Source organism: Tistrella sp. (genome assembly GCF_002684955.1).
Lineage (GTDB): Bacteria > Pseudomonadota > Alphaproteobacteria > Tistrellales > Tistrellaceae > Tistrella > Tistrella mobilis.
On the sequence record NZ_NYWI01000067.1, the window covers coordinates 113,326 to 170,625 of the forward strand.

Sequence of the window (57,300 nt, forward strand, 5' to 3'; positions counted from 1 at the left end):
CGGGATCGCGCACCGGTTCGGGGATCGCGAAACATGCGGCCCAAACCTCGGAATCGACACCGTTCGCTCTGGTCGGGTTTCACGGTTGCCAGCGCGCGACGGTTTGGTTACTTAGGTCCGGAGCCTTCAGGGGAGGCCCGCGGAGGGGCTGCGGTGCTGGGGGAGAAATGATGCACCGCACGTGCTTCCGAACACGTTACGGCTGGACGCGCGAAACCACAGCGCGCAGCATTCCATCAGGGCAACCGCCGTCCGGCCGTCCGGCCCCCGCGGGACGATCGGTGCGGCATGCGGCCAACTTCGACATATGGAAGCGATGTCGGCCTTGATTTCCGTACAGAACATCGTGAAGCGCTTCGGCGGGCTCACAGCCGTCGATGACTGCTCGCTGGACGTGCCGAAAGGTTCCATCACCGGCCTGATCGGGCCCAATGGTGCCGGCAAGAGCACGCTCTTCAACATCATCGCCGGCGCCCTGCAGCCTTCCAGCGGCAAGGTGCTGCTGGAAGGCCGCGACGTGACCGGGCTCAAACCCCACCAGCTGTTCCGGCAGGGGCTGGTGCGCACCTTCCAGATTCCGCACGAACTCGGTCGGATGACCGTGCTCGAGAATCTGATGATGGTGCCCTCCGGCCAGGCGGGCGAGAATCTGATCTCGGCCTGGCTGTCCTGGGGACGGGTGCAGCGCGAGGATGCCGAAATCCGCCGCAAGGCGATGGAGGTGCTCGACATCCTCGAGATCACCCATGTCGCGGGCGAACTGGCCGGCAATCTGTCCGGCGGGCAGAAAAAGCTGCTGGAACTCGGCCGGACCATGATGGTCGACAACTGCCGGGTGATCCTGCTCGACGAGCCGGCGGCGGGCGTCAACCGCACCCTGCTGGTCAAGCTGGCCGATGTGATCCGCCGGCTGAACCGCGAGCGCGGCATGACCTTCTGCATCATCGAGCACGACATGGACCTCGTGACCGAGCTGTGCGACCCGGTCATCGTCATGGCCCAGGGCACTGTGCTGACCCAGGGCACCATGGCCGAGATCCGCGCAAACCAGACGGTGCTCGACGCCTATCTGGGCTCGGCCGGCGATCCGGAAGCCTTCCGCCGCAAGGCGTGACGCAGCGAACGAGGAACAGATGAGCCTGCTCGAAGTCGAGGGCGTCCGCGGCGGCTATGGCGAAGTGGACATCCTGAACGGCGTCAACATGCGGGTCGAGGAAGGCGAGATCGTCGTCATCATCGGCCCCAACGGCGCCGGCAAGTCGACGGCCATGAAATCGGTCTTCGGCCTGGTGAAGATCCGCCAGGGCCAGGTCCGCTTTCAGGGCCACGACATCACCAATCTGCGGCCCGACCGCATCGTCCATCACGGCATGTGCTACGTGCCGCAGGAAAACAACGTCTTCCCGACGCTCACCGTCCAGGAAAACCTGGAGATGGGGGCCTTCATCCGGCGCGACGACTATCGCCCGACCATGGAGCGCATCTACGACCTGTTCCCGGTGATGCGCGAGAAGCGCAGGCAGCCCGCAGGCTCGCTCTCGGGCGGTCAGCGCCAGATGGTGGCGATGGGCCGCGCGCTGATGCTGGAACCCAAGCTGCTGCTGCTGGACGAACCGACCGCCGGCCTCGCGCCCGCGATCATCGACCAGATGTTCCAGAACATCATCAAGATCAATGAACTGGGCGTCGGCATCCTGATGGTGGAACAGAACGCCAAACAGGCGCTGGCCATGTCGCATCGCGGCTATGTGCTGGTGCAGGGCCGCGATCGCTATACCGATACGGGTGCGGCGCTGCTCGACAATCGCGAGGTGGCCGAGATGTTCCTGGGCGGCGGAGGCCACGCGGAATGACCGATCTCCTTCAGCTCACCGTCTATGGCATCGTGCTGGGCAGCATCTTCGCGCTGGGTGCCGTGGGTCTGTCGCTGGTCTATGCGATCCTGCGCTTCCCGCATTTCGCCCATGGCGACTTCATGACGCTCGGCGCCTATATCTCGCTCGCCATCGTCACCACCTTCGGCGTGCCGCCGATCATCGCCCTGCCCTTCGGTGCCGCCGGTGCAGTGCTCTTCGCCATCGCCGTCGACCAGACCATCTATCGCCGCCTGCGCAAGACCCAGCCGGTCATCCTGCTGATCTCGTCGGTCGGCACCGCGCTGATCCTGCGCGCCCTGCTGCAGATGATCTTCGGCTCCGAAACCCAGGTCTACCAGTCGGGCATTCAGATGCCGGTGCGGCTGGGCGACATCCGGGTCAAGCCGGCGCATTTCATGATCGTGGGCGTCGCCGCTTTCCTGGTGCTGGCGTTGCATCTGTTCCTGCAGAAGACCCGGGTCGGCAAGGCCATGCGCGCGATGAGCGACAATCGCGATCTGGCGCAGGTCACCGGCATTTCGGTCGACCGGATCGTGATCTGGACCTGGGCGATCGGCATCGCGCTTGCCGCCACCGCCGGCGTGCTGCTGGGCATGGACACCCGCCTGCACCCGACCATGGGCTGGAACATCCTGCTGCCGGTCTTCGCCGCCGCCATCCTGGGCGGCATCGGCAGCCCCTATGGCGCCATCGCCGGCGGGCTGGTGATCGGCATCGTTCAGGAATGGTCGACCATGGTGATCTCGCCCGCCTACAAGCCCGCGGTCGCCTTTGCGATCATGGTGGTGATGCTGCTGGTCCGCCCGACCGGCCTGTTCGCAGGGAGGAAGGTGTGATGATGGGTATGGGTGGTCTTGAAACCTATGCGGTCTTCTTCCTCACCTCGGTCGGCATCTATGCCATCGTCTGCCTGGCGCTGAACGTGCAGTGGGGCCTGTCGGGCCAGTTCAATTTCGGCATCGTCGCCTTCTATGCGCTCGGCGCCTATACCTCGGCCATCCTGACCGGGCCCGACAGCGGCGGCAGCTATCTGGGCGGTTTCGGCCTGCCGCTGCCGATCGGGCTGATCGGCGGCATGATCGTCGCCGGCCTGCTGGGCCTGGCGATCGGGCTGATCTGCCTCAACCTCCGCGCCGACTATCTGGCGATCGCCACCATCGGCATCGCCGAAATCGTCCGCCTGTTCCTGAAGAACGAGGCTTGGCTGACCAACGGCGTGCGCGGCATTCCCGGCATTCCGCGGCCCTTCTTCGACAGCGGCTATTTCGAACTCGCCTATCTGGCGATGGTGCTGGTGCTGGTGGTGCTGGTCTATCTGGCGATCGAACGCGCCCGCAAGGCCCCCTGGGGCCGCGTGCTCCGCGCGATCCGCGAGAACGAGGACACCGCGGCGGCGGCCGGCAAGGATGTGGTCGGCTTCCGCATCCAGGCCTTCGTCTTCGGCGCGGCGATCATGGGGCTTGCCGGCGGGCTCTACGCCCATTTCATCGGCTTCATCAGTTCCGAAGCCTTCATGCCCGAGGTCGGCACCTTCCTGATCTGGGTGATGCTGATCGCCGGCGGCAGCGGCAACAACAAGGGAGCCATCCTGGGCGCGCTGGTGATCTGGGTCATCTGGTCGGGCAGCGAGTTCATCATCAGCCAGGTTCTGCCGGCCAGCCTGACGACCCAGGCGGGTGCGCTGCGCCTGCTGCTGATCGGCGTGCTGCTGCAGGTGATCCTGCTCACCCGTCCGGCCGGCCTGTTGTCGGAAGAACGGCTCTACCGCACCGGGCGCACCGCCCAGGCCGACCCCAAGGCCCATCGCCGCGAGGTCCGCTGACGACGCCCACCGGTCGCGCACGACCCCGGGGACGGATGCCACGGCATCCGTCCCCGGTTGCGTTTGAAGGTCAGCGCATCGCCCCGGGAAAGCCGTGGCGGCGCGCACCGGCCAGAATGGCGGCCGCGGGCAGCAGCAGCACCAGGGCCACCGGGCCCAGGACGTCCGGCCCCCGAAGGTCGAGCAGCAGGCCGCCGACCAGCCCGCCCCCGGCGATGGCAAGGTTCCAGCCGGTGACCAGCATGGACTGGGCGACATCGGCAGCGGGCCCGGCGGCACGGGCGAGTGCGGTCTGAAACAGGGTCGCGGCCCCGCCGAAGGCGAGACCCCAGAGGCCGATGGCTGCCACGACCACCGCAGCGTCACTGCCCGCCGCCAGCAGAATGGCCGAGAGCACGAACCCCCAGAGACTGAGCTGCATTGCCCGGCGGAGATGCCGGTCGACCACCAGCCCGGTTGCCCAGATGCCGAGGATGGCGGCCAGGCCGAAGACCGCCAGCACCAGATCGACCCGCGTGCCCAGCCCGGCAAGCGCCAGCAGAGGTGCGATGTATGTGTAAAGCAGGTTGTGGGCGAGGACATAGAGCATCATCACGGCCAGCACGCCCGCCACCCCCGGCAGGGCCAGCACCCGGGACGCCGGCACCCGCCGGCCGGCCGGCTCGCCGGGGAAATCGGGGACGCCCAGCCGGATCCAGACCATCAGCAGCGCGGCCCCCAGGCTCATCAGCGCAAAGCTCGCCCTCCAGCCGATGATGCCCCCCAGGAAAGTGCCGGCCGGCACCCCCAGCGACAGGGCGAGTGGTGTGCCGGCCATGGCGATGGCGATCGCCCGGCCGCGCAGCGCCTCGGGCGCCATGCGTGCGGCATAGCCGGCAAGCAGCGCCCAGAGCACCCCGGCCGCCACCCCGGCCGCGAAGCGTGCAACGAGCGTGAGGGTGACATCGCCGGAAACCGCCGTCACCCCGTTGGCCACAACAAAACCTGCAACTGAAGCCAGCAGAAGTGGCCGCCGCCTCATGCCACGGGTTGCAAGCGTGACAGGCACCGCAGCGAGCAGGGACCCCAGGGCATAAACCGTGACCATCTGCCCGGCCAGCGCCTCGGATATGTCGAACCCGGCTGCGATGCCCGGCAGCAATCCGGCCGGCAGCGCCTCGGTCAGTACGGTGATGAAACTCGCAAGCGCGAGCGCGAGCAGACCGCCGAGCGGCAGCCTGGCTTGGGATGATGTCGTCATGTCGGACCCTGCGGAAAGATGTCTGAGGAAGACGCGGCTGCGTGCCTCCATCTGGCACCGCCCCATCTGACATCGCCCCATCTGACACCGGCACCACTCCGGAATAAACCGGCCGGCAGGCCTGAGTTACCGGACAGATTTGTCCGCAATCAGGTCTTCAGATAATCGTGCAGCATGTCGACAAAGGCCCGCACCCTGGGCGAGGCCTGACGGCTGGCCGGCCAGACCGCCTGCATCACCCCGTCATGCACCGCCTTGTCCGGCAGCACCTGAACCAGGCGGCCGGCCGCCAGATCGGCGGCGACGGTGAAATCCGGCAGGCAGGTGATGCCGCGCCCGGCCAGCGCCAGATGCAGCAGGGCCTCCACCGTGGTTGCGACCACGCTTTCAGGCAGTGGTACGGTTTCGGGCACCGGCCAGGGCTCCAGCCGGCCGGTCTGGGCGAAGCGGTGATGCAGGCAGAGATGATCCGCCAGATCATCCGGCCCTGCGGGCATGCCGTTGCGGGCCAGATAGTCCGGGGCCGCCACCAGGATCAGACGGAAGCGGCCGATCAACCGGCTCTTCAGCCGGGAATCCGCCAGCGGCCCGGTTCGGATGGCGACGTCGAAACCTTCTTCGACCAGATCGACCAGCCGGTCTGAGAAATCGAGATGCAGTTCGATCCCGGGATGGGCGGCGTTGAACGCGGCCAGCGCCGGCAGCAGCAGGTGATGCACCAGCGGCAGGGCGACACGCAGCCGGCCACGCGGGGTGGTCGCCCGCCGTTCGAGTTCCAGCTCCACCGCCTCGATCTCGCTCAGGATCCGCCGGCAGCGCTCCAGGAACAGCAGCCCCTCATCGGTGAGGCTGAGACTGCGGGTGGTGCGGCGGAACAGGGTGACACCCAGCCGCTCCTCCAGCCGGGCGATGCCCTTGCCCACCGCCGAGGCGGAAATGCCGAGCCGGCGCGCGGCCGCCACGAAGCTGCCCGCTTCCGCCACCTGCAGGAACAGGGTCAGCCTGCCGAGCCCGTCCATTCTCCCTCCCCCCGCTCTTGCCGATCCATGGCCGGCATCTGGCCGGTCAGGGCCGGCTGACGGGCCACGAGGGCCGCCGCCAGATGATCCATCAACACCCGCACCCTGGGCGTGTCGCGCAGATCGGGATGGGTCAGGATCCAGAGGTCAAAGCCCAGCCCGTTGAGCGTGCGCAACCGCACCAGCCCCGGATCGCCATCACAGAGATAGCAGGCGAAGAGCCCGAGACCGATCCCGGCCCTGACCGCCTGGATCAGCATGCCGGTATGGTCGGTGCGCAGCACGACCTGGCTGTCGGGAATATTGGCCGCCACCCAGCGCGCCTGGGGTAGATCCGCCCGGCCCCGGGCATAGGTCACCCAGGGGGCCTCGGCAAGCGCGGCCCCCGGCGGCAGCGGCAGACGATCGCGGGCGCCATAGATGCCGTGGACCAGGGTCGCGATCCGCCGGCCGATCAGGCTGTCGGGCGGGTTGCGGCTGATCCGGATCGCGATATCGGTCTCGTGCCTGGCAAGGCTGACGGTTTCATGGGAAATGGCAATCTCGGTGCGGATGCCGGGATGCAGCCCCCGGAACGCCGCCAGCGCCTCCGCCAGCCAGGGCGCCAGCGCGCCGAGTGTCGCGATCCGCACCGTGCCGGTCAGCCGCTGATCACGGCCCGACAGCCGCCGTTCCAGCGCCACCAGCCGGGTTTCGACCTCCGCCGCCTCCTCCAGCAGCTCTCGGCCGGCGGCGGTGAGCGCATAGCCGCCCGGCCCGCGATCGAACAGCCTGAGCCCGAGCCGCGCCTCGAACCCCGCCATCCGTCGCAGCACCGTCGAATGGCGCACACCCAGGGCCCGGCCGGCCCCCGTCAGGCTGCCGGCGCGGGCGACGGCCAGAAACAGCCTCAGATCGTCCCAGCCCATGCCTGCCGCCATCCTGCCCGCCTCCGGAAGGTTCATCTCCATCTGTGCATTCACGCACAGGGCAGGTCAAGTTTCAGCGGCTTGCGCGATGATGCGGATAAGGAAATCCTCCCGACGTTCCCCGCCTGCCCGGAGACCTGCCCGCCCATGTCCGCCACCGCTGCCCGCCCGCCGCTCGTCACCGCCGTCATCGCCGGCCTGCTGCTGATCGTGAGCGCAGCCATCCGCCTGCTGCCAGAGGCGGGGATGGCACCGGGCGGCCTGTCGCCCGCCGCGGCACCGGCGGCGACCCTGGTAGTGATGACCCTCGGCCTCTGGGCAACCGGGCTGCTGCCGGAATCGGTGACCGCACTCGGCTTCTTCACCATCGCCATGCTCACCGGGCTGGCGCCGCCGGAGGTGATCTTTTCAGGGCTCACCTCCTCGGCCTTCTGGCTGATTTTCTCAGGGCTGGTGATCGGGGTGGCCGTCCGCCATAACGGGCTCGGGGCCTGGATCGCCGGCCATCTGGCCCGACGGGTCGGGACCAGCTATCGGGGCGCGCTGCTGGGGGCGCTCGCCTTCGGCCTGGTCATGGCTTTCCTGATGCCCTCGGCCATGGGGCGGATCGTGCTGATCCTGCCGATCCTGGCGGCGCTGGGCGAACATCTGGGCCATCAGCCCGGCGACCGCCGGCATGCGGGCATGATGCTGGCGGGGGTGATCGGAACCTTCCTGCCCTCGTTCACCATCCTGCCGGCCAATGTGCCGAACAACATCATGGTCGGCATCCTGGAAGCCGCGGGTGCGCCCGTGCCCAGCTTCTCCACCTATCTGGTGACCAATTTCCCGGTGCTCGGGCTGCTGAAGACGCTGGTCCTGGCGGCCGTACTGCTGGTCCTCTACGGCCGCGGCCCGCAGAAGCCGGTCACGCGCCCCGACCGCCCGGCACCGATGACCCGCGACCAGCGCCGGCTGGCCCTGGTGCTGCTGGTGGCGCTGGGCTTCTGGATGACCGACGCGCTGCACCACATCTCGCCCGCCTGGGTCAGCATGACGGTGGCGGTGATCTGCCTGATCCCGCGCTTCGCCTTTCTGCCGCCACGCGCCCTGCAGACCCTGAACATCGAGCCGATCTTCTATGCCGGCGGCGTCATCGGGCTCGGTGCGCTGATCGTGCATGCGGGGCTCGGCGACTGGCTGGCCGCCGTGCTGCTCGATGCCGTGGGGCTGCAACCGGGAGATGCCGCCGGCAACTTCCTCCGCACCGGCGGACTGGCGACGGTGGTGGCGATGGCCACCACCCTGCCCGGCGTGCCCGCCATCCTCACCCCGCTCACCGGCGACCTCGCCGCCACCACCGGCCTTGCCACCCCCGCCGTCCTGGCGGCGCAGGTGATGGGCTTCTCGACCGTCATCCTGCCCTATCAGGCCCCGCCGCTGATGATGGCGATCCTGATCGGCGGGCTGCCGATCCGCGATGTGGCGAAGCTCTGCCTGCTGACCGCGATCGTCACCATTCTGGTGCTCTGGCCGTTGCAGGTGCTGTGGCTACGGGTGATCGGGGTGATCTGACCGGCGCCGTCAGCCGCCGGCCAGCGCATAGACCCTGAGCCGGTGCCCGTCGGGGTCGAGGCCCATGAAGCTGTAGCCGAAGCCCTGCTTCATCGGCGCCGCGGCGATGGTGATGCCACGGGCCTGCCAGTCGGCGAAGGCGGCATCCACCGCGGCATCATCGGCCATGCGGATGCCGAGTTCGGATGCGCCCGGCGCCGCAGACGGCGCCGGCACAACCACGGACCGCGCCCACAGGCCGAGCATCATGCCGCCCTCCAGCGCGAACAGGGCGAAGGCCGGGGACACATCCACCGGGCGGGTGTCGAAGAGATCGGCATAGAAGGTGGCACTGGCCGCCGGGTCGGCGACATAGAGCAGCGCATAGCTCGGATGGGTCATCATTCCCGCTCCCGTTCGGGCAGCCCCCGATGAGCCGCCCTGACGGGATCATGCGCCCGGGCTGCTGACAGGGTCTGTCAACAGCCCGGGAGACATCGTCGGACATGTCATCCTTTCACGCAGACCACCTGCCGCAGGGTGTGCACCACGTCGACGAGGTCGGCCTGAGCGGCCATGACCGCATCGATGTCCTTATAGGCTTTGGGCGTTTCGTCGAGCACGCCCGCATCCTTGCGGCATTCGACCCCGGCGGTGTCGCGGAGATGGTCGTCGAGGGTGAAGCGGCGATGGGCCTCGGTGCGGGAGACCACCCGCCCGGCACCATGGGAGCAGGAACAGAAGCTTTCGGGGTTGCCCCTGCCGCGCACGATGAAGGATTTCGCCCCCATCGACCCCGGGATGATCCCGAGGAGCCCCTCGGTCGCACGCACCGCCCCCTTGCGGGTGACCCAGACCTCGCGGCCGTAATGCCACTCGCGTGCCACGTAGTTGTGGTGGCAGTTCACCGCCTCCAGCGCTGCATCGAAAGGCCGCGTGATCACCTTCCGGAGGGCGGCGACGGCATGGTCCATCATCACCCGGCGATTGGTCAGGGCGAAATGCTGCGCCCACTCCACCGCCATCACGTAGTCGTCGAAATGCGCCGTACCCTCGGGCAGATAGGCAAGATCGGCATCGGGCAGATCCAGGTGGTAGCGGCGCATATCCTCTTTGGCGAGATCGATGAACCGCGTGCCGATCATATTGCCGATCCCGCGCGAGCCGGAATGGAGCATGACCCAGACCCGCTCAGCCTCGTCCAGGCAGACTTCCAGGAAGTGATTGCCGGTGCCGAGCGTGCCCAGATGGACGATGGCATTGCCCTTGACCAGGGCCGGATGGCGGGCGATCAGCGCCCGATAGCCGGCATCGAGCCCGGCCCAGGCCTTCGTCACCGCCGGCGGCAGATCGTCGCCCCACGCGCCGACATCCCGCTTCTTCCGCCCGACCGTGCGGCCATGGGGCACGGCGGCTTCCAGCGCCGAGCGGATGCCCGCCAGGCTGTCGGGCAGATCATCGGCGGTGAGCGAGGTGCGCACCGCCATCATGCCGCAGCCGATATCGACGCCGACCGCAGCCGGGATGATCGCCCCCACGGTCGGGATCACCGAGCCGATGGTGGCGCCCTTGCCCAGATGGACATCGGGCATCACCGCCAGCCATTTGTGGATGAAGGGCATCGAGGCGGTGTTGAGCAGCTGCCGCATCGACAATTCATCGACCGGCACGCCGCGGGTCCACATCTTGACCGGTGCGGCCGGCCGGTCGCGGGCGGGTTCGTAGCGATGTGCCAGAAGATCGAAAGCCATCGGAGGTGGTCCTCAACTGCGAAAGGTGGCGTGGCGCTCTTTGCGAGGCGCGTGCCAGACCGGCCCTGCGCGAGGGAAATCCACCCAAGCCCTTGCTTTGTAACGGCCTGATGGCCAGAGGTCGCACCGGCTGGGCAGAGGCATCCCGGCCGGATATGATCCTGTCATCTCGGAAGTTATACGTCAGGATAAGACCATGTCGAAGCGCCGGGTCGTGATCGGGTTCGTGGGCACCACGCTGGATGTGGCGGCCGGCCCGCATCGCTGGAAGGCCTGGCGGCCGACAATCTCGCTGATCCAGCAGCCGGGGATCGGCATCGACCGGCTGCATCTTCTGCACGGGGCCGCTGCCCGTAAACTGGTGGCGCGGCTTGTCGATGATATCCACCTGATCGCGCCCCGGGTGGAGGTGCACCCCGAAGAGGTCACGATCCGCGATCCCTGGGATTTCGAAGAGGTCTATGGCCTGCTGCATGATTTCGCGCGCAGCTTTCCCTTCGACACCGAGGCCGAGGACTATCTGATCCACATGACGACCGGCACCCATGTGATGCAGATCTGCTGGTTCCTGCTGGTGGAAGCGCGCTACATCCCGGCACGGCTGATCCAGGTGTCGCCGCCGCCGGCCAGGGAACGGCCGGGCGGTTTCGGCAGCCACACCATCATCGACATCGATCTGGCGCGCTATGACCGCATCGCCGGCCGCTTCGGGCAGGAACGGCGCGAGCGTACCTCGTTCCTGAAAGCCGGGATCGACACCCGCAATCCCGGCTTCAACCGGCTGATCGAGCGCATCGAACGGGTGGCCCTGCATTCGACCGCGCCGATCCTGCTGACCGGCCCGACCGGCGCCGGCAAGACCGCCCTCGCCCGCCGGATCTTCGACCTGAAGAAGCAGCGCCGACAGGTCGATGGCGCCTTCGTCGAGGTCAACTGCGCCACCCTGCGCGGTGACGGCGCCATGTCGGCCCTGTTCGGCCATGTCCGCGGCGCCTTCACGGGGGCGGTGGCCGAACGGGCCGGGCTGTTGCGCGCGGCCGATGGCGGGCTGCTGTTTCTGGACGAGATCGGCGAACTGGGGCTGGACGAACAGGCGATGATCCTGCGCGCGATCGAGGAGGGCCGCTTTCTGCCGGTGGGCGCCGATCGCGACACGGCGAGCCGGTTCCAGCTGATCGCCGGCACCAATCGCGACCTCGGCACCGCCGTGGCGGAAGGCCGGTTCCGCGAGGATCTGCTTGCCCGCATCGACCTCTGGAGCTTCGACCTGCCGGGGCTTGCCCGCCGGCCCGAAGACATCGACCCCAATCTCGACGAGGAATTACGCCGTCATGGTGTCCGGGAAGGCCGCCAGGTCTCGTTCAGTCGCGAGGCCCGGCAGCGCTTCCTGGCCTTCGCCACCGGCCCGGGCGGGCTGTGGCCGGGGAATTTCCGCGACCTCGGCGCCGCAGTCACCCGGATGGCAACCCTCGCCCCCGGCGGGCGGATCACCGAAGAGGTGGTGGCGGAAGAGATCGAGCGACTGGAACGGGCCTGGCAGCGAAGGTCTGCTTCGGCCCGGGAGGACCCGCTGCCGGGCCTGCTGGGCGAGACACGGCTGGCGGAGATCGACCCGTTCGACCGGGTCCAGCTGGCCGAGGTCGTGCGTATCTGCCGCAGCACACCCAGCCTGAGCGCCGCCGGGCGGGCCCTGTTCGCAGCCTCGCGTGCCCGGAAAGCCGCGCCAAACGACGCCGACCGGTTGCGCAAATATCTGGCCCGGTTCGGGCTGGACTGGTCGAGCGTGCAGGCGTTGACGGACTGACCGTCAGGCCGCGTCGGTCGCGCGGTCGAGGCCGAGCAGGCTGGCGATGTCGCAGCGCGGGCGGGTGAGGTCGGCCAGGGTGTAGCGGTCCATATGGGCATAGAAGGCTTCGGCCGCTTCGGCCAGGGCGCCGCGCAGCACGCAGGCGGGCAGGATGCGGCAATTGCCGTGGGTGTCGAAGCATTCGAGCAGGGCGCTGTCGCGCTCGGTTTCACGCAGGACCGCGCCGATGCGGATGTCTTCGGGCGCCTGCCCCAGGCGCAGTCCGCCGCCCTTGCCACGCACGGTTTCCAGATAGCCGAGCCGGCCCAGCTGGTGGACCACCTTCATCAGATGGTTGCGGGAAATGTCGTAGGCCTCGGCAATCTGGCCGATGGTGACCAGCCGGTCGGGGGCCACCGCCACGAAGATCAGGCTGCGCAGGGCATAGTCGGAAAAGGTGGTCAGGCGCATCGGCGTGCTCCGGTGGCGGCGGTGCCGGCCCCTCGGGAGCCGCTTTCTAAGATATATCCCGAATGCGTCTATATGCCAGGGGCATCCGGCCCAGGACGCCTCCCCCGGACAATAAGACGCGGCGGCCGGTTGCCCGGCCGCCGCGCCTGTCGTCAGGTCTGTATCCCGAAGGATCGATCAGAGCTTGGGCTCGACGATCTCGCGGGTCTCGACGGTGCCGTTCTTGAACTCGTAGATCGCGAAGGTGCCGGACACGTCGCCGGCGGCATCGAAATCAAGCGAGCCCGAGGCGCCGACATAATCGATGTCCTTGCCTTCCTTGATCAGCTTCACCGCCTTTTCCCACTCACCCGGCAGGATCTTCTCGCCGGGGGCGTTGGCGACCTCGCGGAGCGCATCGCGGATCTTGGTGCCGTCGGTGGAGCCGGCCTTCTCCATGGCCAGCGCCAGGACATAGACCGCGTCATAGGTGGTGTCGATATAGGGCTTGGGCGGCAGCTGCTTGAACTTCGCCTCGTAGGCGGTGCGGAACTTCGCCGCCGCCGGGCTGTCGGCCACGGCTTCCGGCGCGATGCCGACCGTGTCCTTCAGGTATTCCTCGCCGATCGCCTGCGACATTTCGGGCGCCTTCAGGCCGTCGGAGAAGACGAACTTGGTGAACAGCCCCTCTTCCAGCGCCTGACGGACCACGGTGGTGCCGTTCTCAGGGTAGGCGATCAGGACCAGCGCCTCGGCACCGTCCTTGGCGGCATTGGTCAGCTCACCACGATAGGAGGCGCTGCCCGGCTCGAAGGCGAGCGAGGCCGCAACCTTGCCGCCGCCCTTTTCGAAGGTCTTGGCGAATTCTTCCGCCAGGCCCTGGCCGTAGTCGTTGTTGATGTACATCACCGACACGGTCTTGTAGCCCTCGTTCGCGGCGAGCTGGCCCATCACCGTGCCCTGCAGCGCATCCGACGGCACCGAGCGGAACAGGAAGTCCTTGTCGTCGAGCGAGGTGATCACCGGCGAGGTCGAAGCCGGCGAGATCTGCGGCACCATGCGCGCCGCCGAGACCGTGGTGGCGACCGGGATGGTCACGCCCGACGAGAGCGCGCCGACCATCGCGTTGACACCCGCCACCGAGACCAGACGCTGCGCCGCGTCCACGCCCGCCTGGGCGTTGGTCTGGGTGTCGGCCACTTCCAGGGCCAGCTTGCCGCCCAGCACGCCGCCCTGCGCGTTGATCTCTTCCATCGCAAGCTCGGAGCCGGTCACCGAGGCCACGCCATAGGCCTGAAGGTCGCCGGTCAGCGGCATCAGAGCACCGATCTTCGCTCCGGCGGCCCAGGCCGGCGCCGCAGCGACGATCATCGAGGCGACAACGGCCGCAGTGGCGGTCCGGATCGGATTGAGCTTCATCGCTTCCCCATCTTTTTCTGGTTGCGATCCAACATCATGCGTCGACGACCCGGGTGCCGCGGCGTCCGGCGGGGGCCTTGGGCGGTCACCTTCGGCAACCGGCCGGCCCGGATCCGACCACCGCGAGCCGTCGTTCCGGAGCAGGAAAGCCCTGCGCCATCTCTCCCGCGCGGGCCGCCTGTCCCGGCCTCCCCGGGCTCGGGCTGGGGCCATTATGCACGGCTGAGCGCGGAACCAGAAGCGGGGAAACTCGCCTTACGCCTGATAGGAAAGCCATGCAGATCGCGCACGGGTCTGGTGCCATGCAGAAGCTGCATTGTTGCAGTGCGAAATGGACCCCTCCCGAAACCGATCGATCAGGCGTATCTCTAGCTCATCGAAACGACACGATGCGCCGCCGCAGCTCAGGCGCCCCGACCGAGCCCCCCAAGCACGCAGCCCCGAAAGACCTTCAGGATGCGACCGGTCGAGCGGCCCGGCAGCGAAGACGGCGCAGCCCCTAGGAGACCTGTCATGACCGCCTTCATCCCTGGCGTCATCTCGCTGAAGAACGTTGTTGCCCGGATGATCCGGTGGCGCCTGGAGCGTCGGACCTATGCCGAGCTGAAGTCCCTCGACGACCGCATGCTGGCCGATATCGGCATCTCGCGCGGCGAGATCCGCTCGGTCGCGACCCATGGTCGCCAGGGTCACGAGGTTGCCGGCTACGGCGTGTGATCCAGCGAGCCCGGCTGTGGATATAGCCGGAGATCGCGCCTGAAACAAGCTTCGCATCTGGAACCGTCCTCCCCCGGATCCCGATGCGATAACTGAAGCGTTTCCCCCGCTTCAGCCTGCCCGGGCCGCTGCCGCCCTCCCTCGGCAACCGGCCCGACCCCAGCCCGGCGTCTGCTGCGCCTCCGCCTGCCCTCCCTCAGGCCCGAGTGCTGCGCGACGCCGACGGGACCGGTCGTTCCCCACTTGCGACCTGCCCCGCGATGCCTTGACGACGGTCCGGCCGCCCTCCCTCGGCCCCACCGTCCGCCCCTCTCCCCAAGGGGCCGCATCGCCGGGCCGCAAGACGGACCGGTCACCGCATCACGGCCCCGACGCTTCCCCCGTCGGGGCCGTTTTTTTTGCCCGCCCTTCCCCTCCTCTCCTCGCTTTCCGCATCCCTGCCGATGGAACCCGATCGCCGCCCCTGAGGTTGGCATGTCACGGGATCCGTGTCGTTCCTGCGGCCGGCCCGTTGAGTGCACTTCAGGGATGGAGAGGGACGTGTCGCGCCCGACGGACATCTCGCGCCGGGATTTTCTGCGCGCCGCCGCCGCTGCGGGGGTGACCGCATCGGTCATGCCGCTGGGCCAGGCCCTGGGGGCGATGATCCCCGAACGCAGCACCCGCCCGCCCGACTGGCTGGACGAGTCGGGGCGCATCCGCTTTCGCCATGACGGCATCCGCAAGGTGACCGGCGACAAGGTGTTCGCGGTCGACATCCGCGCCCGGGACATGCCCGGCTGGCCGAAGACCCAGGCCCATGCCTTCCTGCTGCGCGCAACCCGGGCCGACCGGGTGTTCGAGGGTGTCGACCTGTCGATGCTGCCGCCCGAACTTGCGCCCGACCGGCTGGTCACCGCGGCCGAGCTTGCGGCCGACGGCGTGGCCATGCCCGAGCCCGATTTCTATGGCGACCTGCTGCTCAGATCCGGGGAGATACCGCCTCTGCTGGGCCAGCCGGTGGCGCTGCTGATCTATCACGACTATCCGCGCTTCCGCCGTGCGAAGCAGCTGCTGCAGTTCAACGAGGATGCCATCCGCTATGGCCGGGAGACGGGGGTGCAGACCCGCCCGCCCTATGGCCGCGCGCGCTTCGTGCGCATCGGCGGGGCCACCCCCTTCGCCCCCGACATCTATTCCCCCATGACCGGCACGGTGCTGCGCCCGCCCGCCGACAGCAACGACTGGCCGGCGGCCGATGCAGAGGGGGATGCGGCGGCGCGCGCCATGCACGCCGCAGAAGAGATCGCCCGCAGCCTGGAGGGCGCCGACCACGATCTTGCGGTCTTCCGGCGGGAATATCATTCGCCCTATGTCGACCCGGCGGCGCGGGAACCCGACAACGGCAATGCCTGGTATGACCCGGCCGCGGGGCGCCTGCATCTGGTGACCGGCACCCAGTCGCCCTATACCAACGCCACCCATGTGATCGCCATGGTCCGGGCCAGCCGGTTCCGGCTGGACGAGTTGCGCTTCAATGCCGGCTACACCGTCGGCTACGGCCAGAAGGAACATCATTCCCTGCCCTATTACGCGGCCATGGCCGCGCTTTACGCCGATGGCCGGCCGGTGCGGCTGGCGCTGAACCGGTGGGAGCATTTCCAGACCGCGATCAAGCGCCACCCCTTCCGGATCGATGCCGCGATCGCGGTCGACCGCCGGACGGGGCAGTTCCATACGCTGCGCATGGATCTGCTGGGCGATGGCGGCGGGCGGATGAATTTCAGCCCCTCGGTGGGCGAGGTCGCGGCAAGTGCGGCGCAGTCGATCTACTATTTTCCGCAAAGCGACCTGTCGGTGCGGGTGGAGGCGTCGCGCGCCCCGACGGCCGGGTCGATGCGCGGCTATGGCACGCTGCAATCGATGAGCGCGACCGAGATGCTGGTCGACGAGATCGCAGACGAGCTGGGGCTGGACGCCATCGAACTGCGCCGGCGCAACCTGCTGACCGCGGGCATGAAGAACACCCAGGGCGCCGTGCCGGCCGGGCTGCTCAGGGCAGGCGAACTGCTGGAGGCCGCCGCCCGCCACCCGCTCTGGACCGAACGGCACGAGCGCAAGCGGCTGCACGACCAGGACCATCCCGGTCATCACTACGGGGTGGGCTTCGCCGCGGTGCAGAAGGATTACGGCACCGGCGCCGAGGCGGCGATCGCCCGGGTGGCGCTGGGCGCCGACGGCCATATCCATCTTCGCCATGTCTGCAACGAGATCGGCAACGGGTCGACCTCGTCGCAGATGCTGGTGGTGGCGGACTGGCTGGGCCGGCCGGCCCATGATGCCGAATTTGCGGTGACCGACTGGCCGGAACTGCCGCTTACCTCGAATGACGAGCCCTATACCATGTCGCAGGCGGCGCAGGATCAGGCGGCGCGCGATCCCCATTGGGTACCGCGGATCACCTCGCCGCGCAGCGCCTCCAACTCGGCCTATTACCTGTCGCATGCAACGCGGGAGGCGGCGCGGATCCTGTTCGAACGCGGGCTGTGGCCGGCGGCGCTGTCGATCTGGCGCGAGGGCATCGGCGGCGGCCAGGCGGCGCCGCTCGCGATCCGGCGCGAGGAGGCGGTCTGGCGCGACGGGTTGCTGGTCGCGGCCTCGCTGGAGCCGCTGCCGCTGGCCAGGCTGGCGGCCCGGGCCCATCAGATGGGGCTGGTGACCGGCGTCGTGGTCCATACCTTCAACCGCTGGTCCTGGACCGAGGCGGAGTTCGAGCTGGAGGACGGCACCCACCGCTGGCCGATCGATGCGCTGGCGCTGCGCCGGGGCGATGGCGGCTATGACTTCCAGCCCCGCCGGCGGGTCTTCTACCCGCCCGTCCAGCGCAACAATGCCGCCGTGGTCTATTACGCGCCGGTCGCAACCCTGGTCGAGCTGTCGGTGAATGGCGGTTCGGGCGAGGTCCGGCTGCTGTCGCACCACTCGTGGATGGAATGCGGCAACATGATCGTGCCCGAGCTGGTCTCGGGCCAGCTGCAGGGCGGCATCGCCATGGGCATCGGCCATGCCCTGTTCGAGGAATTGCCGCTGTACGAGGACGGGCCGGGCAACGGCACCTGGAACTTCAACCGCTACCGCCTGCCACGTGCATCGGATGTCGCGGTCTGGTCGCAGACCGGCCAGGTGCTGCCGCCGCTTTCGCCGACTGATCCGCCGAAGGGCATCGCCGAGGTGACCATGATCCCGATCGTGGCGGCGATCGCCAACGGCATCGCCCATGCGATCGGTCACCGCTTCCGCGACCTGCCGATCCGCCCCGAAAAGATCAGGGAGGTGCTGCTGTGATCCCCGCCACCAGATCGGTGCGGCTGACCGTCAACGGCCGGGATACCGGCCCGGTCGAGGTGCCCGAAGACCTGATGCTGCTTGAATTCCTGCAGGAATATCTGAACCTGACCGGCACGCGCTATGGCTGTGGTCAAGGGGTCTGCCGTGCCTGCACCGTGATCCTGGACCGCCCCGACGGCCGGTCGCGGGCGGTGCCCAGCTGCGTGACCGGCGTCGCCCATCTGGATGGGGCGCGGGTCCGCACGGTCGAAGGCCATGCCAGGCGGAACGAGGATGGCAGCCTGGCGCTTTCTGCCATCCAGCAGGCCTATCTGACCCATTTCTCCTTCCAGTGCAGCTATTGCACCCCGGGCTTCGTCAACGGCGCGACCGTGCTGATCGAACGCCTGGCCCGCGAGCCGGTGCCGCGCCGGGATGTGGAGCGCGTGGTTCTGGAAGGCATGGACCGGCATATCTGCCGCTGCACCGGTTATGTCCGCTATCTGGCCGCGGTGCGCGACGTGATCCTGTCGACGCCGGGGCTGACCACCGACCGGCCGGCGGGCAAACGGGATGACGGATCATGAGGCGGCGGCTGATTCTGGGGGCGCTTGCCCTGGTCGTTGTCGTGGTCGTCGCGGTGGTGGCGGTGCCGCTGCTGACCGGCGCCGGGCCGATCCCGCCTGCGACGGTGGACCCGGCCCGGCTGGATGCGGGCCAGCGCGCCCGGCTGGTGGAAAGGGGCCGCTACATCGCCCGTGCCGCCGACTGCGCCGCCTGCCATGTGGCCGAGGATGGCCGCGCCTATGCCGGCGGGCTGCCGATGGAAACCCCGGTCGGCACGATCTACGGCACCAACATCACGCCCTCGCGCGATCACGGCATCGGCGGCTGGAGCGCGGACGATCTCTATCGGGCGCTGGTCTACGGCATTCTCCCCGATGGCGGCCGGCTGTATCCGGCCATGCCCTATACGTCCTATCACGCCATGACCCGGGCGGATGTGGATGCGCTCTCGGCCTATCTCGCCAGCCTGCCGGCGGTGGAGAAGCCGAACCGGCCGCCGGATCTGGCCTTCCCCTTCAACATCCGGCCGGCGATCGCCTTCTGGAACCTGATCTTCCGGCCCGAGCCGGGTGATCTGCCCCCGCCTGCGGGCAGCGCCGCACCGGCCGGCGATCACGCCCGCGGCCGCTATCTGGTCGAGGTGCTGGGCCATTGCGGCGAATGCCATACCCCCCGCAACCTGGCTTATGCGATGGAGGACGACCGGCATCTTCAGGGCGAGGTGATCGAAGGTGCGCTCGCCCCCGACATCACCCCGGCCGGCCTCTCGGCCCGCGGCTGGACGGCGGAAGATCTGACCGGTTTCCTGTCGACCGGCCTTTCGCCCCAGGGCACGATGACCTTCCGGATGTATCCGGTGCTCCACCATTCCACCCGCTATCTGACGGCAGAGGATGTGGGGGCGATCGCCGCCTATCTGACCGACGGGGCCCCGCCCCCGACACGGCCCGAACCGGTCACGACCGGCCATACGCAGAACCCCGGCCACGACATCTATCTGGGCTTCTGCGCCGGCTGCCACGGGGCCGATGGCGAAGGCCACCCCGCCGCCTCGCCGCCGCTTGCCACCAACACCACCGCCATGCTGCAGGACCCGCGCAATCTGGTGAAGGTGATCCGCGACGGCATTCCGGCCCGCCCGCTCGCCGGCACCGGCCGGATGCAGGAAATGCCGGCCTTCGGCGATCTGCTCGACGACGGCGAGATGGCGGCGCTGGTCAACTATCTGCGCCGCCGCTGGGGCGGACAGCCCGGCGACGTCACCGCAGAGCGGATGGCGGAGGTGGGGTCACGCTGAGCGGCCCACAAAACGAGGGGTCACACCTTTTCCTTTTGAAGGGATACGCCATATACTCAGCAGAGTGCCCGGGTCGCTCTTATTCTCGTTGAGATGGGGTGTAGAATGCCCTTGCAGCACCGTCCAGGTAAACGGGTGTCCCCTGACCCGCCAGGCGGGGCAAAATCAGAGAGCGGTATATCGATATATGTTTCATTGGCCTCCCTGTTGTTCGCAGGGCTGAGTTTGTTCGTGTCCTGGACGACCTTAGGCCTGGAGCGGACGTACAAAGAAGCCTCCATACAGCCATACCTGACGGTCGCGACCAATGGGCGAGAACTGTTTATGGAGGTCCGGAATTCAGGGCCGGGCCCAGCAATCATCAAGACGGTGACTTTCAGCTTTGAAAACAGGGAACTACGTTTCGCCGCTGACGTCGCCGGAACACCTGAGGCAGATGAATGGGCGGTTGAGTATTATGAATTTTTCTACAAGGCACTGGGCTCCACAGATAAAACACTGATGGAAACCTTCAAGTCTGCTCGTCCGAAATCGAATTTCTCGGCACGTGGCGTCATACCGTCCGGCGACAAGCGAATAGTCTTCTCCGTGGTAAACATAGAACAGATCACCAGGGCCTATCCCCAGGAAGAACAGGTCCGCCACCTTTCCTCCGTCTTCCTGAGGGCCTTGCGCAAGATCGACTACAAAATATGTTACACATCAATCACAGGCGGATCCTCCTACGTCACGCAGCGCATCAACGAGGTAAAGAGAGAGCAGGTCAGGGTGCCGTTCTGCCAACCGCCGCCCAAGGCGACGCGCCAGCGCCTCAGGCGTATAGCGTCTCGATGACGTCGGTGTACTTCCTGTACACATTGCTGCGCCGGATCTTCATGGTCGCCGTCACTTCGTCGTCGTCATGGTCCAGTTCCTTGGTCAGCAGATGGAAGCGACGGATCTGCGACACCGGGGCGAGGCCGGCATTGGCACGGGCGATTTCGGCCTCGATCAGGGCCCGGACCTTGGGGTTTTCGGCCAGCGAGCGGAAGGTGGTATAGGCGATGCCCTGCTCTTCCGCCCAGCGCGCGACGGTGTCGTAATCGATCTGGATCAGGGCGGCGACGTATTTGCGCCGGTCGCCGATCACCACGCATTCCTTGACATAGGGGCTGGATTTGGCGGCGTTCTCGATCTCGGTCGGCGACAGATTCTTGCCGCCGGCGGTGATCATGATGTCCTTGATCCGGTCGACGATGCGGATATGGCCGTCGACCTCTTCCCCGACATCGCCGGTGTGCAGCCAGCCGTCGCGGATCGTGTCGCGGGTCGCGGCCTCGTTCTTGTAATAGCCGGCGAAGACCGAGCCGCCCCGCACCAGGATTTCGCCGGTGGCGGGGTCGAGCTTTACCTCCACCCCCTCGACGGCGGTGCCGACCATGCCAGGGCGCGCATCCTCGGGCGCCTGACCGATGGCCACGCCCGAGGTCTCGGTCTGGCCATAGGCCTCGACCAGCGGCACGCCGATGGTGCGGAAGAAGCGCAGGATCTCAGGGGAGATCGGGGCCGCGCCGGTGATGGCGACATGCGCCCGGCGCAGGCCGATGAAGTTCTGCAGCGCCCGGAACACCAGCAGATACCAGAGCCCGAAGCGCAGCCGCTGGGCCAGCGTCCAGTCGCGGCGCGGCTTCCAGGCAAGCGGCGTGCAGTCGCGGACCGCCCGGTCGAACAGCGCCTTCCGCCAGCCGCCGGTCTCGGCCATCTTGATATGGATCGCGGCGTGCAGCTTTTCCCAGATCCGCGGCACGCCCATGAAGAAGCTGGGCGCCACCTCGCGCAGATCCGACTGCACCGTGCGCAGGCTTTCGCCGAACGAGATCCGGCTGCCCAGATAGAGCGGTGCGAAATTGGTCATCGCCTGTTCGGCGACATGGCAGAGCGGCAGATAGCTGAGGCTGGAGGCCTCGCCGTCCAGATGCAGCCGCGCCACCAGCCCGGGCACGACATGGGTGATGTTGCGATAGGTGATCACGGCCCCCTTGGGCTTTCCGGTCGAGCCCGAGGTGTAGATCATGAGCGCGGTATCATCGAGCGTCTGGGCATCGAGCAGCGCATCGGCCCGGCCGGGATCGGCGGCATGGCGTTCGGCGCCCAGCCGTTCCACCTCGTCGAAGGGGATCAGGTCGGGCTCGTCATAGCCGCGCAGGCCGCGCATGTCGACGACCACGATCCGGCGCAGCCGCGGCAGCTCCGCCCGCCGTTCCAGCACCTTGTCGGCCTGTTCCTGATCTTCGACCACCACCACGTCGACATCGGCATGGGCAAGCACATAGGCCACCTCCCCCGCCGGGCTGGTCGGATAGACGCCGACGGTGACCGCACCGATGATGCCGGTGCCCAGCTGGGCGATCACCCATTCGGCGCGGTTTTCGGACAGCACGCCGACATGGCCGCCGGCGCCCACCCCCAGCACCTCCAGCCCCAGGCCGAAGGCGCGGGCGCGCGCGAAATAGCCGGCCCAGGTGATCGGCTGCCAGATGCCGTAATCCTTCTGGCGGATCGCGAGCCGGTCGCCCTGCCGGCGGGCATGCTCGCGCAGCATCTGGGGCATGGTCAGGGTCGGAATCGCCATGGTCATGACAGCCACCGCTTGCGCCGCTTGTAATGCTTGATGTCGCGGAAGGACCGGCCGCCGCCATCCTCGCCGCCATGGCCCAGATAGAATTCCTGCACGTCCTGATTGGCGGCAAGCTGGGCCGGCGTACCGTCGATCACCACCCGGCCGCTTTCCATGATGTAGGCATAATCCGCCACCGCCAGCGCGATGGCGGCATTCTGTTCCACCAGCAGCACCGCCGCCCCGCGCTCGCGGTTGATGCGCAGCACGATCGAGAAGATCTCTTCCACCACCATGGGGGCAAGGCCCAGCGACGGCTCGTCGAGCATGATCAGCTGCGGCTCCGCCACCAGCGCCCGGCCGATGGCCAGCATCTGCTGCTCCCCGCCCGACAGATAGCCGGCCAGCCCCTTGCGCCGCTCTTTCAGTCGCGGGAAATAGCCGTAGACCATGGCCAGCGCGTCGTCGGTGGAACCGGTACTGCCGGCGCTGCGGGCATAGGTCGCGGCGATCAGGTTCTCTTCGACCGTCAGATCCTCGAAGACCCGGCGGCCTTCCATCACATGGAACAGCCCGTCATGGACCAGCCGATCCGGTTCCCGCCCCCAGGCCTCGCGGCCGCGGAAGCGGACATGGCCGGCGGTCAGCCCGCCATTCTCCAGCCGGATCAGGCCGGACACGGTCTTGAGCGTGGTGGATTTGCCGGCGCCATTGGCGCCGAGCAGGGCCACGATCGCGCCGGGGGCGACGCGGATCGACAGCCCGCGCAGCACCTGCACCGTGTGATTGTAGACGACCTCTATGTTCTCGATATCGAGCAGAGGATCGGGAGAGGCTGACGTCATCGGCAGGGCCCCGGTGGCTGTGGCCGGCCCGGGCACAGGGTCCCGGGCCGGCCGTCGGTCGGACGAGGTCAGGTGAGCGCGATCCAGTCGGAGGCCGGCACGTAGCGCTTTTCCGAGAACTTGACCTGGTAGATGCGGCCCACCGGCACCGAATGGGTCTTCATCGAAATCGGCAGGCCGATGATGCCGCCGGTGTCCCAGTTCTCGATGCTTTCCAGCGCCGCCTTCATGTTTTTGGCGGTCATCTCCTGGCCGCCCTCAATCACCCGACGGGCGATTTCGGCGAAGAGCATGCCGGTGAACCAGCTGGCGACATAGGGGACGGGGCGATAGGTCACGTCCGGCGCATGCTGTTTCGTCCAGGCCCGCATGGCCTCGAAATTGGCGCCGCTGGCGTCACTGTCGTAATAGTTGTAGGGCATCACGCCCATGAAGCCGTCGGAGGGCTCGCCCACCTGATCGATCAGCAGCTTGTCCATGGTGTAATAGGTGCCCATGAACTTCGTCTTCAGGCCCATCTGCTTCATCTGAACGATGAATTCATTGATCGGCGACAGCACATAGCCGTGGAAGATCACATAGTCGGGGCGCGAGCGGCGCAGCTTCAGCACCTCGGCCGAGACGTCGACGCTGCCGGGTTTGGTCACGATCTCGTCGACCAGTTCGATGCCCAGCGCCTTGGCGCGCGCCTTGGCCGAGGCGATCGGGTCGCGGCCGAATTCGGTGTCGCTGTAGACCAGCGCCAGCTTGGGCGCCGAGCCGCCCGAGGCCTCGTTCTTGATGTATTGCAGCAGGATGCCGACCTGCTCGGCATAGCTGGGGCCGGCGATGAAGTGATAGGGGTAGCGGCCGGGATCGGCCAGTTCCGAGGCGAAGCTCGCCCCCGACATCACCGTCGTGCCCAGCTGGACCAGTTCCGAGGCGATCGCCTTTTCGAAGCCGGTGCTGTCGCCGAAATAGAAGGGCGGCTTGTGGGCGGCAGTGATCTTCTTGAAGGCCGCCACCGACACGTCGACCTTGTAGCCGGTGTCTTCCATCACATAGCGCAGCTGACGCCCGGCGACGCCGCCATTGGCGTTCTTCCATTCGACGAAATCGTTCAGCCCCTGATGGCCGGCGATGCCGGCAAAGGCGAAGACGCCGGTCATCGGCAGCGAGCCGCCGATCACGATGTCGTCGGCGGCAAGCGCGCTCCGCGGATCGAGCCCGGATTTGAGCGCAAGGCCGAGGGCCGCGGCACCGCCGCCATATTTCAGGAGATCGCGGCGCGAGAGGCCGCGCATGGTGCTGGACATGGGTGTCTCCTCCCTGAAAGGACGCCTGCCGCCGGTTCTGGCCGGCGGTCGTTGACGATCGGGCAGGCCCCGGGCACCGGTCAGGTGCGGAAGGGCCAGAGGTGGAAGAACCGCCGGAGCCTGCGCCACATCTCGGCCAGGCCATGGGGTTCGAAGATCAGGAACAGAACGATCAGCAGGCCGAAGACCACCTCGCGCATTGGCGACAGCACGACCGGGGCCTGCGGGTAGAAGGGGGTGACCATGGTGGTGACGAAGCGCAGCGCCTCGGGCACCAGGGTCATGAAGATCGCCCCCAGGATGCCGCCCAGGATCGAGCCCATCCCACCGACGATGATCGCGGCCAGGAAGAAGATCGACATGGTGAGCGGGAAGCTTTCGGGCGTCACCACCCGGAAGAAATAGGCGAAGAGCCCACCGGCGACCCCGGCATAGAAGGAGCTGAGCGCGAAGGCGTAGAGCTTCCAGCGCAACAGGTCGATGCCCAGCACTTCGGCCGAGATGTCGCGGTCGCGGATGGCGATGAAGGCGCGGCCGACCCGGGTTCGGAACAGGTTGCGCGCGCTCATGCAGGCGATCACCGCCACCCCCATGATCAGCCAGTACATCGACCGGTCGTCGCCCAGCACCAGGCCGAAGAGGTCGGCCGGCGGCACCTGCAGCCCGCCGATACCGCCGGTGACCGGGTCCCAATGGGCGAAGACGAAATGGGCGATGACCGAGGCGGCGAGCGTCGCGATCGCGAGATAGAGCCCCTTGACCCTGAGCGAGGGCAGGCCGACCAGCACGCCGAAGGCGGCGGAGGCAAGCCCCGCCAGCGGCAGGGTCAGGATGAAGGGCACCCCCCAGCGGCTGGCGAGCACCGCGACCGTATAGCCGCCGATCCCCATGAAGGCCGCCTGGCCGAGCGAGATCTGGCCGGTGAAGCCGGTCAGGATGTTGAGCCCGGTGGCGCTGATCACGTTGATCGCGACCAGACAGGCCAGATAGATGGTGTAGTCGTTGCCGATCAGGGGAAAGACCAGGATGGCGACGATCAGGGCCGCGAACCACGCCCGGCGCACGGGCGTGTCGAAGATCATCTCGTCGGCGATATAGCTGGTCTTGGCGTCACCGATACGCATCGCGATCCGGTCTCCGGTGCGGTGGTGGCGAAGGGAACGGAGGCAGACACCCGGTCAGAGACGCTCGATCTCGCGGGTGCCGAACAGGCCGTAGGGGCGGACGATCAGGATCGCCGCCAGCAGAGAGAAGGTGGCGAGCTGGCGGTATTCGCCGCCGAGATAGGTGCCGGCGATGGTTTCGATCCAGCCCACGAACAGCCCGCCGATCAGCGCGCCCAGAATGCTGTCGAGCCCGCCCAGGATCACGATCACCAGGATCGACAGCCCGACCACGCCCATCTGCGGGCTGAGCCCGCCGCTGGCCGCGACCAGGATGCCCGAGATCGCGGCCGCGAAGGCCCCGGCCATCCAGGCAGCCGAGAACACCTTGGGCACGGCGATGCCCATCGAATAGGCCGCCGCCTGGTCGGACGCCGTGGCACGAAGCGCCACGCCGCCGCGGGAGAAGCGGAAATAGAGCAGATAGACCACGATCACGCAGGCCGCGATCACGAAGGCCCAGCCCGATTTCGGCGCCACGAACATCTCGCCGATCATGATCGGCTCTCGCGGCAGGAAATCGGGCAGCAGCTGCGGATCGGCGGTCCAGAGCATTTCGGCGAGGCCGATCAGCACGCTGGCGATGCCCACCGTCACCATCACCACCGAGATCGGGTTCTCGCCCAGCATCGGCCGGATCGCGACCCGCTCGATCACGCCGCCCAGAAGCGACCCGCCGATCACCGCCAGCGGCAGCGACACATACCAGGGCCAGTCCAGGATGCCGGCGAAGGTGAGGAACAGATAGGCCGAGAACATCATCATCTCGCCGACGGCGAAATTGATGACCCGCGTCGCCTTGTAGATGATCACGAAACCAAGGGCGATCAGGGCATAGAGCCCGCCGGTCGCCAGCCCTGCAAGGCTGACTTCGCCGAAGAACAGCCAATCCAACGGCCGCCTCCTTCCACATGCAGGATGCCAGGCAAGGGGGTGTCTGATCAGGCGAAAACGGGGCGGCCGGCGGTCAGGCCGCCGCCTGGCCCGCCTCCAGCCGGGCACGCATCTGCCCGACATCGCCCGCCCCCAGATAGGCGCGGATGACCTCGGGGTCTTTCTGGACCTCGGCCGGCCGGCCGGCGGCAATGCGCTTGCCGAAATTCAGCACCGCGACATGATCGGAAATGTCCATCACCAGGCCCATATCATGTTCGACCATGAGCACGGTGACGCCCCATTCCTCTTTCACGTCCAGAATGAAGCGGGCCATGTCCTCGCGTTCCTCGCGGTTCATGCCCGCCACCGGCTCGTCCAGCATCAGCACGGTCGGCCGCATGGCGAGCGCGCGCGCCAGCTCCACCCGCTTCTGGAGGCCATAGGGCAAGGCGCCGACCGGCAGGCCGCGGATATGGTCGATTTCCAGGAAATCGATGATCCGCTCTTCCACCTCCCGCCGCAGCCGCGCCTCTTCCGCCCGCGCCCGGCCCCGATAGATCAGGGCATCGACCAGCCCGGTCTTCAGATGGACATGCGCACCGAGCTTGATGTTGTCGAGCACGGTCATACCGCGGAACAGGGCGATGTTCTGGAAGGTGCGGGCAAGCCCCAGCGCGGCACGGGCCGGCGGCTTCAGGCGACTGACGTCGCGGCCGCGAAAGCGCACGGTACCGGTGTTCGGCTTGTAGAAACCCGAGATGGCGTTGAACAGCGAGGTCTTGCCCGCGCCGTTGGGGCCGATCACGGTGGTGATCGAACCCTCCTCGACGGTGAGCGACACATCGGTCAGGGCAGCCACGCCGCCAAACTTCAGACCGACGCCCTCAACTTCGAGTATGGCCGTCATGTCGCGCCCGCCCGACGGCAGACGCGCGGATGCACCTCTCCCGTCTCCCCGGCACGGGCGCATCCGTGCCGTCGATGGTGACCGTTCACCGGTAATGTCTCCCTCCCTCGCGGGGCGGTCTTTATTATTTTAGAACCACTCCCGTCCCTTCAGGCTAGGAAACTGTCCGTTAGGTGTCAATCGACATTACCCGTGGGTAAGAAGATTTCCGCGCTGTAAAAGCGACAGCCCGCGCCCCCGGAGGTCCAGGGGCGCGGGCTGGCCGCAAACGGATAGATTGTACCGGTGGAACCCGGCCGGATCGGCGCCGGTCAGACGGCGACGAAGCGCCAGATGCCGTCCTCTGCCGTCTCGCGGCGGATGGCGTTGCGGTGGACCAGATTATTGATATGGGCCAGCGCCTCGCCCGTGGCGAAGACCAGCTGCTGGGCATCGAGCTTGCGGTTGCCGAACAGCAGCGGGAACGTGTCGCGCACGGTGCAGGGCCCGGCGCGGCAGGCGGTCAGGATCGCGTCCAGCCGGTCGTGGTGATGGGCGGCCAGCGCTTCGACCCGGTGATGCAGGCCATAGAACGGCGCGTCATGGGCCGGCAGCACCAGCGTGTCTTCAGGCAGTTCAAGGAATTGCGGCATGTCGGCCAGGAACATCGCCAGCGGGTCGCCGTCGGGTTCGGTCGGCCAGACCGCGACATTGGGACTGATCCGGGGCAGGACCTGATCGCCCGAAATCAGCACCTTGCGCTTTTCGGAATAGAGCGAGACATGCTCGACGGCATGGCCGCGGCCGATCAGCACCTGCCATTCGTCACCGCCGAAGGCGACCTTCGCCTCGCGGCTCATGCGCAGGAAGCTTTGCGGCAGTTCCGACACGCCCTTGCGATAGCCGCTGGTGCGGCCGTGGATGCCCTCGATCTCGTCGGTGGTCAGCCCCGCCTTGCGGTAATAGGAGAGCCTGGCGTCATGGGCGCCCGAGGCGACCTCGAACCACACCGCCCGCGCCATCAGCCATTCACCCAGCGAAGCATGGAAACGCGCGCCCTCCCAGCGGCGCACCATCCAGCCGGCCAGACCCATATGGTCGGGATGGTAGTGGGTGACGACCACGTCGACCACCGGCCGGCCGCCGAGCGTCGCCTCGAACACCTGCTCCCACAGATCGGTGGTCATGCGGGTGTTGATGCCGGTATCGACGACGGTCCAGCCCTCGGGCCCGTCGACCAGCCAGAGATTGATGTGGTTGAGCGCGAAGGGCAGCGGCATCCGGACCCAGAAGACGCCCGGCGCGACCTCCAGGCTCTGCCCCGGCTCCGGGCGGGTGGTCAGGGGATAGACGACCCCGGCGGCACGATCCATGTCTTGGCCTTTCCTTGCATCACCTCCCCCTCGTCAGACAGATCCGTCTTCTCAGATCCCGGCCCCCGCCTCTGCGGGCGTTCGGACCGTCGTCGTCTGCGGCACAGGCTTCCCCGCGGCTTCTGGGCGGCCGTCTTGGAAAACCGGGCCGCAGCCGGGGCCTGGCGGTCGCCCGCCGCGGCCCCGGTGCATGCGCATGTTCCTGACGATCAGGCCGCGAACTGCTCGGGGCTGAGCGCCATGATCGAGGCCGAGCCGGCCTTGACGGTGCGGGCAAGCCCGGCCGCAAGCGGCAGGACCTGCTCGGCATAGAAGCGGGCGGTGATCAGCTTCGCTTCCAGGAAGGCCGCATCGTCGGCACCTTCCGAAAGACCGCGGATCGCGGCCGCGGCCGAGATCGCCATCATCCAGCCGCCGGCAACCGTGCCCATCAGCCGGGCATAGGCGGTGGCACCGGACAGCACGGCCTGGGCATCGCTGCCGGCCCGGGCGATCAGCCAGTCGGTGGCATCGTCGGCGGCAGCCACCGCCTCGGCCAGCGCGGCGGCGATGGTGGCGGCATCATCGCCCTCCACCGCCTTCAGCGCGTCGGCGGCAGCGCCCATCTCGGCGACCAGGGCCTTGATCGACTGGCCATTGTCCATCGACAGCTTGCGGCCGACCAGATCCATGGCCTGGATGCCGTTGGTGCCTTCATAGATCAGGCAGATGCGGGCGTCGCGCAGATGCTGGGCGGCGCCGGTCTCTTCCACATAGCCCATGCCGCCATGGATCTGGACACCGGTCGAGGCCAGCTCGAAGCCCAGATCGGTCGACCAGCCCTTCACGATCGGGATCATCACCTCCACCCGGCGCTGGGCCTGGCGGCGGGCTTCCGCATCCTCGGTATGGCGGGCGCGATCGATCATCGCGGCGGTATAAAGGCCAAGGGCGCGGGCGGCTTCGGTCTGCGACTTCATCAGCATCAGATTGCGGCGCACATCCGGATGCATGATCAGCGGTGCCGCCCCCTCGGCGCCGGCGGCGCGGCCCTGGCGGCGCTCCTGCGCATAGGCCAGCGCCTGCTGATAGGCGCGCTCGGCGATCGCATAGCCCTGAATGCCGACATTCAGCCGGGCATTGTTCATCATGGTGAACATGTACTGCAGGCCGCGATTCTCTTCGCCGATCAGATAGCCGGTGGCACCGCCACCGTCGCCGAACTGCATCACCGCGGTCGGGCTGCCATGGATGCCGAGCTTATGCTCAAGGCTCGCGCAGCGCAGGTCGTTGCGCTGGCCCAGGGTGCCGTCGGCATTGACCAGGAATTTGGGCACGATGAACAGCGAGATGCCCTTCACCCCCGCCGGCGCATCCGGGGTGCGCGCCAGCACCAGATGAACGATGTTCTCGGTCAGGTCGTGCTCGCCATAGGTGATGAAGATCTTGGTGCCGGTGATGGCATAGGTGCCGTCATCCTGCTTCACCGCCTTGCTCCGCAGCAGCGCCAGATCCGATCCGGCCTGAGGCTCGGTCAGGCACATGGTGCCGGTCCACTCGCCCGAGACCAGCTTTTCCAGATAGGTCTGCTTCTGCGCGTCGGAGCCGTGGGCGGTCAGCGCCTCGACCGCACCGATGGTGAGCAGCGGGCACAGCCCCCAGGCCATGTTGGCCGAGTTCCACATCTCGGCGCAGGCCGAGGCGACGGTGATCGGCAGGCCCTGGCCACCGAATTCCGGCTCGAACGGGATCGAGTTCCAGCCGCCGTCGACGAACTGGCGATAGGCCTCGCGCCAGCCTTCCGGCGTGCGGACCACGCCGTTCTCGACCTTGGAGCCGGTCTGGTCACCGGTGCGGTTCAGCGGCGCGATCACGCCGCCGGCCAGCTTGCCGGCTTCTTCGAGGATGGCGTCCACGGTGTCGGGGGTCGCCGCATCGCAGCCCGGAAGCTGCGACAGGCCTTCGATGTCGACGATCTCGCGCATTACGAAGCGCATGTCGCGGATGGGTGCCGTGTAACCGAACATGGATGTCCTCGAAGTCTCGGGGCCCTGGGGAAAGGCTCGGGCCTTGGGATAGGGATGCAGATGGTTGGAAAGATCGACCGGCCAGCGTGAAAAGCAAACGCTCGCTTGGCAATATTCCACCACCAGGGGCCGCCCGAAGGACCCCTCTGGTACAAGCCGGCCCCTCGATGCGACCGCCACCCGCCGCAAGGCGGGCTGCTTTCGCCCGACGTTATAGCATCTGCGGCAGACGCGTGCAGGGGATAAACGTCACAGGGCCCGGCACCGCCGCCTGCACGGGCGACGGGCCGGGCCCTGGAGACACGGGGGGCCCTGGAGACACGGGCGGGATCGTGGTCAGTCGGCCGCCTGACGGCGGGCTGCCGACGGCGCCGGCGTGACGGCCGCGGCCGAGAAAGCCTCGGTCGCCATGGCCGTCAGGCGGGTCGCCTCGTCCATATAGTCGCGCACGGCCTTTTGTGCGAAGCCGTTCGCCATCTCGATGAAGTCGACCGGCGTGCGGCAGGCGCTCAGCTGCTTCTGGCTGGCGAAGTCGTCGTTCAGCCGGCCCATCACGAACCGGCCGTATTCCTGCGCGATCCGCCCGGCCGCATCCGCGACCGCACGGTTGATCTGGAACCAGGTCTCCACGGCCTCGCGGCCGCCGGTCATCATGGTGTCGAACGACACCGGCGGCAGAAGCGCCGTCTCGGGTGCTGCGGATGTCGAGGGGTTGGCGGGCATGGCTGTTTCCTCCACCTCAGGGGGGCGGTGCGACAGCAGGGGTCGCATTCATCTTCCGTTTACCCTGTCACAAAAATCAATACCTTGATCTGCATCAACTTCCGGTCGTTGTCATGCACCGATAAACGCCGGATCGAGCCCCAGCGCCTGCATCGACCCCCCCCGGGGTGAGACGCCTCAGTTCGCGCCCGATGCCCGCCGGATGAAATCGCCGACGGCGGTGCCGCGCAGCATGGCCAGGCGATACGAGGTCATCGACTTGAAGCGACGCAGATCGGTGGTTTCCATATCCGCCCGCAGCCGCTTCAGCCGTTCGGTGTCCAGCAGTTCGCAGGCGGCGGGAGACCGCAGAATGCCCTCGATGGTCTCGTCCAGCAGTTCCGGCTTGGCGGTCAATGCCTCGTGCCAGTCGGGGGCCTGAAGGCCGCGGCGACGCTCCGTCACCACCTCGCGGGGCAGACGATCGGCCATCGCCCGCCGGGCAAGTGCCCGCCCGGCGCCGTTTTCGACGAAGATCTCGTCGGGGACACGCATCGCGAATTCGATCAACCGGACGTCCGAAGTCGGATCGCGGGTGTCGAGCCCGAAATGGGCAAGCGACCCCTTGTGATAGTTGCCGCCGTCGAACCGCCGCAGAACCCGCATCCGCAGTTCGACGCTGTCGAGGCTGGGCCGGTAGGAGAGGTCGAACCCGGCCCGTTCCGCCTGGGCATAAGCCTGCGCGCGCCGCTCGGGATGCAGCAGCGACACCGCCGACAGGTCCATGTCCCGACCGCGCCATTTCGTCAGCATCGTCCACAGCGCGGGCGGCAGGGCCGGGCCGATCGAGTGCAGGATCATGCCCCGCCAACGCCGCTGCACGCCCGAGCGGACATGGCCGCGCGCCTCCCTGAACCAGCGCAGAAGGCGACCCGACAGCAGAAGCTGCGGGAACATGTTCTGGCCGTCATAGCTGAGGCTCATATTGCCCATCTGGCCCGACAGCACCACCCGGTGGCCGGCCTGCCGTGCCAGGGTGTTGATCTGATGCATCCAGACATGGTTGCAGGGGTTCAGGATCGGCCGGTCCATGAATTCGAAACCGGCGCCCAGGGTCTCGATCGGCGAGGTGCCGTCATTGACCACCCGGACATGATCGACGTTCGGATAGAGCCGGGCGGTTGCCGAGGCGAGCGGCCATTCATCGGCGATACGCTGCCGCTCGATGAACGGATCCTCGTATCCGGGGCGGACGGTGGAGGTATAGGCCGTCACCCGGCCGGGCGCGATCAGCCGGGCGGCCGTGGCGGTGACCGAGGAACTGTCGAGGCCGGAACTCAGATGGGTCGCCACCCTGTCGCCCGCCCCGCGCAACCGGCAGCGCACCGCCCGGTCCAGCTCCGCCCGCAGGGCTTCGGCATAATCGTCGCGGCTGGCCAGCCGGAGCGGAGACGGCGCGGGGTTCCACCAGCATTCGGCGCGCATGCCCCCTTCGGCCGTCACCACGGCACGATGGCCGGGCAGCAGCCGCTCGATGCTCTCGAAGAAGGAATTGGTGCCGATCTCGGGCAGCAGGGCCAGAAAGCCGTTCAGGCGCTTCAGATCGGGCGCCATACTCAGCCAGGGCAGCGCAAGCAGACCGCGGGGCATGCTCGCGACGGCAAAGAACCGGCCACCGCCCGGCAGGGTTCCGACATGATAGTGCAGCGGCCGGGTGCCCAGATGGTCGCGGGCCATCAGCAGGCGACGTTCGCGGGTATCCCAGACGACGAAGGCGAAGTCGCCGTAGAAATGATGGACGCAGTCCAGCTCCCAGCGCTCGAACGCCGCCATGGCCAGATCGGAATCCGCCATGGTCTTCAGCCGATCGGCACTGATGCCCAGCTCCTGCGCCAGATCCTCGCGGTTGTCCAGGCGCAGATCGGCCATCATCACGAAGCGCCCGCCGGCGCCTTCCAGCGGCTGGCGGTCGTGAATGTCTTCGGGCAGCAGCGGGTTGAGGCGCAGCCCGATCGTGATCCGATCGTCGCCCCATTCCTGCGCCGGCGCGCCGGGGCGGGCATGAGGCGTGAACATCGCCTGCGCGCCGAGCATGCGCGTCACGGCGGCATCGCCTTCTGTATTGCCGTCGAACTGCCAGAAAGCGGCAAGCGCGGTCATGCGTGGGTCCTCCGGCTCGGGAGAACGGCACGGCAGATGGCAGGGTCAGGCAGGCTCATGAGGCGATACGTCCCGGAAAATGCGAACCGGCCCGGATCATAGCCGATTCCGGGCCGGTCACACATCCTGTCTTTGGGCGTTCACCAGGCTTCAGGCGCGCCCGGATACCAGGCGGCGGAAGAGCTGAACCGGCCGCGCCGGCTCGGGACCATGCGGCTGCAGCACCAGGAACTCGGCCCAGCGGGCAATCGGCCGATCCTCGGGCGCTTCCACCGTGGTGAAGCCGCAATCGAGCAGCATGACGAACTGGTCGGGCAGAACATGGCCGCGGGCCCGGATCTCACCCTCATAGCCCATGTGCTCACGCAGCGTGCGGGCGATGGTGAAGCCACGGCCGTCGCGGAATTTCGGGAAGTCGATCGCCACCAGATCGATCCGGTCCAGCACCTCGCGCAGCCGCTCGGGCCGGGCATCCGCCCCCAGCGCCACGCCGCGCGCCAGCTCGTCGCCCGCCATCTCGGGCGTGCCGGCCCGGGCCGCCAGGAAACGGGCCAGCGGCAGGATGGTCTCGGGCGAGGTTACCGCCTCGCCCTCGGCCGCCACCTGCCAGCGATCCGCGATCGGCTGCCCCTGATCATTTAGCAGAGCCATAGAGCGCTTCCTTGAACGGGGTGATGCCGATGCGGCGATAGGTGTCGATGAAGGTCTCGCCGGCCTCGCGGCGGGCGACATGGACGTTGACGATGGTCTCGATCGCGTCGACCACGTCTTCATACGAGACCGACGGCCCCACGATCTGCCCCACGGCCGCCTGCTCGTCCGCCGCACCGCCCAGCGTGATCTGATAGGCTTCGACGCCGCCGCGGTCCAGGCCCAGAATGCCGATATTGCCGATATGGTGATGGCCGCAGGCATTGATGCAGCCCGAGATGTTCAGCGTCAGCCGGCCGATATCGTGCTGGCGGTCCAGATCGGCGAAACGTTCGGCGATCCGCTGGGCGACGGGGATGCTGCGGGCGGTGGCCAGCGCGCAGTAATCCATGCCCGGGCAGGCGATGATGTCGCTGACCAGCCCGATATTGGCGGTCTCCAGCCCGGTGCCCTGCAGGGCCTGCCACAGCGCGTACAGCGCGTCCTGGCGGACATGGGGCAGAACCAGGTTCTGTTCATGCGCCACCCGGATCTCGCCGAAGGAGTGCCGGTCGGCAAGATCGGCGACCAGGTCCATCTGCGCATCGGTGGCATCACCCGGAATGCCGCCCACCGGCTTCAGCGAGATCACCGCCGAGATGTAGCCCGGCTGCTTGTGCGGGTTGGTGTTGGTCCGCACCCAGGCCGCAAAGGCCGGATCTGCGGCTTTCGCGCGCTCGAAGGCGTCGGAGACGGCCGGCAGCGTCTCGAAATCCGGGTCGATGAAGCGGGCGGCGATCGCCTCGACCACCTCGGGCTCAAGCCGGTAACCCTCGGCATCCATCGCCGCGAATTCTTCCTCGACCATCTCGCGGAAACGCTCGGGCTTCGTCTCGCGGACCAGGATCTTGATCCGGGCCTTGTAGAGATTGTCGCGCCGGCCGAGGGCGTTATAGACCCGCAGCACCGCTTCCATGTAGCGCAGGAAATCGGGCACCGCCACCCAGTCGGCAACCCTGGTCGCCACGATCGGCGTGCGGCCCAGCCCGCCGCCGACATGGATCTCGAACCCGATCTCGCCCGCCGCATTGCGCTTCGCCAGCACGCCGATATCGTGCAGCCGCACGGCCGCGCGGTCATTCGGGCTGCCGGTGATGGCGATCTTGAACTTGCGCGGCAGGAAGGTGAATTCCGGGTGGTCGGTCGACCACTGGCGCAGGATTTCGGCAAAGATGCGCGGATCGACCACCTCGTCCGCAGCCGCCCCCGCGAACTGATCGGTGGTCACGTTGCGGATGCAGTTGCCGCTGGTCTGGATGGCGTGGATGTCGGCATCGGCCAGCACCTCCAGAATGTCGGGGGTGTCGACCAGCCGCGGCCAGTTGAACTGGATGTTCTGCCGGGTGGTGAAATGGCCATAGCCCCGGTCATAGACCCGGGCGACATAGGCCAGCTGGCGCATCTGGTCCGACGACAGCACGCCATAGGGCACGGCCACCCGCAGCATATAGCCGTGCAGCTGCAGATAGAGGCCGTTCATCAGCCGGAAGGAGCGGAACTCCTCTTCGGTCAGCTCGCCGGCAATGCGACGCTCCACCTGACGGCGGAAGACCTCGGCGCGATCCTTCAGGAAAGCGCGGTCCTGCTCGTCGTAATTGTAGATGCCGGCGGTCGCGCGATGCTGCGGCCGGGGGGCTGCCGAAACCGGCGGCGCCGGCGGCCATGCAGTTTCGCCCGCCTGCTTGCCCAGATCGGCGCGCACGCTGGGGCCACGGCTGCGGATGCTCTCCCGCCGGGTGGTCGGCACCGGGCGGTCGCCGTCCACCTGGGCCGGCGCCTCGGCCACCGAGACGACCTCCTGGCGACGCTCACCTTCGGCCGCAAGCGCGCGCCCGGCCTCCAGCGTGTCGCGGTCGAAGACGGCGGCACCATCCACCCGTTCCACCCAGTCACCGGCCTGGTTCAGCCAGACGGCGACGCCGTCGGTCAGGCGGTTGGCGGAAATCACATGCAAGCTCATGACCCGAACTCCTGCTCACCGCCGGCTGCGGGGACCGTCGGTGAAGGGGCAATCCGCGAGGACGTTGTTGTTTCGCGGCTTAATCCACACACGGAGATCATATATACGGCCCGCACCGAGAATTGCAACGCAATCTGATGTGAATAAAGGTGATGCCTGCATTGATGCCGGGACAATCTCACCAGAGATAGGCTCAGCCCGGGCCAGGCAGCAACCTTCCGGTAGAAACGCTGGAGAAAAACACTCAGGATTTGTTCAATCAGGCATCCGGGGTGTAGAGGTGCTGAACCACCTCGACGCCGCGGAGCGCGAAGCGGCCGACCGAGGCGACCTGCTGGTCCGCCCCGTCCAGCGCATCGACGAAGGCCTGCGACAACAGCAGGCTGCGATCGACCGAGCGGCACATGGCGGCGATGCGGGCGACCTCGTTCACCGCCGGGCCGACGACGGTGAAATCCAGCCGGTCGGGGCCACCGACATTGCCATAGAAAACCGAGCCCACATGCAGGGCGAGATAAAGCCCGGTGGAGGGCAGGTCCGCGCCCTCGCGCATCCGCGCCAGATCGCCGAGGCCCTGCCGGGCGGCAGCGGCGGCGGCCAGCGCCCGTTCCGCGGCCGCATGACGGTCGTCGGCGGGGAAGACGGCCAGAATGCCGTCGCCCATGAATTTCAGCACCTCGCCACCCGCAGCATGGATGGCGGCGACCACCGGTTCGACATGGTCGTTCAGGAAGGGGATCACCTGGTCGGGCGGCAGGCTGCCGCTGATCCGCGTCCAGTCGCGCAGATCGCTGAACCACAGAACGGCGTCGCGCTTTTCGGCGACCCCGCGCACGATCCGCCCCGACATCACCTGGCGGGCGACGTCGCGGCCCAGATAGGTGCGGGCGATGGTATGGGCGATGCCGGACAGCGAGGCCGCGCGCATCGCCAGCCCCAGGGACGGCATGATCGCCAGCACCGCCGCCACCTCCGCCTCGGCGAAGCCGCCCGGACGATCGGTGATCCACGAGACGTAGACGCATTCCATGCCACCCACGCCGATCCCGTCACCCCCGGTGCCGCCGAAGCGGACGATGGTGGCCAGATAGCCGGTCTGGCCCTCGGCACGCAACTCGGCCAGATAGCTGAATTCGCCATCGGTCGCCGGCGACAGCAGGCGCAGCAGCATCGGCGCGCCGCTCTGCTCCAGATGATTGAACGGGCTGTTCGCCCAGCTGTCCGGATCATGATCGCGGCCATAGGCGATCACCGCCGCCTCTTCCTCGCCGGAGCGCCAGCGAAAGGCATGTCCTTCAAGGATCGGGTGCAGGGTGTCGCAGACCATGTTGGCGCGGGTCAACGGCACCCCCACTGCCCGCAGCCGCTCGGCCGTGCCGTTCAGCAGCGCCTGCTCACCGTCTCCGGCAAGGCCGGTGTCCAGGATCCAGCGGCAGATATCCCCGACGTCGATCGCCATGCCCGGCCTCTTTCGCAAAGCTCCACATCCTGACCGCCTGATATAGACTGGCCGTCGGGTGATACCATGCGCGGAGCCGGCCGATGTCGCAACGCCCCCTCTTCCTGCGTCTTGCAACCGTCACGCGGCGCGACCGCCATCTGGCGACGGATCAGGTCGCCGATGCCGTGGGTGCCGCCGGGGGCTGGATCGACGGCCACAACCAGTTCTCGAACAAGATGACCACGCTGCGTTTCACGCTGCCCGCGGGCGGTCTGGCGCCGCTCCGCAGCCGGCTGGCCGATCTCAACCTCGCCCTGACCGACGAAGCCGCCGCCGCCCTGGATGCGGCCATTGCCGCCGGCCATGATCCCGACCGCGAGGTCTCGGCCAGTTTCCAGCTGACCTTCATCCATGACGAACCGGATCTCAGGATCGACATTCCGGCCGTGCCGGGGTGATCTGCGGGTGGAAGGTCACACCGCCTGCCAGTCGGGCGTGCGCAGAAAGAAGCAGGTCAGATTGTACTTCACCCCGCGCACCGGCGGCGCGCCGCGGTGGAGATGGGTCCAGAAGGGCGGGAACAGGACCAGCAGGCCCTTGGTCGGCTTGATTGCGACCTGCTGATACGGGAATTCGGTGTGCCCGCCCTCTTCCACCGTGCGCAGATAGCAGAGCGCCGAGACGAAGCGGTCATAGGTGTCGCGCGGGCCGGCATCTATATGCCAGCCGAAGCCCTGGCCGGGTTCGATCTTCTCGATGATCGGCACGCTCATCCGGTGGTTCGACGGGTCGGCCATCCGCATCACGGACTGGTATTTCTGCGCATAGACGCCGAGAGCCTTGTAGAGCGCCGCTTCCACCGGCGCCATCAGGTCATCCCAATGCGGCCCTTCCATCGAGGCCATCACGCCGCTGCGGTTGGCACTCTGCCCGGCGGCGGTGCGGCTGGCGAAGCGGCCCTCGTCCCGTTCGAAACGGGCGATCAGCTGATCGCAGAGCGCATCCGGAAGGGCATGAGGGAAGGCATCGACGAAGGCCGGTTGGGGTGGCGGTGCCGGCCGGGTGAGCGGCGGGCGGTGCGGAGCGGGCATCATCGACAGGTCCTTCCACAATCACCAGAGACAGACAAGAAGGCACCAGAGACAGACAAGAAGGTGCGATCGACGGCACATACCCACCTTCCTGCCTGCCCCGGGGAACATGACAGTTGTCACAAATACATATCCCTGAAGAGCGGTCTCTTCTTTTGGACTCATGACTCAGAATCCTGATACCTGTCTGAGATTTTCATCACAGATCACGACAGAACATGCGATTTCCTGCTATGCGGAGGAGAATGTACATCGATCACACTTCATACATATTTGTGAAGTAAATTCCGTCCACCTTCCGTCCTGGGGGTGATGCAAACTTCATTAAAAATAGAACAATTGAATCGATGATAAACTTTTAGGGGAATATTCTGGTCGGCGCCAACGACACAACAGGACGAGCCGCCATGAAGACAGCCCGCTTCGTCGCCTGCGCCCTGCCGCTGCTCTGCAGCAGCGCGGCGCTGGCGCAGACGACCACCTATGCACCGGCTGCGGCATCAACCGCCGTCACCCTGCCGCCGCTTCAGGCCGACAGCCTGTCGCCCACCCCGCCCGCCGATGTGAACGGCGGGGCGGCCCAGGCCAATCTGGTCGATGCCGCCTATTTCGCCTGGCAGGAGTTCATCGCCCTTAACTGGCCGGCCCTGAAACAGAACGGCCAGGTGGTGCGCGACACCCCCGACCCGGCCGCAACCTTCGGCGACCCCAATGCCGGCCCGCTGGTCTGGGAGACCTATCGCCACAAGATCGAGATCTTCCCGGGCAGCAATTCGCCGAACGACCCGCCCCATGGGGTGCCGCCCGGCACCAATGATCCCTGGGGGTACAGCACGCCGCCATCCTATGTCTATTCGCCGGCGATTTTCGGTGCCGGCGGCCAGGTGCCCGCCTGCCCCGGCCAGCCCGCCGTGGCCCAGCCGGCCTGGATCAATCTGGACGAGACCAGCCAGATCGGCCTTGCCACCATGCATGCCGGCATTCTGGACGGCACGCCGCCCGCCAGCCCGAACAGCGCACCCTCGCTGATCCGCTATCTGGCCAAGGCCAACCAGAGCGAGTTCGACTATGTCGTCAGCAACCGGCTCTGGTATGTCGGCACCGACGGCACCACGCCGCTGGAACAGCGCATCGCCACCTGGAAGGCGGGGCTGGCGGCCGGCAAGCCGGCGCCCGAAAACCAGGTCGTGACCCTGCCGGCCGGCACCATCGAGGTCAAATCCGCCTGGCGGCCGCTGGTCGCGGGCAAGGAAGATCCGACCCGCTACCACACCAACACGGTGCGCTATTACGAACCCGGCCCCAACGGCAATCCGTGCTGGTGGGAAGCGAAATGGGCGCTGGTCGCGCTCCACATCATCCAGAAGACCCCGAGCGCACCCCATTTCATCTTCGCGACCTTCGAGCAGGCCGACAACATCCTGCAGCCCGACGGCAGCCCGATCGAGGATGCGAGCGGCAACATCGTCCAGCCGCCGGTCGGCGCCACGCCGACCACGCCCTATCTGGCCTATCAGGACAATCCGACCCACCCCTTCGTGGTACCGCTCGGCGGTGACCAGTTCTGCAACAACCCGCAGAACCGGCTGTATTTCCAGGAACTGCCGCCGGGCGATCCGTCGGTTCAGCCGGGCACGCCGGTCGGCGGCAATCTCTGCGTCAACACCCGCTACGAGCCGATCAACTATACGCTCCAGCAGATCAACACCAATTTCCAGAACAGCATTCGCTCGTACATTGCCGGCAAGGGCCTCTCGTCGGCGCCCTGGCTGAACTACAAGCTGGTCAATGTGCAGGTGGTGCCGTTCAACCGTTCGGAGGCGCTGCCCTTCAACAACACCAACTTCATCAGCCCCAAGCTGCGCAGCGCTTTCTATCAGGCCAATATCACGGTCGAGACCGACTACACCCTGCAGCAGTTCAACGGCCGGATCGCCGCCGACAATGCGCCCACCACCTATCCGGAGGGCGGCACGCAGCAGAACTTCCAGAACGTCTACATCCGCAACTCCGGAAACACGTCCTTCACCACCTATCAGATGGGCGGCTGCATGGGGTGCCACGGCAATGCCCAGCTCGGCGGGACCGATTTCAGCTTCATCATCGGCGGCAATCCGTTGAGCCTGAAGCCGGATACGCCCGAGCCTGAGAGCGCGTCGGATGCCCGGGCCTTCTACACCAACCGGCTGAGCCGCCTGCCCTCGTTCAAGCATCCGTAATCGCGGATCCCACAGGCGACGACACCCCCGCCGGTCTCCCGGCGGGGGTGTTCTTCCGTCGAAACGCCGATGGTGACCGATCAGAACTCGTCGTCGGCCATCGCCATCACGGTCTTCGCGCCGGCCATGGCCACCGCGAAGGCGGCCAGATGCTCGGGCAGCACCTGTTCCATGAAGAAGCGGGCGGTCTTGAGCTTGCGCTGGTGGAAGTCGACATCCTCGCCGGCGGCGATCTTCGCGGTCGCGACCTCGGCCATCTTCGCCCACATGAAGGCGAGCGCGACCAGCGCGAACATGCGCAGATAGGGCGAGGCCGCAGCCCCCGCCTCGTCGGGATTGGCCATGGCCTTCTGCGCCAGACCGGCCGTCGCCTGCTGCAGGCGCTGGAAGGCCTTGGCGAAGGGGCCGATGAACTCCTTCAGCGCCGGGTCCGACTTCTTCGCCGCGATATAGGCATCGGCCGGATGGAAGAAGCGGCGCAGCAGCCGGCCCATCCCGGCCGAGAGCTTGCGGCCGACCAGATCCATGGCCTGGATGCCGTTGGTGCCCTCGTAAAGCTGGGTGATGCGGGCGTCGCGGACATACTGTTCCATGCCATGCTCACGGATATAGCCGTGGCCGCCATAGATCTGCACGCCGCGATTGGCGTTGTCGAAGCCGAGGTCCGTGAGGAAGGCCTTGATGATCGGGGTCATCAGCTGGACCAGATCATCCGCCTCCTGCCGCACCGCCGGATCGGGGTGGTGATGCGACACGTCGATCTCGGTGCCGATCCAGTAGGACAGCGCCCGCGCGCCCTCGTTCAGCGCGCGCATGGTCATCAGGTTCCGGCGGACATCCGGATGAACCACGATCGGGTCGGCCGACCGGTCCGGATATTTGGTGCCGGTCAGCGCCCGGCCGGCGGTGCGGTCCAGCGCATAGGCGACCGCGCCCTGATAGGCCGCCTCGCCGATACCCAGCCCCTGCATGCCGACGGCGAGCCGCGCGACATTCATCATGGTGAACATCGCCTGCAGGCCGCGATGGGGCTCCCCCACCATCCAGCCGATCGCGTCGTCGAAGTTGAGCACGCAGGTGGCCGAGGCCTTGATGCCCATCTTGTGCTCGATGGCGCCGCAGGCGACGCCATTGCGCTCCGCCGGCGCACCATTGGCGTCGGGGATGAATTTCGGCACCAGGAACAGGCTGATGCCGCGGGTGCCTTCGGGCGCATCCGGCAGCTTGGCCAGCACCAGATGGATGATGTTCTCGGTCAGATCGTGCTCGCCGGCCGAGATGAAGATCTTGGTACCGGTGATGCGGAAGCTGCCGTCGTCGGCTGGCACCGCCCTGGTGCGGATCAGCCCCAGATCGGTGCCGCAATGCGGCTCGGTCAGGCACATGGTGCCCGACCAGGTGCCGTCGGAGAGCTTGGGCAGATAGCGCGCCTTCAGCTCGTCCGAGGCATGGGCGGCGATGGCGTTGTAGGCGCCGGCCGACAGGCCCGGATACATGCCGAAGGCGAGGTTGGCCGAGCAGATCATCTCCTCGACCACGAAGTTCAGCGTCTTGGGCAGACCCTGCCCGCCATATTCGGGATGGGTGGCAAGCGCCGTCCAGCCGCCTTCGATGAAGGTCGCATAGGCTTCCTTGAAGCCACGGGGCGTGCGCACCACGCCGTTCTCGAAGGTGCAGCCTTCCTCGTCGCCCGGGCGGTTGAGCGGGAACAGCTCGTTCTCGCACATCTTCGCCGCCTCTTCGAGCACGGCATCGAAGATGTCGGGGGTGGCATCCTCGTAGCCCGGCAGCTTCGAGATCCGCGAGACGTCGAGCACGTCATGCAGCACGAAGCGGATGTCGCGCAGCGGTGCCTTGTAGGTTGCGGCCATGGGATCGGTCTCCTCTCCGCAGGGCTCAGTTGCGCAGCGGCTTGCCGGTTTCGAGCATGTGCTCGATCCGGGCCAGCGTCGCAGGCGTCTTCAGAAGCGAGATGAAGGCCTCGCTCTCCAGCCGGGTGACATCATCCTCGCGCAGCGTCTCGGTGATGTCGGTGTCGCCGCCGGACAGCACCCGGGCGAGCGCGCCCGAGACCACCACGTCATGCGGCGTGGCCTTGCCCTGCTGGAAGAAACCGTCCACCGCCATCTCCAGCGCCACCCGCGCCGAGGGGCCGGGCAGCGAGATTTCGGCAGCCTCGGGCTTCTGGTAGCCCTCGGCCAGTTCCAGCGCGCGGGCCTTGGCATCGGCCAGCACCCGGTCGCGGTTCATGGTGATCCGGTCGCGGTCGAGCAGCAGCAGCATGTCGCGCGCCTCCTCGGCGCTTTCCGACACCTTCGCGGTCGAGACCATTTCGAAGACCTGGCCCACCGCCGGCATCGGACCGCCCGGACGGCGCTTGTTGGCCATCCAGCGGAACAGCAGCTCCTTGCAGCCGCCCCAGCCCGGCACCACGCCGACGCCGACCTCGACCAGACCCATATAGGTCTCGGCATGGGCCTGGACGGCATCGCAATGGAGCAGGATTTCGCAGCCGCCGCCCAGCGCCATGCCCGCCGGCGCGCCAACCACCGGGAAGGGTGCGTATTTCAGCGCCTTGTAGGCTTCCTGACCCATGCGGATCATGCCGTCGATCATGTCCCAGGCGGCGATGTTCGAGGCGAAGAGCGCAAGGCCGACATTGGCGCCGACCGAGAAGTTGTCGGCCTCGTTATAGACCACCAGCGCCTTGTAGCCGCCGCGCACGATCTCGGTCGACTTCGCGACCATCTCGAGCACGCCCGGATCGATCGCATTCATCTTGGTGTGGAATTCGAGGCAGAGCACGCCGTCGCCCAGATCCCACAGGCTGGCCGACCCGTTGCCGTCCACCCGCTTCGAGCGCCGCTTGACGTCGGAGAGACGCAGCACGCCTTCCGGCACCGGCACCGGGGCATAGCCGCCGTCACGGGTGGCGAATTCGAGCACGCCGTCCGAGACCCGATAGAAGCGGCCGGTCCCGTTGCCGGCGACGGCGGCCAGGATCTCGGGCACCTTGCGGCCCTCGGCCTTCAGCCGGTCGGCGAACCAGCCGGCGCCCATGCGGTCGATCAGCTCGAACGGGCCATACTTCCAGCCATAGCCGAGGCGCATCGCCTCGTCGATCGCCGGCACCTCGTCGGCGATCACCCCCACCAGATCGGCGGTGTAAGAGAGCGCCGAGGAAATCACCGCCCAGGCATAGGCGCCGCCGGCATCCTCGTACGAGACCAGGGCGCGCAGATCCTTCGCACCGGCACGGATGCTGGCGAGATCGGGCTTGCGCTTCGCCCGGTACTCACCGGTCGCAAGGTCGAGCGCCTCCTGAATGGTCCGGCCCCCGTCCTTGCGCCGACGGTAGAAGCCGCCCTTGCCCTTCCGGCCGGTATAGCCCTCGGCGATCATCTTCCGGAACAGGTCGCTGTCGCGGTAGATGGCGTGATAGGCATCATCGGCGGGCAGGGTCGCCTTCATGCTGGCGGCGACATGGGGCATGAGGTCGAGACCGACCAGATCGATCAGCCCGAACACGCCGGTCTTGGGGATGCCGACCGGCTTCGAGAGCAGCGCGTCGACCGCCTCGACATCGAGCTTGCGGTCCATGGCCTCGGTCACCGCCGCCTGCATCCAGAAGGTGCCGATGCGGTTGGCGATGAAGCCGGGCGTGTCCTTGCAGTCGACCACGCCCTTGCCGAGCGCATGGTCGCCGAAGGCGCGGATCGCCTCCACCGCATCCGCACGGGTCTCGGGGCCGGCGACCAGCTCCAGCAGACGCATATAGCGCGGCGGGTTGAAGAAATGGGTGATCAGGAAATCGCTCTTGAACGCCGCCGACCGCCCCTCGACCAGCAGGCCGAGCGGAATGGTCGAGGTGTTCGACGACACGATCGAGCCGGGCTTGCGAACCTCGTCGAGCGTCGCATACAGCTTGCGCTTGATGTCGAGATTCTCGATCACCGCCTCGACGATCCAGTCGACATCGGCCAGCTGGCCCAGATCGTCTTCCAGATTGCCGGTGGTGACGAGCTTCGCGCGGCTCGGATGCATGAAGCTTTTGGGCCTGGTCTTCAGCATCTTCTGGACCGCGCCCTCGGCGAGCGCATTCCGGTTTTCGGCGCCCTTGGGCACGATGTCGAGCAGCACCACCGGCACGCCGGCATTGGCGATATGGGCCGCGATGCCGGCGCCCATGACGCCGGCGCCGATCACGGCCGCCTTCTTGATTGCAGTCATCTCAAAGCATCTCCGGTCGCTTGGGAAAGCCGTCTGGTTCCTGCGTCAGAGCGCTTCGAGGACCGTGGCGATGCCCTGGCCGCCGCCGATGCACTGGGTGGCCAGCGCATAGCGCCCGCCTTCCCGCTTCAGCAGCGCCGCCGCCTTGCCGGTGATGCGGGCGCCGGTGGCGCCCAGCGGATGGCCGAGGGCGATGGCGCCGCCATCCAGGTTCACCCGCGCCGGATCGAGGCCCAGATCCTGGATGCAGGCCAGCGCCTGCGAGGCGAAGGCCTCGTTCAGCTCCACCACGTCCAGATCACCGGCCTTCACGCCGGCGCGGTCCAGCGCCTTGCGGCTGGCCGCCACCGGGCCGATGCCCATGATCTCGGGCGCGCAGCCGGCAACGGCCACCGAGCGGATGCGGGCGAGCGGGGGGAGATTGTTCTTCGCCGCATATTCTTCGGTGCAGACCAGGCAGGCCGAGGCGCCGTCGGTGAGCGGCGACGAGGTGCCGGCGGTGACCACGCCATCCTTCCTGAAGGCGGGGTCGAGCCCGGCCAGACCCTCGACCGAGGCGTCGGGACGGATGCAGCCGTCGGCATCGACCGCCGGGCCCTTCTTCTGGGTGATCGCGACGATCTCGTCGGCGAACCGGCCCTGCTCGCGCGCCGCGGCCGCCTTCTTATGCGAGGCGACGGCGAATTCCTCCTGGGCGGCGCGGCTGATCTGCCACTTCTCGGCGACGTTCTCGGCCGTGATGCCCATCGGCATATAGGCGCCGGGCATCATCTCGGCCAGCACCGGGTTCGGCGCCGGGTTGAAGCCCATCATCGGCACGCGGGTCATCGATTCGACACCGGCCGCGATGAAGGCCTCGCCCGCACCCAGCTGGATGGCGCCCGCCGCCATGTGCACCGACTGCATCGACGAGCCGCAGAAGCGGTTGACCGTCGCACCCGCCACCGACTGGGGCAGGCCGGCCAGCAGGCCGATCAGACGGGCGGCATTGAAACCCTGCTCACCCTCGGGGAAGGCGCAGCCCAGAATCAGGTCTTCGATCGTCTCGGGATCGATGCCGCTCCGCTCGACCAGGCTCTTGACCACCTGGGCTGCCAGATCGTCCGGACGGACCTTGGTCAGCGCGCCCTTGCGCGCGAAGTGGAAAGGCGAACGGGCATAGCCCGCGATCACGACGCTCTTCATGGGGGCCCTCGGCTCCTGGATTGTCTCTCCCGTGCGCCGGTCCGCCGGCGCGCGTGGTTTCTCTCGTGGTCTTACATGGTGGCGCGGGAACGATGACGGTTCCGCGGTGCCTCTGGCGACATCCGGCAATCAGCCGGCGGCATCGACGCCCTTGACGGCCAGCGCCGCCAGCACCTGGGCCTCGATGTCGCGCAGCTCGTCGAGGGTCACCATCAGGTCGCTCAGCTGGCCCTGGAGCTGTTCCATCCGCTCGGTGACCGCACTGCGCAGCTGGCGCAGCTGCTCCACCTGGGTGCGGTCGGCCTCGTAGAGGTCCAGGAACTCCTTGATCTCCGCCAGGCTGAATCCCAGCCGCTTGCCGCGCAGGATCAGCTTCAGCCGTGCGCGGTCGCGATAGGAATAGACCCGGTTCATGCCCTCCCGTGCGGGCTTGATGAGGTGCTGATCCTCGTAGAACCGGATCGCCCGGGGCGTGATCGAGAACTCCTCGGCCAGCTGGGTGATCGTGAAGGTGTCCGGCATGCGCTCCCCCGCTTGTGCACAGGCCCGGCGGGCCTCGGGGGCGGTGCCACTGCCCCGGGTCCGGTTCTTCGCCTGTGTGGCTCTTCGCCTGTGTGCCATCCCGACCCGGGCATGTTAGCTAACGTTTACGTAAACGTCAACTAACTCCGGATCACGCCGTTCAACCGGCGGCCTTGCGGCGCGCCTCGTATTTCTCCTTCTCCTCCTGCACCAGTTCCTTCTTCGACAGCTTGCCGATCAGGGTCTTGGGCAGGGCGTCGCGGAACTCGATCTGCTTGGGCATCTCGATCGGCGACAGCCGCTCCTTCAGGAAGGCGGTCAGTTCGGCCGCGGTCAGATGGGCGCCGGCCTTCAGCTTCACGAAGGCCTTGACCGTCTGGCCGCGATATTCGTCGGGAATGCCGATGACGGTGCATTCCTCCACCAGATCATGCAGATAGACCGCCTCTTCCACCATGCGCGGATAGACGTTGTAGCCGCCGGCAATGATCAGATCCTTGATCCGGTCGACGATGAAGGCATAGCCGTCCTCGTCCAGATAGCCGACATCGCCGGTGTGCAACCGGCCGCCGGCCATGGTCTTGGCGGTCTCTTCCGGCTTGTTCCAGTAGCCGGCCATCACCTGGGGCCCGCGGATGCAGATTTCGCCGCGGCTGCCCTGGGGCAGCACGGTCTCGCCATCCTCAAGATCGACGATCTCGATCGTGGTGCCCGGCATGGGCAGGCCGATCGAGCCTTCCTTGCTGATGCCGTTGAACGGGTTGCAATGGGTGACGGGCGAGGTCTCGGTCAGACCATAGCCTTCGACCAGGGTGCAGCCGGTCAGCTTTTCGAAGGTCTGCTTCACCTCCAGCGGCAGCGGCGCACCGCCCGACAGGCAGTAATTGATCGACGAGAGATCGAACTCGCGGATCTTCGGATGATGGGCGATGGCCGTGTACATGGTCGGCACGCCCGGGAACAGGCTGGGCTTCTTCTTCGCCAGCGTTTCCAGAACCTGGTCCAGTTCGAAGCGCGGCAGCATGATCATGCAGGCGCCGGCCAGGACGGAATAATTCATGCAGACCGTCATGGCGAAGACATGGAACAGCGGCAGCACCACCATGGTGCGCTCCTGCCCCGGCCGCGCATCCGGGAACCAGGCCTCCAGCTGCCGGGCATTGGCATGCAGATTGGCATGGGTCAGCATCGCGCCCTTGGGCAGGCCGGTGGTCCCGCCGGTATATTGCAGCACCGCCACCGCGGTTTCGGGATCGATCTGAACCGGGGCATAGCGCCCGTCATTCTGCATCAGCGCCTTGTGCTGAACGATCCGGGCGCTCTTCTCGACCTTGCCGATCTCCTTGCCCTTGACCAGCGGGAACAGCAGGTTCTTCGGGAAGGGCAGCACGCCGGCCATGGGGCAGACGATGATCCGCTCCAGGCAGGTCTTGCCCAGCAGCTCGTGAACCTTGTCGTAGACCACCGCCAGGTCCAGCGTCACCATCACCCGGGTGCCGCTGTCGTTGACCTGATGCTCGATCTCGCGCAGCGCATAGAGCGGGTTGAAGTTGACGATCGTGGCGCCGATGGTCAGCGCCGCATAGTAGTAGACGATCGAATAGGGGGTGTTGGGCAGAAACAGCCCCACCCGGTCGCCGGGCTTCACGCCGATCTGCTGCAGCCCCTTCGCGGCCTGGCCGACCATCCGACCGATCTCGGCGAAGGTCAGGATCTTGCCCAGAAAGTCGACCGCCGGCCGATCGGCGAAGGTCTTGACCGCGTGATCCATCAGCGAGGTCAGCGGCGCGGGCGAAATCGTCTTGCGCCAGTTCACGTCGGCAGGATATTTGCGCAACCAGACCGGCTCGGCTCCGCCGGGATCGATCCCGGCACCCATCATCTGTGTCATTGGTCCTCCCGAGACCTTGTCGCGACCCCGGTGCCCGCCCCTGCCCGGCCCGGACCCCGTACCGCTTCCTTGATGAGCCGTCCCCCAACGGCAAAACCGGTTTCCGTATACGTCAACCGGCCGTTCGACTATCCCAGGACACGCGCCCCGGATCAACAGTCACGCCGCGAACCGGCGCCGGATTCTTTGCCGGCCGCATATGCCCGGACGCAACCATGGGTCTGCCCTCAACCCAGAGTTACAATACCCGGAATCATGTCTCAAGACAGGTCGGAACGATCGGGAGGATTGTCAATCGGATCGGGGCGACGTCGGGGATTGAAAGCGCATGACAGGCGGCCCAGTTTCACGGGATCATCGGTGGCATACGGCACGATCCCGGAGGAACAGAAATATGTCGACAGCACCGGAGGATACTCTGGCGCGGATGCTGGACGAGGCAGGGGAGGACAGCTCAGAGGCTGCCGGGCACCTCGCTGCCGGGCGCCCGATCTACTACAGAACCTCCGACCTTCCACCGCGGCAGGTCATCAAACAGTATCCTGACGGCCGCAGGGAACTGGTGAGCTTTGAAACCGGCCGGGAAACCCTGATCGGGGAGCTGTCGGCAGCGTGACTCGCCTGTGGGTGATCGCCGGCCCCAACGGCGCCGGCAAATCGAGCCTGACGCGCCGTTACATCTCTCTTTTGACGCGGTTGCACGTCATCAATCCCGACACCATTGCTGCGAATCTTGCGGGCGGCGGCCGCTTCACCGCAGACCAGGCGGCACGCGCCGGCAGAGTGGCCCTGAAGGAGCAGCGCCTTTATCTGGCCGAGCGCCGAAGCTTTGCCGTCGAGACGACACTGACCGGACAGGCCCCTCTCCGCCTTCTGACGACGGCAAGAGACGTCGGCTACAAAACCAGCCTCGTCTATGTCGGTCTGGACGATGTGGGCCTGTCATTGGCGCGCGTCGCGGCACGTGTTTCCGCGGGTGGCCATGACATACCGCCCGCAGATATCCTCAGACGTTTCGACCGAAGCATGGCGAACCTCCACAGGGCCCTGCCGCTGGTGGACAGGCTCTGGCTGTTCGACAACTCCCGAGATCGGTGGCGCCTTATCCTTCGCACGGAAGGCCGACACCTTCGCTTCGCAAGCCCTGACCTGCCGCGCTGGGCAGCAGACATCGTGACAGGTTACAGGCGCTGATCGCCCGCAGACCTTGGGCGACGCGCCCCGATCACCGTCGCAACCACCCCAAGCACCGCCTGCCCGGGCACGAAGATCATCCGCGCCATGCCGCTGAAGGCATTGGCGTCCTTGTAGATGAAGGGGGTGATCTGTTCGGCCGAGCCGATATGGAGGTAGAGATACCAGCCGAGGCAGGCCCGGCCCAGCGTCAGAGCGGCGCAGGCTGCCGCCAGCGGCCAGCCGGGGCGCCCCGCCAGTCTGAGGGTGAGGAAGACCAGCGCGAGCAGGCCGCAGACGATGAACTCGACCATGAAAAAGGCGACGTCGACGATGTCGTAGGTCGCATGCATCCCCCGAGGCGGGGCACGCAGCAGGGCCAGGAAATCCAGCACCTCGACCAGTAGAAAAGCCGCATAGCCGCCATAGGCGGCTATGACGAGGCCAAGGATGCGGCGCAGGGCGGTGGTCATCCGACTGCCGTTATCCCTGAGGTTGGAGCGCACGCAGCCGCTCCATATGGGGGCGCACCGCCTCCAGCTCGGCCGCGGGGATCGCCATCACCGGGCGGTTCATCTCTTCCGACGGGCCGTAGCTCTGCAGCAGCTGCTGCTTCTGGGCGTCGGTCAGCTGGTCGCTGTCACGGATCCGCGTTCTCAGGGCGTCACGCTCGGCCCGGGCGGCAACCGATGCCGGGCTGTCGTAATCGAGCGTCAGATAAGCCTGCATGATCCGATCGCCGGTCGCGGCCCAGGCAGCGAGATCGGCAAAACCGCGCTTCATCATCATGGCCGAGGCCTCGTGCCATTCCGGCATGCCCTCGATCGCGGCGGTCATCGCCGCAAGATCCCGGCCCGGCTGCGTCGGCGTCGCCGCCCGATGATCGCGGATCGCCTGGCCGATCTCCGCGCGCCGATCCGGCGGCAGAGCCCCCGACCAGGCCGTGAACGCCTGCCAGCTGTCGAGCCAGCGGCTCACCACCTCGCCGGTCAAGGGACCGTCCTGGGCGACAGCTGCCTCCCCGGCGGCACGTGCCGCGCGGGGGGCGGCCACGAGTGCGGTCATCGGAAGGGCGGCGGCAAGCGCCAGAACCAGCAGGCGGCGGGCGATCTGCACGGGGGGGATCCTTGTGGCGGGGAAGGCAGCGCGGTGAAGGCTGGGCGGTGAAGGCAGGCCGCGCGGGCCGCCGCCCGCATGGCAGCAGCCCGCCCGAACCGTCACAGGCCGGTCATTCGGTGCCGTTCATGCTCCGGATGCGCTCCAGATGCGGCTGCACCGCGGCAACGTCGGCCGGGTCGGCCTTGCCGGCCTGGTCCATCATCGCCCCGGCATTGCCCAGCATCTGCAGCATCATCTTCTTCTGCTCGGCGGTCATGTCGGGCGAATTCATGATCTGGCTGCGCGCGGCCTCCATCTCGGCCCGCTGGCCCTGGACGTCCTCGCCCTGCATCTCGATCGCCATATAGGCCTGCATCACGCGGTCGCCGACGGTCGCCCAGTCGTCGAGGCCCGAGAAGCCGTGTTTCGAGACGATACCCGCCGCCTGCGCCGCCTCGGGCGCGCCGGCCATGCGCGACACGGCGGCAGAGAGCATGCGCCCGTCGGCCATATCTCCCATCATCGCCGCAGGGTCGCCGGCCCCGTCCAGCGCTTCGCGACGGTCTTCGGGCAGAGTGTTGCTCCAGGCTTCCAGCGCCTGCGAAGCATCGAGCCAGCGGCCAACCGTGCCGCTGTCGAGGCCGGCCGCGCGGGCGGGGCCGGCAAGGCCCAAAGGCAGCGCCACGGTCAGGGCCGCAGGCAGTGCCAGGGGCAGCGCCGCGGCCAGGCTGGCCGTGGTGGCGCGGAAGGCGGCCGCGGCAAGGCGGCGGCAAAGGATCGCGGTCATCGTCCAGACGTCTCCCATCCAGGCGGGCCTTCTGCCCGCCGGCACGATCGGACCGGGGCCCCGGGGCCGGTGGATCCGGCCTCTTGCGGTCCTCATGCGATGCATCACCCGACCATACTGCCGGACCGGCACGCCCGCGTCAGCGGTCGAGACGCGCGGTCAGCTCTTCCGCCGCGGCGGCCAGACGCCGGAACGGCCCCTGCCCTGCCGGGGCACCGGCATCCGCGCGGCCCAGGCGGCGCAGACCCTCGGTTCCGAAACGATCCTTGAGCGACGAGGCGATCCAGCCCTCGGCCTGGGCCGCACGCCGCGGCGCCAGCCGGTCTTCGGCGATCAGCCAGTCGTGATGACGGTCGGCGGCTGCGATCAGATCCCCGATCCCCTCGCCCGTCGCCGAGGCGACCTTCAGCACCGGCACCTTCCAGCCGTCTGCCCTGAGGCCCACGGCCTTGAGCGCGGTCGCGACATCGGTGCGGGCGCGTTCCGCCGCAGGCCCGATATCGGCCTTGGTCACCACCGCCAGGTCCGGGATCTCCATGATACCCGCCTTCATGAACTGCAGGCTGTCGCCCGAAGCGGGCTGGACGCAGAACAGCACCGTGTCGGCGACCTCTTCCACATCGGTCTCGGACTGGCCGACGCCCACCGTTTCGACCAGCACCACATCGAACACCGCGCGCATCAGCACGGTGGCGGCGATGGTCAGATCGGCAAGCCCGCCCAGCCGGTCGCGGGCGGCCATCGAGCGGATGAACACGCCCTGGTCTTCAGGATCGGTCTGAATCCGGGTCCGGTCGCCAAGCAGCGCGCCCTTGGTACGCTTCGACGACGGGTCGACGGCGATCACGCCTACGCTGCGGCCCTGGTCGCGATAGGACCGGATCAGGGCCGAAAGCAGCGAGGATTTGCCGACGCCGGGCGGGCCGGTGATGCCCAGAACCCGGGCGGCCGGCGCCTCGTGCGCGGCATCGAGCAGGGCCGCGGTCTCGGGCCGCCCGGCCCGGCTTTCCAGCTCCGCCAGCGCGCGGGCGAGCGCCGGCTTGCCGCCGCCCCGGATGGCGTCGAGACGGCGGAGGCCGGCAGCGCTGCTGCCGGCCTCCATCCTGTTCCCGTCGGAACCACCTGTCATGCCGCTGTCCCGGCCGTCAGCCGCGGGCGCGGAGCGCCGCCTGGGCGGCGGCCAGACGCGCAATCGGCACGCGATAGGGCGAGCACGAGACATAGTCGAGGCCGGCGCGCTGGCAGAAGTCGATCGACGCCGGGTCGCCGCCATGCTCGCCGCAGATGCCGAGCTTGATGTCGGGGCGGGTCGAACGGCCGCGCTCGGCCGCGATCTTCACCAGCTCGCCGACGCCGTCCTGGTCCAGGCTGACGAAGGGATCCTGATCGAAGATGCCGGCCTCGCGATAGCTGTCGAGGAAGGCGCCCGAATCGTCGCGGCTGATGCCGAAGGTGGTCTGGGTCAGGTCATTGGTGCCGAAGCTGAAGAACTCGCCCACCTCGGCGATCTTCGCGGCCTGAAGGGCGGCGCGCGGCAGCTCGATCATGGTGCCGACCAGATATTCGACCTTCGCGCCCTTCTCGGCGAAGACCTTGGCCGCGGTGTCGTCGACCAGCTTGCGCAGGATCTCCAGCTCGCGACGGGTCGCGACCAGCGGGATCATGATCTCAGGGGTCACGGTCTGGCCCAGCTCGGCCGAGACCTCGACCGCCGCTTCCAGGATCGCGCGGGCCTGCATCTCGTAGATCTCGGGATACGAGATGCCCAGACGGCAGCCGCGATGACCCAGCATCGGGTTGCTCTCGTGCAGGGCCGAGGCGCGGGCGGCCAGCTTCTGCGCGTCCATGCCCGAGGCGGCAGCCACCTCGGCGATTTCCTTCTCGCTGTGCGGCAGGAACTCGTGGAGCGGCGGGTCGAGCAGGCGCACCGTCACCGGCAGGCCGGCCATGATCCGGAACAGCGAGACGAAGTCGCCGCGCTGCATCGGCAGCAGCTTGGCCAGCGCCGCGCGACGGCCGTCGGCATCGTCCGACAGGATCATCTGGCGCACCGCGATGATGCGGTCATCGCTGAAGAACATGTGCTCGGTCCGGCAGAGGCCGATGCCCTCGGCACCGAAGGTGCGCGCGGTCTCGGCATCCAGCGGGGTCTCGGCATTGGTCCGGACCTTGAGGGTGCGAATCTCGTCCGCCCAGGCCATCAGCGTGCCGAAATCGCCCGACAGGTCCGGCTTGATGGTCGGCACGCGGCCGAGCATGACCTCGCCCTTGCCGCCGTCGATGGTGATGGTCTCACCCGCCTTGACGGTGACGTCGGCGACGGTGAACTGGCCCTTCGCATAGTCGATGCGCACGGTGCCGGCACCCGACACGCAGGCGCGGCCCATGCCGCGGGCGACCACCGCCGCATGGCTGGTCATGCCGCCGCGGGCGGTCAGGATGCCGCGGGCGGCATGCATGCCGTGAATGTCTTCGGGGCTGGTCTCGATGCGGACCAGGATGACGTCCTCGCCGCCCTGCGCACGCTTCTCGGCCTCGTCGGCCGTGAAGACCACCACGCCCGACGCGGCACCGGGAGAGGCCGGCAGACCCTTGGCGATGACCTGCTTGGGCGCCTTGGGATCCAGCGTCGGGTGCAGCAGCTGATCCAGCGCCTGGGCCTCGATGCGTGCCACCGCCTGCTCGTGGGTGATCAGCCCCTCTTCCGCCATGTCGACCGCGATCTTGAGCGCGGCGGCGGCGGTGCGCTTGCCGTTGCGGGTCTGCAGCATGTAGAGCCGGCCCTGCTGGACCGTGAACTCGATGTCCTGCATATCCCGGTAATGCTGCTCCAGCCGGTCCTTCACGGCGACCAGCTCGCCGAAGACCTCGGGCATTTCCTCTTCCATCGAGGGATCGGAAGAGCCGTTGGCCTGCTTGCCGGCAACCGTCAGATGCTGCGGGGTGCGGATGCCCGCCACCACGTCCTCGCCCTGAGCGTTGACCAGGAACTCGCCGTAGAACTCCTTGACGCCGGTCGAGGGATTGCGGGTGAAGGCCACGCCGGTCGCGCAGTCATCGCCCATGTTCCCGAACACCATCGCCTGCACGTTGACGGCGGTGCCCCATTCGGCGGGGATGTTGTGCAGACGGCGATAGGTCTTGGCGCGCTGGTTCATCCACGACCCGAACACCGCGCTGATCGCCCCCCAGAGCTGCTCGCGCGGGTCATCCGGGAACGGACGGCCCAGCTCGCGCTCGACGATCGCCTTGTAGTCGTCGATCAGCGACTTCCAGTCATCGGCGGTCATCTCGGTGTCGAGATGGTAGCCGCGCTCTTCCTTGCGCGCCTCCAGCCGGTCCTCGAAGAAGCTGTGGTCGACGCCGAGTACGACGTCGGAATACATCTGGATGAAGCGACGATAGCTGTCATAGGCGAAGCGCTCGTCGCCGCTGCGGCGGGCGAGGCCTTCGACCGTCACCGGGCTGAGGCCCAGGTTCAGCACCGTATCCATCATGCCGGGCATCGAGGCGCGGGCACCGGAGCGGACCGAGACCAGCAGCGGGTTCTCGGCATCGCCGAAGCGCATGCCCATCTCGGTCTCGACCTTGGCCAGCGCTTCCGACACCTGCGCCTCAAGCTCGGCCGGATAGCTCTGGCCGTTGGCGTAATAATAGGTGCAGACCTCGGTGGTGATCGTCAGACCGGGCGGAACCGGCAGGCCCAGATTGCTCATCTCGGCCAGGTTCGCACCCTTGCCGCCGAGAAGATTACGCATGTCAGCGGTGCCTTCGGAGCCGTTGCGGCCGAAACTGTACACCCACTTGGTCATCGGTCGACTCACCCTTCGATCTTCGAAAAATCGGCCACGGCTTCCAGCGCCGCCCGGATCTCGGACAGCAGGTGGAGCCGGTTGCGCCGACGCTCCGGCATATCGCAATTGACCGTCACACGGTCGAAGAACGCGTCGACCGGCACCCGGATCCCCGCCAGAGCCGTCATCGCCCGCTCGTACTCCTCCCCGGCCAGCGCCGCAGCGATATCCGCCCGCGCCTGCACGAGGGCGCCGTGAAGCGCCACCTCTTCGGGTTCGACCAGCAGCGCCGCATCGGCGTCGCCACCATAGGTCGTCCCGTCCTTCTTCTCTTCGATACGCACGATGTTGCTCGCCCGCCGGTACGCCGCCAGCAGGTTCGCCCCATCCTCGCCGTCCAGGAATGACTGCAGGGCCCGCACGCGCGCCAGCAGCCGGACGACGTCGTCGTCATCCACACCCGCCAGCGTCGCCGCGATCAGATCATGGCGCACGCCACGGTCGCGCATCAAGACCTTCAACCGATCGGCGAAAAAGCCCATCAGATCACCATGCAGGCGACCCGTGTCGATCTCGCCGAGGATCGGCCGGTAGCCTTCGGCTGCCGCCGAAATCGCCGCCTTGAGCGGCAGGCGCACGCCGGTCTCGATCAGGATGCGCAGCACGCCCAGCGCCGCACGGCGCAGCGCATAGGGGTCCTTCGAGCCGGTCGGCTTCTCGTCGATCGCGAAGAAGCCGGCCAGGGTGTCGAGCTTGTCGGCCAGCGCCACCGCCACCGACAAGGGGGCGGTCGGCACGCCGTCGGATGCGCCGACCGGCGCATAGTGATCGCCGATCGCCTGGGCGACCTCGACGGACTCGCCGTCATGGGTCGCGTAGTAGCGGCCCATGATGCCCTGGATCTCGGGGAATTCGCCGACCATGCCGGTGACGAGATCGGCCTTGGCCAGTCGGCCCGCCCGCTCCGCCAGCGCCGGATCGGCACCCGGCACATGGGCCGCCAGCTGTCGGGCCAGCGCCGCGATCCGCCCGGCCTTGTCGGCGACGGTGCCGAGCTTCGCCTGGAACAGGATCGCCTGCAGCCGGTCGAGACGCGCATCCAGGCGGGTCTGACGGTCGGTATCCCAGAAGAATTTGGCGTCGGCGAGGCGGGCGCGCAGCACCCGTTCATTGCCGTGGACGATCACCTTCGCCCCCTCGGCATCGGGGGCGAGGTTGCTCACCAGCACGAAGACCGGCGCCAGACGGCCACGGGCATCCTCGGCGACGAAATAGCGCTGATGGGTGCGCATGGCCGAGACCAGAACCTCGGACGGCACATCCATGAAGGCATCGTCGATACGGCCAGCCAGCACGGTCGGCCATTCGACCAACCCGGCCACCTCTTCCAGCAGGCCTTCATCGGCGCGCAGCATCAGCCCCAGATCGGAAGCGAGTGCCGCGGCATCCGATGCGATCTTCCGCCGCCGCTCGGCCGCGTCCAGCACCACATGGGCGCCGGCCAGCGCCGCGCGATAGCCGGCGAAATCATGCACCTCGATGGTGGCCGGCGCCAGGAAGCGATGGCCCTGGGTGATGTTGCCCGCGGTCAGATGACCGAAGCGCACCGGCACGACCGCGCCGCC

General features: G+C 67.4%; 48 protein-coding genes (2 of these 48 cut by a window edge). 15 read left to right on the top strand and 33 right to left on the bottom strand.

Features of this window, described 5'->3' with window-relative positions:
• A protein-coding gene (locus CMO28_RS20785) for a hypothetical protein (RefSeq protein ID WP_296716449.1) crosses the window boundary here: on the bottom strand, positions 1 to 35 show its beginning. The gene continues 253 nt to the left of window position 1, outside the view; 35 of the gene's 288 nt are visible here — the first part of the coding sequence; it begins with the start codon at positions 33 to 35; its stop codon lies beyond the left edge, outside the window.
• Between the two features lie 272 nt (positions 36 to 307).
• Between CMO28_RS20785 and CMO28_RS20790 the strand changes: the two genes are divergently transcribed.
• From CMO28_RS20790 to CMO28_RS20805, 4 genes are read left to right on the top strand one after another with little or no spacing between them, the layout of a single operon-like run.
• Positions 308 to 1,114: an ABC transporter ATP-binding protein gene (locus CMO28_RS20790; protein WP_322111393.1), complete on the top strand. Its 807-nt coding sequence runs from the start codon at positions 308 to 310 to the stop codon at positions 1,112 to 1,114.
• 19 nt (positions 1,115 to 1,133) lie between these two features.
• Entirely contained in the window at positions 1,134 to 1,853 is a 720-nt protein-coding gene (locus CMO28_RS20795) for an ABC transporter ATP-binding protein (RefSeq protein WP_062767419.1), read from the top strand.
• Entirely contained in the window at positions 1,850 to 2,713 is an 864-nt protein-coding gene (locus tag CMO28_RS20800; protein WP_062767418.1) for a branched-chain amino acid ABC transporter permease, read from the top strand. The genes CMO28_RS20795 and CMO28_RS20800 overlap by 4 nt, the downstream gene beginning before the upstream one ends.
• Before the next feature lie 2 nt (positions 2,714 to 2,715).
• Entirely contained in the window at positions 2,716 to 3,699 is a 984-nt protein-coding gene (locus CMO28_RS20805) for a branched-chain amino acid ABC transporter permease (RefSeq protein WP_322111398.1), read from the top strand.
• Positions 3,700 to 3,769: 70 nt separating this feature from the next.
• On the opposite strand, the gene CMO28_RS20810 is transcribed toward CMO28_RS20805, so the two are convergent.
• From CMO28_RS20810 to CMO28_RS20820, 3 genes are all read right to left on the bottom strand, one after another.
• Positions 3,770 to 4,939, bottom strand: coding sequence for an MFS transporter (locus tag CMO28_RS20810; RefSeq protein WP_296716458.1), 1,170 nt, complete (start codon positions 4,937 to 4,939; stop codon positions 3,770 to 3,772).
• Between the two features lie 149 nt (positions 4,940 to 5,088).
• Positions 5,089 to 5,958 (bottom strand): LysR family transcriptional regulator, encoded by an 870-nt coding sequence (locus CMO28_RS20815; protein WP_296716460.1) that lies wholly within the window; start codon positions 5,956 to 5,958, stop codon positions 5,089 to 5,091.
• Positions 5,937 to 6,878, bottom strand: coding sequence for a LysR family transcriptional regulator (locus CMO28_RS20820; protein WP_296716462.1), 942 nt, complete (start codon positions 6,876 to 6,878; stop codon positions 5,937 to 5,939). Before CMO28_RS20820 ends, CMO28_RS20815 begins: the two co-directional genes overlap by 22 nt.
• Positions 6,879 to 7,013: 135 nt before the next feature.
• Between CMO28_RS20820 and CMO28_RS20825 the strand changes: the two genes are divergently transcribed.
• Entirely contained in the window at positions 7,014 to 8,420 is a 1,407-nt protein-coding gene (locus CMO28_RS20825) for an SLC13 family permease (protein ID WP_296716464.1), read from the top strand.
• 9 nt (positions 8,421 to 8,429) lie between these two features.
• On the opposite strand, the gene CMO28_RS20830 is transcribed toward CMO28_RS20825, so the two are convergent.
• Together CMO28_RS20830 and CMO28_RS20835 are read right to left on the bottom strand one after the other, a co-directional pair.
• Positions 8,430 to 8,804, bottom strand: a complete 375-nt coding sequence (locus tag CMO28_RS20830) for a VOC family protein (RefSeq protein WP_296716466.1) — start codon at positions 8,802 to 8,804, stop codon at positions 8,430 to 8,432.
• 104 nt (positions 8,805 to 8,908) lie between these two features.
• Positions 8,909 to 10,150, bottom strand: a complete 1,242-nt coding sequence (locus CMO28_RS20835; RefSeq protein WP_296716468.1) for an RtcB family protein — start codon at positions 10,148 to 10,150, stop codon at positions 8,909 to 8,911.
• 196 nt (positions 10,151 to 10,346) lie between these two features.
• Between CMO28_RS20835 and rtcR the strand changes: the two genes are divergently transcribed.
• Entirely contained in the window at positions 10,347 to 11,954 is a 1,608-nt protein-coding gene (rtcR, locus tag CMO28_RS20840; RefSeq protein ID WP_296716470.1) for an RNA repair transcriptional activator RtcR, read from the top strand.
• A gap of 3 nt (positions 11,955 to 11,957) precedes the next feature.
• Here rtcR and CMO28_RS20845 read toward each other — a convergent pair whose 3' ends face one another.
• Positions 11,958 to 12,407, bottom strand: a complete 450-nt coding sequence (locus CMO28_RS20845) for an Rrf2 family transcriptional regulator (protein WP_296716472.1) — start codon at positions 12,405 to 12,407, stop codon at positions 11,958 to 11,960.
• A gap of 177 nt (positions 12,408 to 12,584) precedes the next feature.
• The gene (locus CMO28_RS20850) at positions 12,585 to 13,805 is read right to left on the bottom strand and encodes an ABC transporter substrate-binding protein (protein WP_296716475.1); all 1,221 of its coding nucleotides are present in this window, start codon (positions 13,803 to 13,805) and stop codon (positions 12,585 to 12,587) included.
• A gap of 513 nt (positions 13,806 to 14,318) precedes the next feature.
• Here CMO28_RS20850 and CMO28_RS20855 point away from each other — a divergent pair.
• From CMO28_RS20855 to CMO28_RS20875, 5 genes are all read left to right on the top strand, one after another.
• On the top strand, positions 14,319 to 14,522 hold the full coding sequence (locus CMO28_RS20855) for a DUF1127 domain-containing protein (RefSeq protein WP_014748361.1): 204 nt from the start codon (positions 14,319 to 14,321) through the stop codon (positions 14,520 to 14,522).
• A gap of 528 nt (positions 14,523 to 15,050) precedes the next feature.
• Positions 15,051 to 17,846 carry a molybdopterin cofactor-binding domain-containing protein gene (locus CMO28_RS20860; RefSeq protein ID WP_322111394.1) on the top strand — a complete coding sequence of 932 codons (2,796 nt, stop codon included), beginning with the start codon at positions 15,051 to 15,053 and terminating at the stop codon, positions 17,844 to 17,846.
• On the top strand, positions 17,843 to 18,415 hold the full coding sequence (locus CMO28_RS20865; RefSeq protein ID WP_296716484.1) for a (2Fe-2S)-binding protein: 573 nt from the start codon (positions 17,843 to 17,845) through the stop codon (positions 18,413 to 18,415). Before CMO28_RS20860 ends, CMO28_RS20865 begins: the two co-directional genes overlap by 4 nt.
• Complete coding sequence (locus tag CMO28_RS20870) at positions 18,412 to 19,692, top strand: cytochrome c (protein ID WP_296716488.1); 1,281 nt, start codon at positions 18,412 to 18,414, stop codon at positions 19,690 to 19,692. The genes CMO28_RS20865 and CMO28_RS20870 overlap by 4 nt, the downstream gene beginning before the upstream one ends.
• 231 nt (positions 19,693 to 19,923) lie before the next feature.
• Positions 19,924 to 20,526, top strand: coding sequence for a hypothetical protein (locus CMO28_RS20875; protein ID WP_296716491.1), 603 nt, complete (start codon positions 19,924 to 19,926; stop codon positions 20,524 to 20,526).
• Here CMO28_RS20875 and CMO28_RS20880 read toward each other — a convergent pair.
• The 13 genes from CMO28_RS20880 to CMO28_RS20940 all read right to left on the bottom strand — a co-directional run bounded on the left by CMO28_RS20880 (position 20,504) and on the right by CMO28_RS20940 (position 37,703).
• Positions 20,504 to 22,309, bottom strand: coding sequence for an AMP-dependent synthetase/ligase (locus tag CMO28_RS20880; RefSeq protein ID WP_296716493.1), 1,806 nt, complete (start codon positions 22,307 to 22,309; stop codon positions 20,504 to 20,506). The two genes, CMO28_RS20875 and CMO28_RS20880, sit on opposite strands and share 23 nt — an antisense overlap.
• On the bottom strand, positions 22,306 to 23,133 hold the full coding sequence (locus CMO28_RS20885; protein ID WP_296716496.1) for an ABC transporter ATP-binding protein: 828 nt from the start codon (positions 23,131 to 23,133) through the stop codon (positions 22,306 to 22,308). The genes CMO28_RS20880 and CMO28_RS20885 overlap by 4 nt, the downstream gene beginning before the upstream one ends.
• Before the next feature lie 68 nt (positions 23,134 to 23,201).
• Positions 23,202 to 24,428 (bottom strand): ABC transporter substrate-binding protein, encoded by a 1,227-nt coding sequence (locus tag CMO28_RS20890; protein WP_082828741.1) that lies wholly within the window; start codon positions 24,426 to 24,428, stop codon positions 23,202 to 23,204.
• 80 nt (positions 24,429 to 24,508) lie between these two features.
• Positions 24,509 to 25,552, bottom strand: coding sequence for a branched-chain amino acid ABC transporter permease (locus CMO28_RS20895; protein WP_296716501.1), 1,044 nt, complete (start codon positions 25,550 to 25,552; stop codon positions 24,509 to 24,511).
• Positions 25,553 to 25,606: 54 nt separating this feature from the next.
• On the bottom strand, positions 25,607 to 26,485 hold the full coding sequence (locus CMO28_RS20900; protein WP_296716504.1) for a branched-chain amino acid ABC transporter permease: 879 nt from the start codon (positions 26,483 to 26,485) through the stop codon (positions 25,607 to 25,609).
• A 73-nt stretch (positions 26,486 to 26,558) separates the two neighbouring features.
• On the bottom strand, positions 26,559 to 27,374 hold the full coding sequence (locus CMO28_RS20905) for an ABC transporter ATP-binding protein (RefSeq protein WP_296716507.1): 816 nt from the start codon (positions 27,372 to 27,374) through the stop codon (positions 26,559 to 26,561).
• Positions 27,375 to 27,685: 311 nt separating this feature from the next.
• Complete coding sequence (locus CMO28_RS20910) at positions 27,686 to 28,726, bottom strand: MBL fold metallo-hydrolase (protein WP_296716509.1); 1,041 nt, start codon at positions 28,724 to 28,726, stop codon at positions 27,686 to 27,688.
• Between the two features lie 209 nt (positions 28,727 to 28,935).
• Positions 28,936 to 30,732, bottom strand: a complete 1,797-nt coding sequence (locus CMO28_RS20915; RefSeq protein WP_062767386.1) for an acyl-CoA dehydrogenase — start codon at positions 30,730 to 30,732, stop codon at positions 28,936 to 28,938.
• A 336-nt stretch (positions 30,733 to 31,068) separates the two neighbouring features.
• Complete coding sequence (locus tag CMO28_RS20920) at positions 31,069 to 31,455, bottom strand: phasin family protein (RefSeq protein ID WP_296716514.1); 387 nt, start codon at positions 31,453 to 31,455, stop codon at positions 31,069 to 31,071.
• Between the two features lie 177 nt (positions 31,456 to 31,632).
• Positions 31,633 to 33,594, bottom strand: a complete 1,962-nt coding sequence (locus tag CMO28_RS20925) for an asparagine synthetase B family protein (protein WP_296716517.1) — start codon at positions 33,592 to 33,594, stop codon at positions 31,633 to 31,635.
• Positions 33,595 to 33,744: 150 nt separating this feature from the next.
• On the bottom strand, positions 33,745 to 34,245 hold the full coding sequence (locus tag CMO28_RS20930) for a DUF934 domain-containing protein (protein WP_296716520.1): 501 nt from the start codon (positions 34,243 to 34,245) through the stop codon (positions 33,745 to 33,747).
• On the bottom strand, positions 34,229 to 36,244 hold the full coding sequence (locus tag CMO28_RS20935; protein WP_296716523.1) for a DUF2849 domain-containing protein: 2,016 nt from the start codon (positions 36,242 to 36,244) through the stop codon (positions 34,229 to 34,231). Before CMO28_RS20935 ends, CMO28_RS20930 begins: the two co-directional genes overlap by 17 nt.
• A gap of 259 nt (positions 36,245 to 36,503) precedes the next feature.
• The gene (locus CMO28_RS20940) at positions 36,504 to 37,703 is read right to left on the bottom strand and encodes an adenylate/guanylate cyclase domain-containing protein (RefSeq protein WP_296716526.1); all 1,200 of its coding nucleotides are present in this window, start codon (positions 37,701 to 37,703) and stop codon (positions 36,504 to 36,506) included.
• 83 nt (positions 37,704 to 37,786) lie between these two features.
• Here CMO28_RS20940 and CMO28_RS20945 point away from each other — a divergent pair, with 83 nt between their 5' ends.
• Positions 37,787 to 38,143 carry a hypothetical protein gene (locus CMO28_RS20945; RefSeq protein WP_296716528.1) on the top strand — a complete coding sequence of 119 codons (357 nt, stop codon included), beginning with the start codon at positions 37,787 to 37,789 and terminating at the stop codon, positions 38,141 to 38,143.
• A gap of 15 nt (positions 38,144 to 38,158) precedes the next feature.
• On the opposite strand, the gene CMO28_RS20950 is transcribed toward CMO28_RS20945, so the two are convergent.
• Positions 38,159 to 38,779, bottom strand: a complete 621-nt coding sequence (locus CMO28_RS20950) for a 2OG-Fe(II) oxygenase family protein (protein ID WP_296716530.1) — start codon at positions 38,777 to 38,779, stop codon at positions 38,159 to 38,161.
• Positions 38,780 to 39,183: 404 nt separating this feature from the next.
• Between CMO28_RS20950 and CMO28_RS20955 the strand changes: the two genes are divergently transcribed.
• Entirely contained in the window at positions 39,184 to 40,995 is a 1,812-nt protein-coding gene (locus CMO28_RS20955; protein ID WP_296716532.1) for a hypothetical protein, read from the top strand.
• Positions 40,996 to 41,075: 80 nt separating this feature from the next.
• Here CMO28_RS20955 and CMO28_RS20960 read toward each other — a convergent pair whose 3' ends face one another.
• The 5 genes from CMO28_RS20960 to CMO28_RS20980 all read right to left on the bottom strand — a co-directional run bounded on the left by CMO28_RS20960 (position 41,076) and on the right by CMO28_RS20980 (position 48,823).
• The gene (locus CMO28_RS20960) at positions 41,076 to 42,866 is read right to left on the bottom strand and encodes an acyl-CoA dehydrogenase C-terminal domain-containing protein (protein ID WP_296716534.1); all 1,791 of its coding nucleotides are present in this window, start codon (positions 42,864 to 42,866) and stop codon (positions 41,076 to 41,078) included.
• 25 nt (positions 42,867 to 42,891) lie between these two features.
• Entirely contained in the window at positions 42,892 to 45,225 is a 2,334-nt protein-coding gene (locus tag CMO28_RS20965; protein ID WP_296716536.1) for a 3-hydroxyacyl-CoA dehydrogenase/enoyl-CoA hydratase family protein, read from the bottom strand.
• Positions 45,226 to 45,270: 45 nt separating this feature from the next.
• Positions 45,271 to 46,410, bottom strand: a complete 1,140-nt coding sequence (locus tag CMO28_RS20970) for a thiolase family protein (protein WP_296716539.1) — start codon at positions 46,408 to 46,410, stop codon at positions 45,271 to 45,273.
• 129 nt (positions 46,411 to 46,539) lie between these two features.
• Positions 46,540 to 46,932, bottom strand: coding sequence for a MerR family transcriptional regulator (locus tag CMO28_RS20975; RefSeq protein ID WP_014748384.1), 393 nt, complete (start codon positions 46,930 to 46,932; stop codon positions 46,540 to 46,542).
• Positions 46,933 to 47,092: 160 nt separating this feature from the next.
• Positions 47,093 to 48,823, bottom strand: a complete 1,731-nt coding sequence (locus tag CMO28_RS20980; RefSeq protein WP_296716544.1) for a long-chain-fatty-acid--CoA ligase — start codon at positions 48,821 to 48,823, stop codon at positions 47,093 to 47,095.
• Between the two features lie 394 nt (positions 48,824 to 49,217).
• On the opposite strand from CMO28_RS20980, the gene CMO28_RS20985 reads away from it, so the two are divergent.
• Both CMO28_RS20985 and CMO28_RS20990 read left to right on the top strand, forming a co-directional pair.
• Entirely contained in the window at positions 49,218 to 49,439 is a 222-nt protein-coding gene (locus tag CMO28_RS20985) for a hypothetical protein (RefSeq protein WP_296716547.1), read from the top strand.
• Positions 49,436 to 50,017, top strand: a complete 582-nt coding sequence (locus CMO28_RS20990) for an AAA family ATPase (protein WP_062769144.1) — start codon at positions 49,436 to 49,438, stop codon at positions 50,015 to 50,017. Before CMO28_RS20985 ends, CMO28_RS20990 begins: the two co-directional genes overlap by 4 nt.
• Here CMO28_RS20990 and CMO28_RS20995 read toward each other — a convergent pair.
• From CMO28_RS20995 to glyS, 6 genes are all read right to left on the bottom strand, one after another.
• Positions 50,005 to 50,469, bottom strand: coding sequence for a hypothetical protein (locus CMO28_RS20995; RefSeq protein ID WP_296716552.1), 465 nt, complete (start codon positions 50,467 to 50,469; stop codon positions 50,005 to 50,007). The genes CMO28_RS20990 and CMO28_RS20995 overlap by 13 nt on opposite strands.
• Before the next feature lie 10 nt (positions 50,470 to 50,479).
• A complete protein-coding gene (locus CMO28_RS21000; protein WP_296716555.1) occupies positions 50,480 to 51,112 on the bottom strand; it encodes a hypothetical protein in 633 nt (210 codons plus the stop codon).
• A gap of 112 nt (positions 51,113 to 51,224) precedes the next feature.
• Positions 51,225 to 51,881, bottom strand: a complete 657-nt coding sequence (locus tag CMO28_RS21005; protein ID WP_296716557.1) for a hypothetical protein — start codon at positions 51,879 to 51,881, stop codon at positions 51,225 to 51,227.
• A gap of 139 nt (positions 51,882 to 52,020) precedes the next feature.
• Complete coding sequence (locus CMO28_RS21010; RefSeq protein WP_296716618.1) at positions 52,021 to 52,983, bottom strand: GTP-binding protein; 963 nt, start codon at positions 52,981 to 52,983, stop codon at positions 52,021 to 52,023.
• Between the two features lie 43 nt (positions 52,984 to 53,026).
• Entirely contained in the window at positions 53,027 to 55,693 is a 2,667-nt protein-coding gene (gene ppdK / locus CMO28_RS21015; RefSeq protein WP_296716559.1) for a pyruvate, phosphate dikinase, read from the bottom strand.
• An 8-nt stretch (positions 55,694 to 55,701) separates the two neighbouring features.
• On the bottom strand, positions 55,702 to 57,300 hold the 3' portion of the coding sequence (gene glyS, locus CMO28_RS21020) for a glycine--tRNA ligase subunit beta (RefSeq protein WP_296716561.1). The gene runs 477 nt beyond the window's last position; 1,599 of the gene's 2,076 nt are visible here — the last part of the coding sequence; its start codon lies off the right edge, out of view; the stop codon is at positions 55,702 to 55,704.

Excerpts from the sequence above, each read along its gene's own strand:
- CMO28_RS20955 (WP_296716532.1), top strand. The coding sequence starts at position 39,184 with ATGAAGACAGCCCGCTTCGTCGCCTGCGCCCTGCCGCTGCTCTGCAGC.
- CMO28_RS20970 (WP_296716539.1), bottom strand. The coding sequence starts at position 46,410 with ATGAAGAGCGTCGTGATCGCGGGCTATGCCCGTTCGCCTTTCCACTTC.
- CMO28_RS20960 (WP_296716534.1), bottom strand. The coding sequence starts at position 42,866 with ATGGCCGCAACCTACAAGGCACCGCTGCGCGACATCCGCTTCGTGCTG.
- CMO28_RS20815 (WP_296716460.1), bottom strand. The coding sequence starts at position 5,958 with ATGGACGGGCTCGGCAGGCTGACCCTGTTCCTGCAGGTGGCGGAAGCG.
- CMO28_RS20835 (WP_296716468.1), bottom strand. The coding sequence starts at position 10,150 with ATGGCTTTCGATCTTCTGGCACATCGCTACGAACCCGCCCGCGACCGG.
- CMO28_RS21005 (WP_296716557.1), bottom strand. The coding sequence starts at position 51,881 with ATGACCGCGATCCTTTGCCGCCGCCTTGCCGCGGCCGCCTTCCGCGCC.
- CMO28_RS20920 (WP_296716514.1), bottom strand. The coding sequence starts at position 31,455 with ATGCCCGCCAACCCCTCGACATCCGCAGCACCCGAGACGGCGCTTCTG.
- CMO28_RS20880 (WP_296716493.1), bottom strand. The coding sequence starts at position 22,309 with ATGACCATGGCGATTCCGACCCTGACCATGCCCCAGATGCTGCGCGAG.
- CMO28_RS20850 (WP_296716475.1), bottom strand. The coding sequence starts at position 13,805 with ATGAAGCTCAATCCGATCCGGACCGCCACTGCGGCCGTTGTCGCCTCG.
- CMO28_RS20995 (WP_296716552.1), bottom strand. The coding sequence starts at position 50,469 with ATGACCACCGCCCTGCGCCGCATCCTTGGCCTCGTCATAGCCGCCTAT.
- CMO28_RS20925 (WP_296716517.1), bottom strand. The coding sequence starts at position 33,594 with ATGACCGCGCTTGCCGCTTTCTGGCAGTTCGACGGCAATACAGAAGGC.
- CMO28_RS20860 (WP_322111394.1), top strand. The coding sequence starts at position 15,051 with ATGGAGAGGGACGTGTCGCGCCCGACGGACATCTCGCGCCGGGATTTT.
- CMO28_RS20830 (WP_296716466.1), bottom strand. The coding sequence starts at position 8,804 with ATGATGACCCATCCGAGCTATGCGCTGCTCTATGTCGCCGACCCGGCG.
- CMO28_RS20945 (WP_296716528.1), top strand. The coding sequence starts at position 37,787 with ATGTCGCAACGCCCCCTCTTCCTGCGTCTTGCAACCGTCACGCGGCGC.
- CMO28_RS20910 (WP_296716509.1), bottom strand. The coding sequence starts at position 28,726 with ATGGATCGTGCCGCCGGGGTCGTCTATCCCCTGACCACCCGCCCGGAG.
- CMO28_RS20895 (WP_296716501.1), bottom strand. The coding sequence starts at position 25,552 with ATGCGTATCGGTGACGCCAAGACCAGCTATATCGCCGACGAGATGATC.
- CMO28_RS20825 (WP_296716464.1), top strand. The coding sequence starts at position 7,014 with ATGTCCGCCACCGCTGCCCGCCCGCCGCTCGTCACCGCCGTCATCGCC.
- CMO28_RS20845 (WP_296716472.1), bottom strand. The coding sequence starts at position 12,407 with ATGCGCCTGACCACCTTTTCCGACTATGCCCTGCGCAGCCTGATCTTC.
- CMO28_RS20965 (WP_296716536.1), bottom strand. The coding sequence starts at position 45,225 with ATGACTGCAATCAAGAAGGCGGCCGTGATCGGCGCCGGCGTCATGGGC.
- CMO28_RS20820 (WP_296716462.1), bottom strand. The coding sequence starts at position 6,878 with ATGGCGGCAGGCATGGGCTGGGACGATCTGAGGCTGTTTCTGGCCGTC.
- CMO28_RS20930 (WP_296716520.1), bottom strand. The coding sequence starts at position 34,245 with ATGGCTCTGCTAAATGATCAGGGGCAGCCGATCGCGGATCGCTGGCAG.
- CMO28_RS20975 (WP_014748384.1), bottom strand. The coding sequence starts at position 46,932 with ATGCCGGACACCTTCACGATCACCCAGCTGGCCGAGGAGTTCTCGATC.
- CMO28_RS20890 (WP_082828741.1), bottom strand. The coding sequence starts at position 24,428 with ATGTCCAGCACCATGCGCGGCCTCTCGCGCCGCGATCTCCTGAAATAT.
- CMO28_RS20985 (WP_296716547.1), top strand. The coding sequence starts at position 49,218 with ATGTCGACAGCACCGGAGGATACTCTGGCGCGGATGCTGGACGAGGCA.
- CMO28_RS20855 (WP_014748361.1), top strand. The coding sequence starts at position 14,319 with ATGACCGCCTTCATCCCTGGCGTCATCTCGCTGAAGAACGTTGTTGCC.
- CMO28_RS20790 (WP_322111393.1), top strand. The coding sequence starts at position 308 with ATGGAAGCGATGTCGGCCTTGATTTCCGTACAGAACATCGTGAAGCGC.
- CMO28_RS20810 (WP_296716458.1), bottom strand. The coding sequence starts at position 4,939 with ATGACGACATCATCCCAAGCCAGGCTGCCGCTCGGCGGTCTGCTCGCG.
- CMO28_RS20950 (WP_296716530.1), bottom strand. The coding sequence starts at position 38,779 with ATGATGCCCGCTCCGCACCGCCCGCCGCTCACCCGGCCGGCACCGCCA.
- CMO28_RS20935 (WP_296716523.1), bottom strand. The coding sequence starts at position 36,244 with ATGAGCTTGCATGTGATTTCCGCCAACCGCCTGACCGACGGCGTCGCC.
- CMO28_RS20805 (WP_322111398.1), top strand. The coding sequence starts at position 2,716 with ATGGGTATGGGTGGTCTTGAAACCTATGCGGTCTTCTTCCTCACCTCG.
- CMO28_RS20940 (WP_296716526.1), bottom strand. The coding sequence starts at position 37,703 with ATGGCGATCGACGTCGGGGATATCTGCCGCTGGATCCTGGACACCGGC.
- CMO28_RS20905 (WP_296716507.1), bottom strand. The coding sequence starts at position 27,374 with ATGACGGCCATACTCGAAGTTGAGGGCGTCGGTCTGAAGTTTGGCGGC.
- CMO28_RS20980 (WP_296716544.1), bottom strand. The coding sequence starts at position 48,823 with ATGACACAGATGATGGGTGCCGGGATCGATCCCGGCGGAGCCGAGCCG.
- CMO28_RS20885 (WP_296716496.1), bottom strand. The coding sequence starts at position 23,133 with ATGACGTCAGCCTCTCCCGATCCTCTGCTCGATATCGAGAACATAGAG.
- CMO28_RS20795 (WP_062767419.1), top strand. The coding sequence starts at position 1,134 with ATGAGCCTGCTCGAAGTCGAGGGCGTCCGCGGCGGCTATGGCGAAGTG.
- CMO28_RS20915 (WP_062767386.1), bottom strand. The coding sequence starts at position 30,732 with ATGTTCGGTTACACGGCACCCATCCGCGACATGCGCTTCGTAATGCGC.
- CMO28_RS20870 (WP_296716488.1), top strand. The coding sequence starts at position 18,412 with ATGAGGCGGCGGCTGATTCTGGGGGCGCTTGCCCTGGTCGTTGTCGTG.
- ppdK (WP_296716559.1), bottom strand. The coding sequence starts at position 55,693 with ATGACCAAGTGGGTGTACAGTTTCGGCCGCAACGGCTCCGAAGGCACC.
- CMO28_RS21010 (WP_296716618.1), bottom strand. The coding sequence starts at position 52,983 with ATGGAGGCCGGCAGCAGCGCTGCCGGCCTCCGCCGTCTCGACGCCATC.
- CMO28_RS20800 (WP_062767418.1), top strand. The coding sequence starts at position 1,850 with ATGACCGATCTCCTTCAGCTCACCGTCTATGGCATCGTGCTGGGCAGC.
- rtcR (WP_296716470.1), top strand. The coding sequence starts at position 10,347 with ATGTCGAAGCGCCGGGTCGTGATCGGGTTCGTGGGCACCACGCTGGAT.